General features: G+C 70.2%; 39 protein-coding genes (1 of these 39 running past the window's edge). 28 read left to right on the forward strand and 11 right to left on the reverse strand.

The annotated features are described in order from the left end of the window. From HY049_06765 to HY049_06790, 6 genes are all read left to right on the forward strand, one after another. A partial coding sequence (locus tag HY049_06765; GenBank protein ID MBI3448598.1) for an FtsX-like permease family protein occupies positions 1 to 1,821 on the forward strand: 1,821 nt, incomplete at its 5' end. Positions 1,822 to 1,824: 3 nt separating this feature from the next. Next, positions 1,825 to 2,343, forward strand: a complete 519-nt coding sequence (locus HY049_06770; protein MBI3448599.1) for a DUF2255 family protein — start codon at positions 1,825 to 1,827, stop codon at positions 2,341 to 2,343. Continuing rightward, a complete protein-coding gene (locus HY049_06775; GenBank protein ID MBI3448600.1) occupies positions 2,340 to 2,483 on the forward strand; it encodes a hypothetical protein in 144 nt (47 codons plus the stop codon). The genes HY049_06770 and HY049_06775 overlap by 4 nt, the downstream gene beginning before the upstream one ends. A 28-nt stretch (positions 2,484 to 2,511) precedes the next feature. Continuing rightward, positions 2,512 to 3,042, forward strand: coding sequence for a hypothetical protein (locus HY049_06780; protein ID MBI3448601.1), 531 nt, complete (start codon positions 2,512 to 2,514; stop codon positions 3,040 to 3,042). Then, a complete protein-coding gene (locus HY049_06785) occupies positions 3,039 to 3,881 on the forward strand; it encodes an FkbM family methyltransferase (protein ID MBI3448602.1) in 843 nt (280 codons plus the stop codon). The genes HY049_06780 and HY049_06785 overlap by 4 nt, the downstream gene beginning before the upstream one ends. Before the next feature lie 59 nt (positions 3,882 to 3,940). Further along, on the forward strand, positions 3,941 to 6,682 hold the full coding sequence (locus HY049_06790) for a PAS domain-containing protein (GenBank protein ID MBI3448603.1): 2,742 nt from the start codon (positions 3,941 to 3,943) through the stop codon (positions 6,680 to 6,682). 12 nt (positions 6,683 to 6,694) lie between these two features. On the opposite strand, the gene HY049_06795 is transcribed toward HY049_06790, so the two are convergent. The 3 genes from HY049_06795 to HY049_06805 all read right to left on the reverse strand — a co-directional run bounded on the left by HY049_06795 (position 6,695) and on the right by HY049_06805 (position 10,401). Beyond that, complete coding sequence (locus tag HY049_06795) at positions 6,695 to 8,146, reverse strand: NAD(P)-binding domain-containing protein (GenBank protein ID MBI3448604.1); 1,452 nt, start codon at positions 8,144 to 8,146, stop codon at positions 6,695 to 6,697. A gap of 16 nt (positions 8,147 to 8,162) precedes the next feature. Continuing rightward, positions 8,163 to 9,170, reverse strand: coding sequence for a hypothetical protein (locus tag HY049_06800; GenBank protein MBI3448605.1), 1,008 nt, complete (start codon positions 9,168 to 9,170; stop codon positions 8,163 to 8,165). Positions 9,171 to 9,396: 226 nt separating this feature from the next. Beyond that, positions 9,397 to 10,401 (reverse strand): inorganic phosphate transporter, encoded by a 1,005-nt coding sequence (locus HY049_06805; protein ID MBI3448606.1) that lies wholly within the window; start codon positions 10,399 to 10,401, stop codon positions 9,397 to 9,399. Positions 10,402 to 10,652: 251 nt separating this feature from the next. Here HY049_06805 and HY049_06810 point away from each other — a divergent pair, with 251 nt between their 5' ends. The 9 genes from HY049_06810 to HY049_06850 all read left to right on the forward strand — a co-directional run bounded on the left by HY049_06810 (position 10,653) and on the right by HY049_06850 (position 27,821). Beyond that, positions 10,653 to 13,055: an ABC transporter permease gene (locus HY049_06810; protein ID MBI3448607.1), complete on the forward strand. Its 2,403-nt coding sequence runs from the start codon at positions 10,653 to 10,655 to the stop codon at positions 13,053 to 13,055. Between the two features lie 304 nt (positions 13,056 to 13,359). Further along, on the forward strand, positions 13,360 to 14,493 hold the full coding sequence (locus HY049_06815) for a sulfite oxidase (GenBank protein MBI3448608.1): 1,134 nt from the start codon (positions 13,360 to 13,362) through the stop codon (positions 14,491 to 14,493). Further along, positions 14,490 to 15,140, forward strand: coding sequence for a cytochrome c (locus HY049_06820; GenBank protein ID MBI3448609.1), 651 nt, complete (start codon positions 14,490 to 14,492; stop codon positions 15,138 to 15,140). The genes HY049_06815 and HY049_06820 overlap by 4 nt, the downstream gene beginning before the upstream one ends. After that, entirely contained in the window at positions 15,116 to 16,285 is a 1,170-nt protein-coding gene (locus HY049_06825) for an MdtA/MuxA family multidrug efflux RND transporter periplasmic adaptor subunit (protein ID MBI3448610.1), read from the forward strand. Before HY049_06820 ends, HY049_06825 begins: the two co-directional genes overlap by 25 nt. A gap of 12 nt (positions 16,286 to 16,297) precedes the next feature. After that, positions 16,298 to 19,261, forward strand: a complete 2,964-nt coding sequence (locus HY049_06830; protein ID MBI3448611.1) for a multidrug efflux RND transporter permease subunit — start codon at positions 16,298 to 16,300, stop codon at positions 19,259 to 19,261. Between the two features lie 1,479 nt (positions 19,262 to 20,740). Next, positions 20,741 to 22,633, forward strand: a complete 1,893-nt coding sequence (locus HY049_06835; GenBank protein MBI3448612.1) for a carboxypeptidase regulatory-like domain-containing protein — start codon at positions 20,741 to 20,743, stop codon at positions 22,631 to 22,633. Positions 22,634 to 22,695: 62 nt separating this feature from the next. Next, complete coding sequence (locus tag HY049_06840) at positions 22,696 to 23,697, forward strand: hypothetical protein (protein ID MBI3448613.1); 1,002 nt, start codon at positions 22,696 to 22,698, stop codon at positions 23,695 to 23,697. A gap of 111 nt (positions 23,698 to 23,808) precedes the next feature. After that, entirely contained in the window at positions 23,809 to 27,183 is a 3,375-nt protein-coding gene (locus tag HY049_06845) for a DEAD/DEAH box helicase (protein MBI3448614.1), read from the forward strand. Positions 27,184 to 27,455: 272 nt separating this feature from the next. Continuing rightward, positions 27,456 to 27,821 carry an RES family NAD+ phosphorylase gene (locus tag HY049_06850; GenBank protein MBI3448615.1) on the forward strand — a complete coding sequence of 122 codons (366 nt, stop codon included), beginning with the start codon at positions 27,456 to 27,458 and terminating at the stop codon, positions 27,819 to 27,821. Between the two features lie 226 nt (positions 27,822 to 28,047). On the opposite strand, the gene HY049_06855 is transcribed toward HY049_06850, so the two are convergent. Then, complete coding sequence (locus tag HY049_06855) at positions 28,048 to 28,419, reverse strand: hypothetical protein (GenBank protein ID MBI3448616.1); 372 nt, start codon at positions 28,417 to 28,419, stop codon at positions 28,048 to 28,050. A gap of 305 nt (positions 28,420 to 28,724) precedes the next feature. Between HY049_06855 and HY049_06860 the strand changes: the two genes are divergently transcribed. The 4 genes from HY049_06860 (at position 28,725) to HY049_06875 (ending at position 36,078) form a co-directional block, all read left to right on the forward strand. Next, the gene (locus HY049_06860) at positions 28,725 to 30,482 is read left to right on the forward strand and encodes an HNH endonuclease (protein ID MBI3448617.1); all 1,758 of its coding nucleotides are present in this window, start codon (positions 28,725 to 28,727) and stop codon (positions 30,480 to 30,482) included. 123 nt (positions 30,483 to 30,605) lie between these two features. After that, positions 30,606 to 31,295 (forward strand): recombinase A, encoded by a 690-nt coding sequence (locus tag HY049_06865; GenBank protein ID MBI3448618.1) that lies wholly within the window; start codon positions 30,606 to 30,608, stop codon positions 31,293 to 31,295. Beyond that, positions 31,273 to 32,946 (forward strand): DNA polymerase Y family protein, encoded by a 1,674-nt coding sequence (locus tag HY049_06870; GenBank protein ID MBI3448619.1) that lies wholly within the window; start codon positions 31,273 to 31,275, stop codon positions 32,944 to 32,946. The genes HY049_06865 and HY049_06870 overlap by 23 nt, the downstream gene beginning before the upstream one ends. Before the next feature lie 3 nt (positions 32,947 to 32,949). Beyond that, entirely contained in the window at positions 32,950 to 36,078 is a 3,129-nt protein-coding gene (locus HY049_06875; protein MBI3448620.1) for an error-prone DNA polymerase, read from the forward strand. Between the two features lie 33 nt (positions 36,079 to 36,111). Here the strand turns inward: HY049_06875 and HY049_06880 are convergent, their stop codons facing one another. After that, a complete protein-coding gene (locus HY049_06880; protein MBI3448621.1) occupies positions 36,112 to 39,225 on the reverse strand; it encodes a PAS domain S-box protein in 3,114 nt (1,037 codons plus the stop codon). Between the two features lie 228 nt (positions 39,226 to 39,453). Between HY049_06880 and HY049_06885 the strand changes: the two genes are divergently transcribed. Beyond that, positions 39,454 to 39,912 (forward strand): hypothetical protein, encoded by a 459-nt coding sequence (locus HY049_06885; protein ID MBI3448622.1) that lies wholly within the window; start codon positions 39,454 to 39,456, stop codon positions 39,910 to 39,912. 27 nt (positions 39,913 to 39,939) lie between these two features. Here HY049_06885 and HY049_06890 read toward each other — a convergent pair whose 3' ends face one another. The 5 genes from HY049_06890 to HY049_06910 form a co-directional block, all read right to left on the reverse strand. Then, positions 39,940 to 40,851: a protein DA1 gene (locus tag HY049_06890; protein ID MBI3448623.1), complete on the reverse strand. Its 912-nt coding sequence runs from the start codon at positions 40,849 to 40,851 to the stop codon at positions 39,940 to 39,942. Between the two features lie 14 nt (positions 40,852 to 40,865). Beyond that, positions 40,866 to 43,031, reverse strand: coding sequence for a FecR domain-containing protein (locus HY049_06895; protein ID MBI3448624.1), 2,166 nt, complete (start codon positions 43,029 to 43,031; stop codon positions 40,866 to 40,868). 256 nt (positions 43,032 to 43,287) lie between these two features. After that, positions 43,288 to 43,938: a response regulator transcription factor gene (locus HY049_06900; protein ID MBI3448625.1), complete on the reverse strand. Its 651-nt coding sequence runs from the start codon at positions 43,936 to 43,938 to the stop codon at positions 43,288 to 43,290. Positions 43,939 to 43,982: 44 nt separating this feature from the next. Next, on the reverse strand, positions 43,983 to 47,069 hold the full coding sequence (locus HY049_06905) for a hypothetical protein (GenBank protein ID MBI3448626.1): 3,087 nt from the start codon (positions 47,067 to 47,069) through the stop codon (positions 43,983 to 43,985). A gap of 9 nt (positions 47,070 to 47,078) precedes the next feature. Continuing rightward, a complete protein-coding gene (locus HY049_06910; protein ID MBI3448627.1) occupies positions 47,079 to 48,098 on the reverse strand; it encodes a chemotaxis protein CheB in 1,020 nt (339 codons plus the stop codon). Positions 48,099 to 48,342: 244 nt separating this feature from the next. On the opposite strand from HY049_06910, the gene HY049_06915 reads away from it, so the two are divergent. The 7 genes from HY049_06915 to HY049_06945 all read left to right on the forward strand — a co-directional run bounded on the left by HY049_06915 (position 48,343) and on the right by HY049_06945 (position 55,836). Further along, a complete protein-coding gene (locus tag HY049_06915; GenBank protein MBI3448628.1) occupies positions 48,343 to 49,650 on the forward strand; it encodes a thrombospondin type 3 repeat-containing protein in 1,308 nt (435 codons plus the stop codon). Between the two features lie 78 nt (positions 49,651 to 49,728). Continuing rightward, positions 49,729 to 50,247, forward strand: a complete 519-nt coding sequence (locus tag HY049_06920) for a cache domain-containing protein (GenBank protein MBI3448629.1) — start codon at positions 49,729 to 49,731, stop codon at positions 50,245 to 50,247. 93 nt (positions 50,248 to 50,340) lie between these two features. Next, positions 50,341 to 50,634: a hypothetical protein gene (locus HY049_06925; protein ID MBI3448630.1), complete on the forward strand. Its 294-nt coding sequence runs from the start codon at positions 50,341 to 50,343 to the stop codon at positions 50,632 to 50,634. 13 nt (positions 50,635 to 50,647) lie between these two features. Next, the gene (locus tag HY049_06930; GenBank protein ID MBI3448631.1) at positions 50,648 to 50,905 is read left to right on the forward strand and encodes a hypothetical protein; all 258 of its coding nucleotides are present in this window, start codon (positions 50,648 to 50,650) and stop codon (positions 50,903 to 50,905) included. Positions 50,906 to 51,060: 155 nt separating this feature from the next. Then, positions 51,061 to 51,960 carry a VCBS repeat-containing protein gene (locus HY049_06935; GenBank protein MBI3448632.1) on the forward strand — a complete coding sequence of 300 codons (900 nt, stop codon included), beginning with the start codon at positions 51,061 to 51,063 and terminating at the stop codon, positions 51,958 to 51,960. 199 nt (positions 51,961 to 52,159) lie between these two features. Further along, positions 52,160 to 52,762, forward strand: coding sequence for a RedB protein (locus tag HY049_06940; GenBank protein MBI3448633.1), 603 nt, complete (start codon positions 52,160 to 52,162; stop codon positions 52,760 to 52,762). Positions 52,763 to 52,773: 11 nt separating this feature from the next. Beyond that, the gene (locus tag HY049_06945; protein MBI3448634.1) at positions 52,774 to 55,836 is read left to right on the forward strand and encodes a response regulator; all 3,063 of its coding nucleotides are present in this window, start codon (positions 52,774 to 52,776) and stop codon (positions 55,834 to 55,836) included. Positions 55,837 to 55,842: 6 nt separating this feature from the next. Here HY049_06945 and HY049_06950 read toward each other — a convergent pair whose 3' ends face one another. Further along, a complete protein-coding gene (locus tag HY049_06950; protein ID MBI3448635.1) occupies positions 55,843 to 56,889 on the reverse strand; it encodes a hypothetical protein in 1,047 nt (348 codons plus the stop codon). Positions 56,890 to 57,094: 205 nt separating this feature from the next. Here HY049_06950 and HY049_06955 point away from each other — a divergent pair, with 205 nt between their 5' ends. Further along, positions 57,095 to 57,671: the 5' end (the start) of a hypothetical protein gene (locus HY049_06955; GenBank protein ID MBI3448636.1), read on the forward strand. It continues 1,118 nt past the right edge of the window; 577 of the gene's 1,695 nt are visible here — the first part of the coding sequence; it begins with the start codon at positions 57,095 to 57,097; the stop codon falls past the right edge of the window.

Genomic DNA, 57,671 nt, shown 5'->3' on the forward strand with positions numbered 1-57,671 from the left:
CAGGTCCTCACGGGGGTCGCGTCCTTCATCGCGGAGCGCCGGCACTCGGGGCTCCTCCAGGTCTTCGGCAGGCTCGCCCCCGGCGCGACCTTCGAGGGGGCGGAGGCCGAGATGAGAACGATCGCGGCGCGCCTCGCGCGGGAGCATCCGGAGGAGAACAAGGGGTGGAGCGCCACCGTCCTCCCGCTCACCGAGGCGGTCCTCGGCCCGAACGACCGCGCGGCGTGCGCGCGCGGGGCGGCGCTCGCGCTCGGCATCGCGGCGCTCGTGCTCCTCATCGCGGGGGCCAACGTCGCGAACATCCTCCTGGCGCGCGCGCTCGATCGCCGGAAGGAGATGGCCGTGCGCCTCGCTCTGGGGGCGAGCCGGATCGACATCGTCCGGCTCCTGCTCCTCGAGAACTTCCTCGTCGTCGCCGCCGGGGCCGGCGTCGCCCTCCACCTCGCGACGTGGGGGCGCGACCTCGTCCTCCACGCGGGATGGCCGGCGCTGCCGCCGACGCTCGACGTGCCGATCGACGCGCGCGTCTTCGCCTTCGTCGTCGCCGTGGCCTCGGCGGTCGGCGCCTCGTTCGGCCTCCTCCCGGCGCTCCAGGGATCGCGCCCCGACCTGCGCGCCGCGCTCGCCGCGGGCTCGGGCGGGGCGGCGACGCGACGCGGGGGGACCCTCCGCACCGCGCTCGCCGCGGGCCAGGTCGCTCTCGCCGCCGCGTGCCTCGTGGCCGCCGGGCTCTTCCTCGAGAGCCAGCTCAACGCGGGGCGCGTCGATCCCGGCTTCGAGCGCGAGAGGATGCTGGTCGCCTCCTTCGACCTCGGGCTCCAGGGATACGATCGCGATCGGGCCCAGGCCTTCCAACAGCGCGTCGTCGACGAGGTGTCGAAGATCCCGGGGGTGACGTCGGCCGCCGTCGCCGATCGGGTCAACCTCATCGGGGGCGGGATGCTGACCACGGCCTACCTCGAGGGGAGCCCGGCCGACGGCCTCGTCCTGCGCGCCAGCACCGTGGGCCCCGGATACTTCGAGACGATGGGGACGCCGATCGTCGCGGGGCGCCCCTTCCAGCGATCGGACGGCGAGCCGGGGGCGCTCGGCTGGGCGGTCGTCAACGAGACGCTCGCGAAGAAGCTCTGGCCCGGGGCGGACGCGGTCGGCAGGAGGTTCAGGCTCGCCAACGTCGACGAGACGTGGGTCGTCGTCGGCGTCGCGAAGGACGGCCGATACGACACCTTCACCGAGGAGCCCTCGCCCCACCTGTTCATGACGACGCTGCAGGTCCCGGTGACCGACCTGACGCTCCACGTGCGGACATCCGCCGACCCGGCGGGGCTCCTCGAGGCGGTGCGGCGCGAGATGCGCGCCCTCGACCCGACCCTCCCGCTCCGAAGCGTGAGGACGATGCCCGAGGTCCTCGATCAGGCGATGTGGCGCCAGAAGCTGGGGACCGACTTCACGATCGCCCTCGCCGCGGTCGCGCTCGGGCTCGCCGTCCTGGGCGTCTACGGCGTGATGTCGTGCGCCGTCGCCGAGCGCCGGCGCGAGATGGGGATACGGGCCGCCCTCGGCGCCCGCCCGGCGGACCTCCTCTCGCTCGTCATCGCGCGCGGCGTGAGGCTGACCGTCGCCGGGCTCGCCTGCGGATTGACCCTCGCGGTCGCCGCGTCGCGCTGGCTCTCGGGGTTCCTCTTCGGCGTGGAGGGAGTCGGCGCCGCGACGCTCGGGGCGACCGCTTTCGTCCTGCTGGCGGCGACGCTCGCGGCGTCGTATTTTCCTGCCGCCCGCGCCGCGAGGTCGGACCCTCGGGAGACGCTGCGGGCGGAGTGACCGATGCCCTCGAAGCGCCCGCTTCCTTCCCGCGTCGTCGCCGCGATCGACCGATCGAGGATGCTGTCGATCCGCGCCGGCCTTGCGCATCGCTTCATCGGGATCTGGGCGGTCGTGGTGGAGCGCCGCGTCTTCGTCCGCTCATGGAGCCTCGAGCCCCGGAGCTGGTACCGGACGTTTCTCGAGGATCCGATCGGGGCGATCCAGGTCGGCGGCCGCACCCTCGCGATCCGCGCCGTGCGCGCGCGCGGCGAGCGGATGAAGGACGCGGTCAGCCGCGCCTACCTCGAGAAGTACCGGCGGGGCTCGATCGCTGGTGGACGAAGACGTCGAGCGGCGAGCCGGCGATCGGCGCGACGTACGCCCTGGGCTTCGGGCCGGGGTACGACTGGCGCGCGCGCGTCGCGAAGTGCCACCCCGGCTCCGAGTTCGAGCTCGAGATCACGGCGGCGGGGCCGGACTGGATCGGCACGCGGGTCGGGTGCCGGCTGGAGCCGGAGGGGGCCTCGGTCACCCGCGTGAGGTTCCATCACACCGGGTGGCCGACCGCGAACGAGCACTGGCGCGTGTCGTGCTACTGCTGGGCGATGTATCTCCGTCTCATGCGCCGCTTCATCGAGCACGGGGAAACGGTTCCCTACGAGGACCGGCTCGACGTCTGACGACGCGGGCCGACGTCCAGGAGGCGTGATGCGAAAAAGATGGATCTCGATCGCCGGGGTCGTGATGGCCGCGGCGCTGGCGCCCGCGCGCGCGGCGGCGCCCCCGCCCCTCTCCCCGCTCGACTTCCTCATCGGATCGTGGGTGGCCGGCGACAACTCGGGGGCCCTCGGGCCCGGCACCGGCTCGTGCTCCTTCGAGCGCGGGCTCCAGGATCACGTGATCGTGAGGACGAACCACGCCGAGTACCCGGCCGCGAACGGCGCTCCCGCCCGCAAGCACGACGACCTGATGGTGATCTTCCCGGCGGCCGGGGGAGCCGTCGAGGCGAGCTACTTCGACAACGAGGAGCACGCCATCCACTACGCCGTCACGTCGCCGGCGGCGAACGAGGCGGTCTTCGTGAGCGACGCCGCCTCGGCCGCGCCGCGGTTCCGCCTGACCTACAAGCTCCGCCCGGACGGCGTCGTGCTCGGGGAGTTCTGGATCGCCCCGCCGGGCCAGCCGGAGGCCTTCAAGTCCTACCTGACCTGGGAGCTGAGGCGCCCGCAGGGCAGGTGAGACAGAACCTCCACCTCGCGTGGCAGGCGTGGCGCGGGCGGCGCGCGAAGGAGAGGCTCGGCCCGCACGTCGGCGCGCTCCTCGTCACCACCGTCGCCGGGACCTTCGCCATGGATCCGGAGGACCGGGGGGTCGGCTGGATCCTGCGGCGCGACGGCGAGTACGGCCGCGAGGAGCGCGAGCGCATCGGAGGCCGCCTCGATGCGGGAAGCCGGCTCCTCGTCGTCGGCGCCCACGTCGGGTCGCTCGTCGTCCCCCTCTCCAGGCTCTGCCTCGCATCCGTCGCCATCGAGGCCAACCCCGCGACGTTCCGGCTTCTCGAGATCAGCCTGGCCCTGAGCGGCGTCACGAACTGCCGGGCGCTGAACGTCGCCGCCGGCGATCGAGACGAGGCTCTCCCCTTCCTCGCGAGCCGCGCGAACTCGGGGGGGAGCAAGCGAGTCCCGAAGGAGCGGCGGTTCATGTACACGTACGACGCCCCGAGGACGATCGAGGTCCCCTCGCGCCGGCTCGACGATCTCCTCCCGGGCGAATCGTTCGACGTCGTCGTCATGGACATCGAGGGGTCGGAGCCCTTCGCCCTCTCGGGGATGCCGCGCCTGCTCGCCTCGGCGCGGGCGCTGGTGGTCGAGTTCGTGCCGCACCACCTGCGGCACGTCAGCGGCGTCACCGTCGGGGAGTTCGTGTCGCGGATCACGCCTCACTTCTCGAAGCTGACGATCCCGTCGAAGGGGATCGAGGTCGGCGCCGGCGGCTTCCGCGCCGCGCTGCAGGGGATGTTCGACCGCGACGAGGTGGACGACGGCCTGATCTTCGAGAAGGAGCGGGCTCGCGCATGAGATGACGGAATGACGCCGCACGGATAGTATGCCTGCCGCGTTGGAGGGCCGAGCCGCGCATGCCGGATGACACGGACCGTCGAGTTCCCGGGGAATTCTCCGGCACCCTCTCCCTCGGCGACATCGAGCGCGCGATCGATTCCCTCGCGGTGGCGGCTTACACGTGCGCCGCGGACGGCTCGATCACGAGGTTCAACGGCGCCGCGGCGGCGATGTGGGGACGGGTTCCCGCCCTGCGCCATCCCGCGGACCGGTTCTGCGGCGCCGCGCGGCTCAGCACCCTCGATGGCTCGCCTCTCCCGCACGACCGGACGTGCATGGCCCAGACGCTGCGCCTGGGGTGCGGCTACGCGGACCAGCCGCTCGTCGTCGAACGACCGGACGGCCGGACGATTCGGGCCCACGCCCACTCGATGCCGGTGCACGGCGCTGCGGGCGAGCTGGTCGGCTCGGTCAATCTCCTCGTGGAGTCGGCGCCCCCGGGCGCGGCGCCTCCCCTCCCCGGCGCGAGCTGGACCGACGCGGCGCTCTCGGCCGTCGGCGCCCAGTCCCGCAAGGGGTACTTCCTCGCCGACGAGCGCGCGGACCGGATTCTCTTCGCGAACTCGCGGTTCTTCAGCATCTGGGACATCGAGCGACTCGAGGCGGGAGCACGCGACGGATCGATCACTTCAGGCGAGATCGACCGCCACCTCGACGAGAGGACGCGGGAGAACGCCGAGGGGGAGCTGCGCCTCGTCGACGGCCGGGTCCTCAGCGTCGCCTCCACCGAAGTCCGCGACGCCCGGGGCGGTTACGTGGGGCGCCTGCAGCGCTTCGAGGACGTCGCCGAGACCCGGCGCGTGGAGACCGAGCTTCGAAGCGCGCGCCGACGCTACGAGACGCTCGTCGACACGGTGGAGGGCATCGTCTGGGAGGCGGACGTCGACACGTGGCGGTTCACCTTCGTGAGCGAGTTTGCCGAGCGGCTCCTCGGCTATCCGCGCGCGGAGTGGTACCGCGACCCGAGCTTCTGGACGGCGCACATCCATCCCGACGACAGGGAGCGCGCCGTCGCGTTCTGCATCGAGGCCACCCGGCAGCGCGCTCACCACGACTTCGAGTACCGGATGATCGCGGCCGATGGAACCGTGGTCTGGCTTCGCGACATCGTTCGCGTCGTGGCTCCCGACGGCGAGCCCGTGAAGCTCGTGGGGCTGATGATCGACATCACCGACCGCCGGAGGGCCGAGGCGGCGCTCGGGGAAAGCGAGGCCTTCCTGAGGCTCTCACAGCGGGCCGGGCGCTCCGGAAGCTGGGAGTGGGAGCTGGCGTCGAACCGCGTCAGGTGGTCCGAGGAAATGTGCCGGATTCACGGCATCACGGCGCCGGAGTTCGCCGGCACGCTGCACGCCGCGACGGCGCCCGTTCATCCCGACGACCGCCCGAAGCTCGAGCATGGGATCGAGCGCCTGCTGCGGACGGACGTCTTCACCGACATGGAATACCGCATCACGCGGCCCGGCGGGGAAGTCCGCGTCGTCTGGGGAAGCGGCGAGATTCAGTTCGACGAAGGCGGCCGCGCCTTCGCCGTCATCGGCACCGTCACCGACATCACCGAGAGGAAGCGGGCCGAGGAGGAGCGCCGCGCGCTGGAGACGCAGTTCCGGCACGCGCAGAAGCTCGAGAGCCTCGGCGTCCTCGCCGGCGGGATCGCGCACGACTTCAATAACCTGTTGACGGCGATCCTGGGGTACGCGTCCCTCGCCCTCGCGGACGCCCCGAGCGGCTCCACCATCGAGCCGCAGATCCGCAAGGTCCTCGAGGCGGCCGAGCGAGCGTCCGACCTGACGAACCAGATGCTGGCCTACTCGGGGCGCGGCCGGTTCGTCGTCGAGACCGCCCACCTCGACGCCATCGTCGCCGACATGGCCGCGCTCCTGAACCTCGTCGTCTCCAAGAAGGCGCACCTGCGGCTCGATCTGCATCCTGCCGCGATCGACGGCGACGCGACGCAGATCCGGCAGGTCGTCATGAATCTGATCACGAACGCCTCGGACGCGCTCGGCGAGCGCGACGGGATCATCGCGCTCCGCACGGGATCCCGCCGGTTCGAGGAATCGGAGCTCGTCTCCCCCCACCTGCCCGAGAAGCTCCCGTCCGCCGCGTACGCTTTCGTGGAGGTTGCGGACGACGGCGCGGGGATGAGCGAGACGACGGTGCAGAGGATCTTCGATCCCTTCTTCACGACGAAGTTCACCGGACGGGGACTCGGGCTGGCGGCGGTCCTCGGCATCGTCCGTGGCCACGGCGGGACGATTCAGGTATCCACCCGCCCGCAGGGTGGAACCACCTTTCGCGTCGTCCTCCCCCTGGCCGCGGAAGCGCCGCGCGCCCTCGGCGAGGAGGCCCCCTCGAGAGCGTCCGCCCGCTCCCATCGGGACGCCGTGCTCCTCGCCGACGACGACGAGTTCGCGCGGTCCTTCACGCTGCAGGTCCTCGAGCGGGCGGGGTTCGACGTGGTGGTCGCGACGGACGGCGCGGAGGCGATCGAGAAGTTCAGGGACCGCGTGGGGGAGATCCGGGCGGCGATCCTCGACGTGACGATGCCGCGGATGGACGGGTGGGAGACGCTCGAGCAGCTCCGGCGGCTGCGCCCCGGGCTTCCCGCCCTGATGATGAGCGGCTTCACCGAGAGCGACATCCTCGACCGGGCGCCGCAGAGCGCGCAGGCGCCCTTCCTGCACAAGCCCTATCGCCCCGCCGATCTCGTGGAGCGCGTCCGGAGCCTGGTCGGGATCGATCGGCCCGGCCGGCCGTGAGGGGGCGCGCGCTCAGGCGACCGTGCGCGTCGGGCCTGCGCTCTCCACCGGAACGTCCTTGCGCACCGAGCGCACCCCGGCGCGCTCAAGGAAAGCCTTCGGCGGCTCGCCCCCGATCCGCACGATGACGTCGTCGTTGGCGAGAAGCGTCGTCTGACCGGCCACGTCGAGGACGGCGACGTCGCTTCGAATCTCTCGGACCTGCGCGCGGAGCAGGAGCTTCACGGCCCCCGCGCGGACTGCGGCCGCGAGCTTCGCCTGGTTCCTCTCGCGGGCCTTGTCGATCCGGGCGGCGCGATGGCAGAGCGTGACGTCGGTGCCGGGCTGGTTCGAGAGCCCCAGCGCCGATTCGACCGCGCTGTCCCCCCCGCCCACGACGAGGACGCGCCGTCCCGCGAAGACCTCCATCTCGGCGACGTCGTAGACGACCTTCCCGGCCTCCTCGCCGCGGACCCCGAGCCGCCGCGGCACACCGCGCCGGCCCATGGCGAGGACGACGCGACGGGCCCGAAATATCTTCCCGCCCGCCTCGACGTCGAAGAGGCCGTTCGCGCGGCCGACGCGCGTCACCTCGTGCCCCGTGAGGACGCTGAGCTTCGTCTCGGCGATGATCGCCTCCCACACGTGGATGAGCGACTCCTTCGAGGCGTCCGCGATCCAGAGATCTCCATACAGCGGCATCTTCACCGGCTCGGCGAGGAGGAGCTTGTGCCGCGGGTACTTGCGGATCGTGTCCGCGACGCTCCCCCGCTCAAGGACGGCGTACGACAGATCCGAGCGCTTGGCCTCGAGCCCCGCCGACAGCCCCGCGGGCCCCGATCCCACGATGACGACGTCCCTCACCCCCGGAGCCGGGGGCGCCCCCGCTCTCTCGAGCCGGACCTGCTCGGCGATGTGCTCGATGGCGATCTTCCCCTCGTTGACGGCGTTCTTGATCAGCCCCCGCCCGCCCAGCTCCCCGACGACGTACAGGCCGGGGACGTTGCTCTCGAAGTGGACGTCGACGTCGGGGACCTCGACGCGCTGCACCGAATCACCCGCGGAGAGGAAGATGGCGGCGACCGGACACGCCTCGACGCACTTCCCGTGTCCCTTGCAGAGCGCCATGTCGACGACGGCCCTTTTGCCGGCCATCGCGATCGCCCCGGGCTCGGGGCAGACGGGGACGCACAGCCCGCACCCGACGCAGACGTCGCCGCGGACGATGGCGTGGAGGGCCGCCGAGCCCGCCGCCCCCGCCCGCGACGCGGTCAGCGCTTTCAGGCCCACGACCTCGAACGCCCCGAGCGGGACGCCGCACTTCGCGCAGGAGTGCGCTCCCTCCGGGTTCACGGCGCCGCAGCGGGGGCAGGCGTTCCGGATGCCCGATCGCCGAGCGATGCCGGCGGCCATTTTCCGGAGGTGGCGACGCATCGCGAAGATCGTGATGGCGAGAAGGACGATCCCCGTGATCAGGTTGGCCATGACGGCCCGGGGAGCATCAGTGGAACCAGGTCGCGCCGACGGCGATCGCCACCACGACGTGCACGACGACCGCCACGAAGGCGGTGACCGCGACGGGCTTGTGCAGCGCGTGCCAGAGGCCGAACGCCCGCTGCGTCGCCGCGAGCCTCCGGATCTGCTGAGAGAGAGCCATCTCGCGACGCGCGAGCTGGACCACCCGCTCGATCGCGGCGCGGTCGAGGGCGCGCACCCCCTCCGCGCGCCGGCTGAGGGTGATCTCGAGCCTCCGGGCCGCGCGGCGCCGCACCAGGTCGTCCCGCAGCATCGCGCGCGAGGCGCCCACGAACCCGGCCGCGCGCGCTCCGGCGTCGTCGACGGTCAGGAGACCTCGGACGGCGCTGGGCGTCAGCCCGGTGCTCGCCACGAGATCGAAGAGGATCTGCTCCCGCTCGGCGGCCACGTCGTCGCGCGTCATCTCGACGCCCGTCCGCTGGCGCGGGATGCGCGTGTACAGATAGCGGCCGACGAGGCCGCTGAGGTACACGACGAAGAGCGCGGCGTATCCCAGACCGATCATCCCGGTGAAGCGCCATCCCGCGTGCGTCGCTGCGGCCCACGGCACGACCAGACCCGCCGCCACGTGCCATGTGAGCCAGACCGGGAGGCGGCCCGTGAAGGCGAGCTTCGACATGAACCTCTTGCGGATGGGGTAGAGCCAGAGGAACAGGAAGAGCGCGAGAGAGATGATCCCGAGCGACTGGCCGATGTAGCCCGACGCCCGGAGCCAGGCGTGGAGCGGATGCCGGACGCGGACGGCCGGGGGCGCGGCGTAGTACGAGAGGCCCGCGAAGTTGATGACAACGAGGCCCGCCGTCAGAAGACCGACCGCCCATCGGGGCCCCTGGCTCTCCGACGCGGGTTTCGCCGCCGGGCGCGCCGGGTGTCGGGGCGCACGGTCCGGGACCGCGGGCGGCGCCGGCTCGCGAACTTCCGCAGCGTCCCGGCCTCCGCGGCGAGATGCGGCGATCTGCGTCGATTGGCTCATCGTGTCGACCTCATCATGATAACTGGGGCGCGAGCACCACCCGCAGCCGGGTCGCACGACAAAGCCGAAAGACCGGAAGCTCCCGACGCTTCCGATCCGCCGGGTGCAGCGGCGGCAGGAGAGGAGCCCGGGAGACCCGGGGCTCCGCGCGGACGGTCAAGTATAGGCGAACCGGCCACCCGGGCAACGCGCCGCCCTGGGCCCGGGGCGCAAGGCCCATCGGGGATCAGCCGACGATCGGGATCGCGCCGCGCACGAAGTAGTAGGTCACCATCGCCACGGCCGCGGAGGCCGGGATCGTGAAGATCCACGCCCAGACGATGTTGCCCGCGACCCCCCACCGGATGGCGGACAGGCGGGTGGTCGCCCCCACGCCCACGATCGCGCCGGTGATCGTGTGGGTCGTCGAGACCGGGATGCCGCCGAGCGACGAGGCGATGATCGTGATCGCCCCGGCGGTCTCCGCCGCGAAGCCGCCCACCGGCTTCAGCTTCGTGATCCGCTGCCCCATCGTCTTCACGATCCGCCAGCCGCCGCCGAAGGTTCCCGCGGCGATCGCGCCGTGGCAGGTGAGAATCACCCAGAACGGCACCTCGAACGAGGACAGGCTCCCGTTCGCGTAGAGAAGCCCCGTGATGATCCCCATCGTCTTCTGCGCGTCGTTGGTGCCGTGGCCGAGGCTGTAGAACCCTGACGAGACGAGCTGGAGGACCTTGAACCGGCGGTTCACGCGCCCCGGCACCGAGTTCCGATGCACGTAGTTGATCAGCGACATGATCGAGAAGCCGAGGACCATGCCGATGACCGGCGAAAGAAAGATCGCGCCGACGGTCTTGTACCAGCCGGAGGGGATGATCGCGGAGATCCCCGCCTTGGCGATCGCCGCGCCGCCGTACCCGCCGATGAGCGCGTGCGACGAGCTGGAGGGGATCCCCCCCCACCAGGTGACGAGGTCCCAGACGATCGCGCCCGTGAGGGCCGCGAGGATGACGTAGTTGTCGACGACCTTCGTGTCGATGAGCCCGCTGCCGATCGTCTTCGCGACCGCCGTCCCGAAGCCGAACGCGGCGACGAAGTTGAAGAGCGCGGCCCAGGCGACCGCGCGCGTGGGGCTGAGCACGCGCGTGGAGACGACGGTGGCGATCGCGTTCGCCGCGTCGTGGAATCCGTTGATGAAATCGAAGGCCAGGGCGATGACGATGGCGCACACGAGAAACGTCGAGATGGTCACGGCGCGCTCCCGGAACTGTGTGGAAGAGCGCGCATTGTACGGGCGATCGCGCGCGACGGTCAACCCGACGCGCGACTCCGCGCCCTGGCGCGGAGACCGAGCATGAGGCGTCCGGAATCGCACATCGCGTTCCCATGGGCGGAACCGGGAGACTGAGCCCCCGGGCGCTCCGGCCGGCGGCGCGCGCGGGCGCGTGGCTTCGGACTTGCTTCCGAATCTCGTGATCGGCCCGCCCGGCTGGAGAACCGCCCGTGAGATGGATCTGGCTCGACGTTCGGCATGCCCTGCGCGGCCTGCGGCGCGAGCGGTCGTTCGCGGCCGTCGTCGTCCTGACGATGGCCCTCGGCATCGGCGGGAGCACCGCGATCTTCACGTTCGTGGACGGGATTCTCCTCCGCCCGCTCCCCTACCCCGAAGAGGATCGGCTCGTGATGATCTGCGAGACGAACCCGGAGCGGATGGGCGATTTCTGCGCCGCGTCCCCCGGCAATCTCGCCGACTGGGCGCGGTCGTCGCGCACGATCGAGGCGATGGGGCTGGCGCGGGACTGGCCGTTCATGATCCGGCACGGGGCCCTCAAGGAGGGGGTTCCCGGAGGCATCGTCGCCTCGAGCCTCTTCGAGGTCTTCTCGGTCCGGGCCGAGCGCGGCCGCCTCCTCGTCCCCGAGGACAGCGACGCAGGGCGCGAGCCGGCCGCCGTCGTCACGCATGCCTACTGGCAGCGGAAGCTCGCCGGCGCGGCGGACGTCGTCGGGTCCCGCATCCAGATCGACGGGGAGTCGCGCACGATCGTCGGCGTCCTTCCGGCGGGGTTCGAGATCCCCGGACTCCCGCGCCCGGAAGTCTTCATCCCCCTCTGGGCCGAGAGGGCCGGCAACCACGAGTGGCGCGGCTTCCGGCCGTTCGGCCGACTCGCCCGGGGGGTCACGCTTCAGGCCGCCCGATCCGAGATGATCGCGCTCCGCGCGTCGCTGGAAGCGGGTCACCCCGACGCGAACCGGGGGTGGGGGATCGCCGTCGACTCGCTCCGGGAGAGAACGGTCCGATCCGTGCGCCCCGCGCTCCTCGCCTTCCTCGGGGCGATCGGCCTGGTGCTCCTCATCGGCTGCGCCAACGTGGCCCATCTCATGCTCGCGCGCGCGACGGCCCGCGAGAAGGAGATGATCGTGCGAGCCGCTCTCGGCGCGGGGCCCGGGAGGCTCATCCGCCAGCTTCTCGTCGAGGGCCTCGTCCTCTCGATGCTCGGCGGGGCGCTCGGCTCTGTCGTCGCGGCATGGGGGACCGACTCGATCCTCGCGCTCGCGCCCCCCGACATCCCCCGCCTCGCGGACGTGAGGATGAGCGGGAGCGTGCTCGCCTTCGCGCTCCTCCTCTCCGCGTCGGTGAGCCTCGTCTTCGGCCTCGTCCCCGCGTGGTTCGCGAGCCGCCCCGCGCTCCACGAGGCGCTCAAGGAGGGGCGCCACAGGGGCGATCAGCACCGGGGCGGGCGTCTCCGTCACGCCCTCGTCGCGATCGAGGTGGCCCTGGCGACGATGCTCCTCATCGGCGCCGGCCTCCTCCTCCGGAGCTTCGACAACCTTCTCGACTGGCGCCCGGGGTTCGACCGCGGGAACCTGCTCACGGTGTCGGTCTTCAGCTCGCCGGGAGATCGCCCGTCCGCCGCCTCGGCGGCCGATCTCTTCGCGCGCATGGAGGAGGGGCTCCGCGCGATCCCCGGCGTGGCCGGCGCCGCCGCGGCGTCCGCCGTGCCGCTTCGCGGCGGGGACGGGAGCGAGGAGTATTCGATCGAGGGGCGCCCCATCCTTCCGGCGGGCGAGCGCCCGTCGGTCCTCTGGTTCGACGTCGGCCCCGCGTACTTCCGGACGATGGGGATCCCGCTCCTCCGCGGGCGCTCTTTCAACGACGCCGACGACGCACGGGCGACGCCGGTGGCGATCGTCAACGAGACGATGGCCCGGCGGCTCGATCCCGGAGGAGAAGCGATCGGGCGGCGCGTCACGCTCGCGGCGCACCAGGCGACGGTCGAGATCGTCGGCGTCGTCGCCGACGTGCGCCCGTTCAGACCCGACGCCGCCCCCGATCCGGAGATCTACTGGCCCCAGCGGCAGGCGCCGCGGTGGGCGACGATGTTCGCCATCCGAACCGCCTCGGCCGGCGCAACCGCCGCCGCCGTCCGGGCGCGCCTCGCCGGGATCGACCCGGACGTCGACATCGGCCTGTTCGCCACGATGGATCAGCTCGTCGAGAAGGAGCTCGTCCGCCCGAGGTTCTCCATGCTGCTCGTCTCCCTCTTCGCGCTCCTCGCCCTCGCCCTCTCGACGGTGGGTGTCTACGGAATCCTCTCGTACACCACCGAGCGGCGCGCGCACGAGATCGGCGTCCGGCTGGCCTTCGGCGCGCGGCCCCTGGACGTGATGCGCACCGTCGTCACCGGCGGGATGGCCTGGGCGATCGCCGGCATCGCGCTCGGCGCGGCGGCGGCCGTGCCGCTGATGGCGAGCCTCCGGCACCTCCTGGTGAACGTGAGCCCCGCGGACCCCGCAACCTTCGCGGGCGTCGCAGGGCTCCTCGCGCTCGTGGCGCTCGCCGCCGCGTCGATCCCGGCCCTGAGGGCGTCGCGGATCGATCCCATGGCGACTCTTCGCGGCGAGTGAGCCGGCGCAGTCGTCACGATCATCACGAACCCGAATCGCCGAAGAGATCTCCCAGAGCGCGCTTCCCGATTTTTCGGATCTTGCGGGGCGCGGCGTTTCGTCGGATGATCCTCCCATGAAACGTCCCTCACGCTTTCGCTGTCTCGACTGCCGGGCGACCTTGAGCCTGTTCGGCGCGCTCCTCCACCTGCTCGTCTGCCCCGCGTACGGGCACTCGGCGTACGAGCCGGAGTAGGCCGGCCCCCCGGGAATCCCCGCCCCGCGCCGATTGACACCGCGCGCGTCGTAACCTCTACTGCCCGCCATGTGGCGACGGAGAGACTTCGTCCGCGCTGGGGCGATCTCGCTGGCAGCGCTCGCGCTCCCGCGCCAGGGGAAGGCCGAGGAGACGCTCCTCCAGCTCGGCGAGCACCCGCAGAATCTCGCGACGCCGATCCGGCATTTCGACTCACTCATCACCCCCACCCGCGTCTTCTTCATCCGCAGCCACCTCGGGCCTCCGGGGCTCGATCCCGATCGCAGGCTGCGGCTCGACGGTCTGGTCAGGAACCCCCTCGAGCTGCGCCTTCCCGATCTCGCGCGCTTCGAGCAGGTCTCGCTCACCTCTGTCCTGCAGTGCGCCGGGAACGGCCGCGGCTTGCAGACGCCGACCGTCCCCGGCGTGCAGTGGGTGCACGGCGCCATGGGGCAGGCCGAATGGCGCGGCGTCCGCCTCTCGGATCTCCTCCAAAAGGCGGGCGTCGCGGCCGCCCAATTTGGCGCGGCGCACGTGCGCCTCCTCGGCGCCGATCTCCCTCCGAAGCCGTCGGTCCCGCGGTTCATCCGGAGCCTTCCCCTCGACCGCGCGCTCGACCGCGAGACGCTCATCGCGACCCACATGAACGGCGAGCCCCTCACCCTCGCGCACGGAGCGCCGTTCCGCCTCGTCGTCCCCGGCTGGGCCGGCAACCACTGGGTGAAGTGGCTGACGCACCTCACGGTCCAGGAGAAGGAGGCGGAGGGGTTCTACTACCAGACGGCCTACCGCATGCCGAAGAGCCCCGTCGCTCCGGGGACGGCGGTCCCTCCGGATCAGATGATCCCCGTGACGACGATTCCCGTGAAGTCCGTCATCGCGCGCCCGGCCGGCGGCGGGACGACACCCCGGGGGCGGCAGGAGATCGCCGGCGTCGCCTTCTCGGGCGAGGGGGCGATCGCGTCGGTGGCGGTGAGCCTCGACGACGGCGCCACGTGGACGAGTGCCGCGCTCGAGGGGGAGCCGGGACGTGGGCGGTGGCAGGTCTTCAGGCACTTTTTCGACGCGAAGCCGGGAAGCTACCGCGCGGTCGCGCGCGCGACCGACGCGAAGGGAAACGTGCAGCCGCGCGAAGCGATCTGGAATCCGAGCGGCTACTTCTGGAACGGCTGGACCTCGGTGGACTTCACGGTGGCCGGATGAGGCGCCCGGGCGTCCTGGCCGTCGCCGCCGCCGTGGCCTGCGCGACGCTCGCCGCGCTCGCGATCGGCGCCGCCGCGCAAGATCCCTCGGGCGCGAGCGGAGCGGCCGCACCGGCTCCCGACGCCGCCCCGGCGATCGACGCCGCGACGGCGAAGACGCTCATCGCGGAGAACTGCTCGACGTGCCACGCGCGCGACATCGTGGACCAGCAGCGCCTCACGCAGGCCCAGTGGGGATCGGTGCTCAAGAAGATGAAGGGATGGGGGGCGACGATCGAGGCGGAGAAGCTCGAGCCCCTCGCGGCCCACCTCGCGGCGGCGCGGGGCCCGGCGGCTGCGCTGCCCGTGCTTCCAGTCATCACCGCGGCCGCGGCCGACGAGGCGCTCCGCCCCCTTCCCGACGGCACGTTCGCGGGCGGTGACGCCTCCGAGGGGAAACGGATCTTCGCGGAGGCGTGCTCGGCGTGCCACGGCGACGACGCGCACGGCGGAGAGATCGGGACGAACCTCGTCGACCGGCCGCTCCTCCGGCGCGCCCCCGAGTTCGCGAAGATCACGCGCGCGGGGAAGGGGGACATGCCGGCCTTCGAGCTGAAGGACGCCGAGATCGCCTCCCTCCTCGCGTGGCTCCGGAAGGTCGAGCCTTGAGGGGCCCGGCCCGGATTCCGCACCTCGCGATCGCGGCCCTCGCCCTCGCCGCGATCGCGGCGCCCGCCTGCCGGGGCGGCACCTCCGCGGCCGACGCACCGGGAGAGCAGACGCCCGCGGTGCCGGTCGTCGTGACGAGAGCGCGCCACGGCGATCTCCCCGTCTACCTCCGCGGCCTCGGGACGGTGACGGCCTACAACACCGTGACGATGCGAAGCCGGATCGACGGCGCGCTCCAGAAGGTCGCCTTCACCGAGGGGCATCTCGTCGCGGCGGGAGATCTCCTCGCGCAGATCGACCCCCGCCCCTACCAGGTCCAGCTCGAGCAGGCGGAGGGGCAGATGGCCCGGGACCAGGCGTCGCTCGCGAACGCGCGGCTGGATCTCGATCGGCTGCAGGCCCTCTTCGACCAGGGGACGATCGCGCGCCAGCAGCTCGACTCGGCGATCGCGGCGGCGGGGCAGTCCGAGGGGGCGGTGAAGGTCGATCAGGCGATGATCGACAACGCGCGCCTCCAGCTCGTCTACTGCCGCATCACCGCACCCATCGCCGGCCGCGTCGGGCTCAGGCTCGTCGACGCGGGGAACATGGTCCGGGCCAACGATCCGAACGGCCTCCTGGTGATCACCCAGATCGAGCCGATCGCCGTCGTCTTCACGATCCCCGAGGACGCCCTTCCCGCGCTGCTCCGGAGGCTCCGGGACGGAGCCGAGCTTCCCGTCGAGGCCTACGATCGCGACGGCTCCATGAAGATCGCGACGGGGCGCCTCCTCACGGTGGACAACCAGATCGACCCGGCCACGGGCACCTCGAAGCTGAAGGCCGTCTTCGACAACAGGGACGGCGCGCTCTTCCCGAACCAGTTCGTCAACGTGAAGCTCAGGCTCGACGTCGACGCGGGGGCGGTCATCGTCCCCGTCGTCTCGGTCCAGCGCGGGCCGAAGGGGGCGTTCGTCTACGTGGTCGGTGCGGGGAAGCTCGCCGAGGTCCGCCCCGTGACGCTCGGGCCGATGAGCGGCGCCGACGTCGTGATCCGGAGCGGCGTCGCCGAGGGGGACGCCGTCGTCGTGGACGGCATGGACAAGCTTCGCGCGGGGAGCCCCGTCCGCGAGGCAGCCTCCACCGAACGCGGCGCGAACGGGTAGAGCGCCCGCCCGATGAACCCGTCGCGAGCCTTCATCCTCCGGCCCGTCGCGACGACGCTCCTCATGGTCGCGATCCTCCTCGCGGGGGGCGTCGCATACCGCCAGCTCCCCGTCTCGGCGCTCCCCCAGGTCGACTACCCGACGATCGAGGTGATGACCTTCTACCCCGGCGCCTCGCCGGATGTCATGGCCTCGTCGGTGACGGCCCCCCTCGAGCGCCAGTTCGGCCAGATGCCCGGCCTCACGCAGATGACGTCGACCAGCTCGTCGGGGAGCTCCGTCGTCACGCTGCAGTTCGACCTCGCGCTCAACCTCGACGTCGCGGAGCAGGAGGTCCAGGCCGCCATCAACGCGGCGGGGACGTTCCTCCCGCGCGATCTCCCGAACCCGCCTATCTACGCCAAGACGAACCCCGCCGACGCCCCGATCCTCACCCTCGCCCTCACCTCGGAGACGCTGCCGCTCACGCGCGTGCACGACCTGGCCGACACGCGCCTCGCGCAGAAGCTCTCGCAGCTTCCCGGCGTGGGGCTGGTCTCGCTCAGCGGGGGGCAGAAACCGGCGGTGCGGATCCGGGTGAACCCGACGGCCCTCGCCTCGTACGGCCTCGGCCTCGAGGACCTCAGGTCGGCCCTCGCCGCCGCGAACGTCGACCAGGCGAAGGGGAGCTTCGACGGATCGAGGCAGGCCTACACGATCGGCGCGAACGACCAGATCATCGCGAGCGAGGGGTACCGCCCGCTGATCGTCGCCTACCGCCGGGGCGCCCCCGTGAGGCTCTCGGACGTCGCCGACGTGGAAGACGGCGCCGAGAACTCGCGGCAGGCGGCCTGGATGAACGCCTCCCCCGCCGTCCTCGTCAACATCCAGCGCCAGCCCGGGGCGAACATCATCAACGTCGCCGATCGGGTCAAGGCGATCCTCCCGCGCCTCGGCGCGACGCTGCCGTCGTCGGTGAAGGTCGCGATCGTCGCCGACCGCACCTCGACCATCCGCGCGTCGGTCCGGGACGTCGAGCTCACGCTCGTGCTGACGGTCGCCCTCGTCGTCATGGTCATGTTCCTCTTCCTCCGGAGCGTCCCGGCGACGCTCATCCCGAGCGTGGCGGTCCCCCTGTCGCTCGTCGGCACCTTCGGCGTGATGTACGTCCTGGGCTACAGCCTCGACAACCTCTCGCTCATGGCGCTCACCATCGCCACGGGGTTCGTGGTCGACGACGCCATCGTGATGATCGAGAACATCGCGCGCCTCATCGAAGGGGGGGAGGCCCCGCTCCAGGCCGCGCTCAAGGGGTCCGCGCAGATCGGGTTTACGATCGTCTCGCTCACCGTCTCGCTCATCGCCGTCCTCATCCCCCTTCTCTTCATGGGGGACGTCATCGGCCGGCTCTTCCGCGAGTTCGCCGTGACGCTGAGCGTGACGATTCTCGTCTCGGCGGTCGTCTCGCTGACGCTCACGCCGATGATGTGCGCGAGGCTTCTCCGCCGCGAGGAGCCATCCGGGCACGGCCGCCTCTTCCGCGCCTCCGAGTCGATCTACCAGCGGGTCGTCGACCTGTACGCCGCCACGCTCCGGTGGGTGCTGCACCACCGGCGCGCGACCGTGCTGGTCGCCGCCGCGACGCTCGTGGCGACGATCTGGCTGTACGTCGCCGTGCCGAAGGGGTTCTTTCCCGTCCAGGACACCGGCGCCATCCTCGGCGTCTCCGAGGCGCCGCAATCGACGTCGTTCGACGCCATGGCCGGGCTCCAGCAGGGGCTCGTCGGCGAGATCATGAAGGACCCTGCCGTCGAGAGCGTCACGTCGTTCATCGGCATCGACGGGATCAACACGACGCTCAACAGCGGCCGCATCCAGATCAACCTCCATCCGCTCGACTCCGGGCGCCCGGGCGCCCTGGAGGTGATCCGCCGACTCCAGGGGAGTCTCGCCGGCGTCCGCGGCATCACCCTCTTCATGCAGCCCGTGCAGGATCTCACGGTGGAGAACCGCGTCAGCCGGACGCAGTACCAGTACGCGATCGAGTGCGCCGACGGCGCCGAGCTCGCGACCTGGGCCCCGCGCCTCGTCGACCGGCTCTCCGCCCTTCCCGAGCTGCGGGACGTCGCGAGCGATCACCAGATCGCAGGCCTCGAGTCGCATGTGGTGATCGATCGGGACACGGCGTCGCGGCTGGGGGTGACGGCGCAGGCGGTGGACGAGACTCTCTACGACGCCTTCGGCCAGCGGCAGGTCTCCACCATGTACACGCAGGCGAACCAGTACCACGTCGTCATGGAGGTGGCCCCGCGCTTCAGGGAGAGCCCCGAGTCGCTCGGCTCGATCTACGTCCGCTCGGCCTCAGGGGCCCAGATCCCTTTGAGCGCCTTCACCCGCATCGAGCCGCGAAGCGCCCCTCTCGCCGTGAACCACCAGGGGCAGTTCCCCGCCGTCACGCTCTCGTTCAACCTCGCCCCGGGGCGCTCTCTGGGAGAGGCGGTCGCCGCCATCGAGAGGTCGGAGAGCGAGATTGGCCTTCCGGCCAGCGTGCAAGCCAGCTTCCAGGGGACCGCCCAGGCCTTCCAGGCCTCCCTCGCCAATGAGCCTTTGCTCATCCTCGCCGCCCTCATCACCGTGTACATCGTGCTGGGCGTTCTCTACGAGAGCTACATCCACCCCATCACGATCCTCTCGACGTTGCCGTCCGCGGGGGTCGGGGCGATCCTCGCCCTGCTCATCTGCCGCACCGACCTGAGCGTCATCGCGCTCATCGGGATCATCCTGCTGATAGGGATCGTGAAGAAGAACGCCATCATGATGATCGACTTCGCCCTCGACGCCGAGAGGGTGGACGGCAAGAGCCCGGAAGAGGCGATCTACGAGGCGTGCCTGTTGCGCTTCAGGCCCATCATGATGACCACGATGGCCGCCCTCCTCGGCGGGCTCCCCCTCGCCCTCGGCGGGGGGACGGGCGCGTGGCGAAGGGGAGGGGGGTGAGAGACGGAGCCGGGGCGCGGGGATCCGTCAGCGACTCGAAGAATTCGGCTCCAGGAGCGCGTCCCAGAGATTGACTCGCTATCGCGCCTCATTCTTGCCGACAGGAGCTCACAAAGCGGGCACGCCACCCCCCGACTTGCCTTTGGGCGCCTGAGGATCTAGGCTCCACCCACGGATCGCCATTGTTTCAGATTCTCTGTTGCACGATTGATCGAGAAGGAGAACCCGTCATGCGCCGACGCCTCCTCCGAATCCTGCTTCTGGCCGGAGCCCTACTTCTGGCACACCTTCCCGTCATGGCGACTTGCACGGACGGGACCGGGACATGCATGCGATGTTGCGCCGATGTCAGCGCGTTCTCATGCGTCAAGTCGCCGACGGGCGGAGTCGGTTGCGCATTAGGCCCGGGTGGTGGCAGCTGCACGCTGACGACTGCCTGCGGGGGAGGCGGCCTGCCGAAACCAAAGCTTCCGTACAAACCCAGCCCTCCCACCACGACGGGAGCCAGCTCCCCGAGCGTGGCGGTCGAGGCCGACTCGTCGCGCCGCGGAGTCTGAGCCCATGCCGGGCGTCGCGACCTTCTGCGCCGTCATTCTCGCCCTAATAGGCGGCGGTCCGACCATCTCCCATGCCGGTCGTTCGCGCGACGTCATCATCGCGCTCGTGGGGCCGGATGGATTGCCGGTCGTGGGCGCCAACATCCACGCCGGCACGAGCGACTCGGCGCCGGTGATTCGCGCCGATGCTCGCGGCCACGCCACGATCCCATTCCCTGTGGAGTCCGACGACCTTCCCGTGATCGTGTGCCCGCAATCCCCGCTCGCCCCTTCCCTTCTTGTCGTCAAGAGACCTTTTTCCGGCGATGCGCCGCCCGTGCGTGCGGGGATCACGGCGGGAGGAGGCGTGCGAACGCGGGTGCTCGCGGAGGGCGAGCCGGCGGCGGGAATCCGCGCGGGCGGAGTGCTCCATGCCGGCGAGAAGGACCTCGAGGCGCTCCTATCCCGGTGCGGGATGTCAAGCGTTCACTCCGAGGCTTCCGGAACGCTGGCGGTCTCAGGACTTCCCGTAGGAGCCTACTCCCTGACCCTCGAGTCTCCCGACTACGTGCCGACCGTGGTTTCTTTCGGAATCGCTCCCACGACAGGGGTCGTCACGGAGATCCCCCCCATCGTCCTCGAGCGGGGCCGCCAGATCGTCGTGGGGGTTGAGGACGATCGAGGACTCCGCCCCGAAGGCGCGCAGATCGACGTCTCATGGTTCGCCGCGGGAGGGTCCCTCAACAGAACGTTTCATGCCGGAGCCGGCGGCGGGGTGCAGGCCCGAATCCCCGCGAGCGCCGTGATCGAGATACGTGTCTCGGCGCCGGGACACTCGGAGTACCGCGGCATCACGCCGGCTCGAGGTTTTCCGAGCCGCGTCGTCCTCCCCCGACTCGGGACGATTCGGGCTCGACTCCTGTCGGGAGATACCGATGAGACGGTGAAAGACGCCGCGGTGCGCATCCGGCGAAGTGAGGGTCAGACCATCGATCCCAATCTCGCGGGGCCCGACGCGGCGGATCTTGAAGCGGAATCGGGGCTCATTGAATGGAAAGCCTGTCTGCCGGGGGCGTATGACCTGGCAATCACCGCCGCAGGGCACTTCCGCCGCGTCCTGCGCGATGTCGTCGTTCTACCGGGCTCTCCGACGGACCTCTCCGACGTGCACCTCGAACCCGGAGGGATGCTCGCCGGCCGGATCGTGGATGACGCGTCCGGACTCCCGATTGATCGAGCATCGATCAAGGAATGCGGCGAGTCGTGCGACGTGGATGGACCGACTCTCGCGCGGAGCGGAGAGGATGGGCGGTTCGATGCCGAGGGTCTCCCGCCCGGGGCGGTGCGTTTGCTCATCGTGAAGACAGGGTACGCGGACGGTTCGCTCGAACTGTCATCCGCCCCGTCAGAGCGACCCTCGGAATCGGAGGTGCGGCTCGGTCGAGGAGGAACCATCCAGGGAACGGTGGTGGATGCCGAGGGGGCCCATCAGCACGGCGTCTCCCTGACGGTTGCCGACGCTCTGAGATCCCGGAACGCCGTGACCGATGCTGCCGGCCGCTATCTCCTCACCGACGTCACACCGGGACGACGGATGCTTTCGAAATACGTCCCCGGCACGGGCCCGGAGGGATTCGATCGACGGAGTGTCGACGTCGTGGCCTCGGCGATCGTACGCCAGGATTTCGGATCGGGTACCACGCTGAGCGGCGTGATCCGCCGAGGCGGCCAGCCTTTCGCGGGAGCGGTGGTCCTTGCGTATCCGGCGGATGCGGCGCGCGCCTCTTCCGTTGATGATGTGGAGATGCGCTCCGGCCGGACCGGGAACGACGGCGGCTATCGGCTCACCGGGCTGGGTGCCGGAAAGCACTGGATTTCGATCGAGCAGGACGGCGCCCGGCTCGTACGCGGTTTTGAGATCCCTCAAGACGGGACCGACGTCGTCCTGGATCTGGATTTCCCCCCCGGACACGTCACCGGAATCGTGCTCGACGACGAAACGGGTCTTCCGCTTCCGGGCGTGCGCGTGGTCAGCTCTTCCGCGGACTCACAGCAATCGGGGGATAACCTGTCGTTTTTCGGGCTCTCGCTCGGCGGCGGCGAGGCCGCCGTGTCAGGTGATTTCAGGGAATCCTACTCGGTCGTGACCTCGGACGGGGGCCGGTTCGACGCGCCCCTTCTGAGCCGCGGAGACACGGCTATCACATTCGAGAAGCAGGAGTACGACCGCGAGACGCGTCGATTCGGCAATCGCCCCGACGGCGACATTGAAATCCGCCTCCGCCACGACGTCAACCCGAACCTCAACCTGAGGGTGCGGGTGAGAGACAGGCACGGTGAGCCGGTGACGAAGGGCGACGTTCAGGTCATTGTGAGCTTCGCGAAGGGGCGGGAAGGCGCCATTCACGCGGCCCTCGGCGATGGCGGGGTAACGCCCGCGTTCTGCTTGAATCCCGCCACAAAGGGCGTCATCGGGATCATGGCGCCCGGGCTCGCGCCGCTTCCCTTCGAAGAGCTGAGACTGGACAAAGGCGTGGCGGACCTGGTCAAGACGTACATTCTCGACGAAGGCGGAACACTCGAAATCTCGCTGCCGAAGGAAGCGGCGCCACCCCACGTGCCTCCCCTGTGCCTACGCATTTTCGGAGCCGCACGCAGGGACATCCTGCCGCTCATCGACCCCACGCACATCGATCGCGGTGAGGGTTCGGGGGAGCGCTATCGCGTCAGACATGTGCCCCTCGGCACGTACTCGGTCGAATGCGGACCGGTCCGGCGGAGCGTCACGCTGGTCGAGGGCGGGTTCGCCGCGGCCGACCTCCGGAGCGAGAGATGAACGCGCGCCCCGGGAGATCGCCGGCGATCAGAGCGGCGGTCCTTCGGACCGGAGTTGGCCTCGTGATCCTGCTGGGGCTCGGAATCCCCGCCGCGTCCGCCGGAATGATCGAGGGTTGGAGAGCGTACGCATCCGGAGACTTCGCGACGGCGGCCCGGGAGTTCTCGGAGGTGGTCCGGGAAGATCCGCATTCCGCCGACGCGCAGTTGATGCTGGCTTTCAGCCTCGAGGAGCTGAAACAAGACGACGCGGCGCTGGCCCATTTCCTCGCCGCCTACCACCTCCGCCCGGCGGATGCCATGACGAGCTATGCCCTCGCCTACTTCCACGAAGAGCGAAAGCATTGGGCCGAAGCCGCGTTCTTCGCGAGCGCAGCCCTCGAGGCCGCGGGGGGGAGCCGGCCCGAGTACCGACTCCTCGCGGGTCAGATGCACGTTCTCGCGGGCGACGATTCCCTCGGCGCCGAGCTCCTCGATCTCTGCCCTGAGGCTAGAGACGACATGGCGACAGCCGCCCTCCTCGCTCTCGCGCGTTTCCGGCGCAACCGCCCGGGGGCGGCGATCCGGGGGCTGGGCGAGGCGCTGGGAGCGGCGCGCCGTTCAACGCTTCGATCGTTCGTCGTCAACCAGGTGGTACCAGTCTACGTGTCCTGGATTCTGGAGCACGATTGTCCGCCGACGTTTCAGGCCTATCTGGATGCCGAGCCCATGATGTTCGACGCGTGGCGTCACGCCGAGCCGGGCGATGTCCGAGCCGATCTCTGGGAGGGGCTCCTTCTGGTCAAGAGGAGCGACCCTGAGAGGGCCGAAGCGGTCCTGGGACGCGCGCTCGACCGACGACCCTGTTCCTGCGTCGCGCTTTACTACCTCGCCCTCGCCCGACACCTCCAGAGGAAGGCTCCTATGCCCGCGAGCCCTCTCGCCTGCTGCGACGAAGCTCCGACGGAAGTCGGGACCGACGTCGCTCTCCCGCTGCTCGACCCCGGAACGATGGAGCCAGTCAACCGACCCATAAGGGAACTTCTGGCCGTCTTGGCCTCGCCAGCCAAGAAACCCGGGAACTGACTCCGGCGGAGCGACCCCACCACGAGAACGGCGAAAAGCTCCCGGGCGGAATCGTGAACCCCGTCCATCAGACCCTTCCCCACGAGGCCCTGTCGCGGTAGATTCCCCCCCATGTCGATCTCGCGCGATCTGAGCCGAACCATCAGCGCTACGCAGCGCCAACGCGGAGAGGAGTACTACCGCCAGGGGCGCGCGGACATCACGGACATCGCCGGGGACATGGTCGAGGCGCGCGTCCGTGGGACGCGGCGATACCTCGTCGTGCTCGAGATCGACGGCGACGAGCTTCTCTGCGAGTGCGACTGCCCCTACTTCCAAGAAAACGTCACGCCGTGCAAGCACGTTTGGTCGTCGGTCCTCGCGGCCGAGCGGCTCGAGCTCCTGGCGTCGAAGAAGCAGCTGAAACGCCTCGTGCCGATCGACTCGATGGGCGAGGGGGTCCAGGAGATCGGCGAGTTGGAACTCGACGACGAGCCGCTCGACGGCGGCGCGGGCGCGCCACGGGACGCGAAGCCATCGCCCCGCACGGCGACGTTGACTCCAAAGCAGCCGAAACCGGCGAGGCCGAAGCGGGAAGCGCCGCCCGGGTGGATGAAGGCGGTCCGGGCCCTGCAGGAAGAACGCGCCGCGCAGCGGCGCATCCAGCCGTCCCTTCTCGCGCCCGCCGAGATTCAGTACGTCGTCGACACGCGGGTGAGTTCCGCCGGCGGCGCAATGATCGTCGAGATGCAGCACCCCGCCGTGCCGCGCCGCGGACCTCCCGCGAAGCCCCGCCGCGTCGTCCTTCGCTTCTCGGAGACGCCGAAACTCCCCGATCCGCTGGATCGCCGCATCCTCGCGATGCTCCAGGGAGGGACGGAGACATATGGGTTCGGCCGCCATGATCCGTACGCGATGGTTCCGAACCCTTTCAAGGTCCCCGCCGACGCGGCGCTCCTCTTCTTTCGGGAGATGTGCGGCACCGGGCGGTGCCTCGTCCGGCAAGGACCCGAGGCCGAGCCCTCGCCGCTGCGCCTCGACGAAGGGGAAGCGTGGAAGTTCGGCATCGAGCTCCGCGACGCGACAGAGACCACCGCGGAGGGCGCTGCGACAGCCTGCGCCGTCACGGGCCTCCTGCACCGGAAGGAGGAGACGATGTCCGTGGACCAGCCCGACGCCGTCCTCGTCTCCGGCCTCGTCTTCACCGGCGCCACTCTCGCCCGCCTCGATCCCGCCGGGGCGTTCCCGCTTCTCGCGATGCTGCGCCGGGACAAGCGCATCGTGATCCCGCGGGACGATGTCCCACGTTTCATCGCGGAGGTCATCGCCGCCAACCCTGAACTGCCGATGCGCCTCCCACCGGAGCTGCGCCTCGCGGAGGTTCGCATGCCGCCGCGGCCGTTCATCGCGATCCGGCGGCCACAACGAACATGGGGGAATGACTGGCTGGACGCCGACGTCTCGTTCGGCTACGAACAGGAGACGATCGCTTTCGGCGATCCGCGCGCCGCGCTCTTCGACGAGAAGGGGCGTCGCCTCATCCTCCGCGATCCCGCGGCGGAGGAATCGGCCGTGGCGTTCCTGGCAGCGACCGGGTTCCAGAGGTTCAGGCGCTACGAGCGCGCAACGGATCTCACCTTCTCCCTCGCCCCGGGCCGCCTCGGCGCTGCCGTCGCCGCTCTCGTCCTAGCAGGGTGGAAGGTCGAGGCCGAGGGGAAGCTCTACCGTCGCGCCTCCGCCTTCAGCGCAGGCATCAGGTCCGGCATCGACTGGTTCGAGCTTCACGGCGGCGCCGACTTCGACGGCGCCTGCGTCCCCCTCCCGGCGATCCTCGCTGCGCTTCATCGCGGCGAGCGCATGATCCCGCTCGGCGACGGCACCATCGGCCTGCTTCCCGAGGAGTGGATCCGCCGCTACGCCCCGATCGCCGGGATGGGAGAGGCGAATGGAGACCACGTCCGCTTCTCGCGCACGCAGGCCCTCCTTCTCGACGCCCTCCTCGCCGCCGAGCCAGAGACGACGTGCGACGCCGCGTTCAGCCGCGCCCGAAAAAAGCTCTCCGATTTCGCCGGAGTTCGACCCGCCCCGGTCCCGGTGGGGTTCCGCGGCCGTCTCAGGCCCTATCAGAAGGAAGGGCTGGGATGGCTGGCGTTCCTTCGAGAGTTCGGGTTCGGCGGATGCCTGGCGGACGACATGGGCCTCGGCAAGACGATCCAGGTTCTCGCCATGCTCGAGTCGCGAAGGACCGGTCGGCGCGGCGCGGCGAAGAAGCCCTCCCTTGTCGTCGCGCCGCGCTCGGTGATCCTCAACTGGCAGCAGGAGGCCGCGCGCTTCACCCCGGGCGTTCGACTTCTCGATCACACGGGAATCGAACGCTCCCGCTCGACGTCGGCTCTTCGCTCGGCGGACCTCGTCCTCACGAGCTACGGCACGCTGAGCCGCGACATCGAGGTCCTGAGGAAAATCGAATTCGACTACGCGATCCTCGACGAATCCCAGGCGATCAAGAACTCCGCCACGCTGGCGGCGAAGGCAGTCCGGCTTCTCCGCGCGGAGCATCGGCTCGCCCTCTCCGGAACCCCGATCGAGAACCACGTCGGAGAGCTCTTCAACCTCTTCGACTTCCTCAATCCGGGGATGCTCGGGACGGCGTCATCCGGCGGTGCCGCGGCGTCGCGAAGCCGGCGGAATCTCGACGAGGCGGCGCGCGCCGTGCTGGCGCGAGCCCTGAGGCCGGTCATTCTCCGCCGGACGAAGGCCCAGGTGGCTCCCGAGCTCCCGGCGAGGACGGAGCAGACGCTCACGTGCACCCTCGAGGGATTGCAGCGGAGATTGTACGACGAGATCCGGGATCACTACCGGGCCTCGCTCCTCGCCCGCGTCCAGCGCGACGGCCTCGCGAAATCGAAGATGCACATCCTGGAGGCGCTCCTGAGGCTGCGTCAGGCCGCCTGCCATCCGGCGCTCATCGATCCGAAGCGAGGGGGGGTGGGGAGTGCGAAGCTCTCGCTCCTCTTCTCGCAGCTTGACGACGTCGTCGAGGAGGGGCACAAGGCGCTCGTCTTCTCCCAGTTCACCTCCTTCCTCGGCATCGTCCTCCGGAGTCTCGCTCTGCGGGGCATTCCATGCGCGTACCTCGACGGCTCGATGAACCCGCGCGATCGCGACGCGGCGGTGCGCCGCTTTCAGGAGGACCCGAAGTGCCCGGTCTTCCTTCTCTCGCTGAAGGCCGGCGGCGTCGGCCTCAACCTGACCGCCGCCGAGTACGTCTACCTTCTCGATCCCTGGTGGAACCCCGCGGTCGAGGCGCAGGCGATCGACCGCGCCCACCGGATCGGGCAGTCGCGCTCCGTCTTCGCCTACCGCCTCGTCGCCGAAGGGACGATCGAGGAGAAGATCCTGGCGCTCCAGGCGCGAAAGCGCGCACTCGTCGAGTCGCTTCTTGGGGCGGACGGGTCCGTCATCCGAGATCTGACGCGGGAGGATCTGGAGGCGCTGCTGGGGTGAGGGGGCGGGATGGGGTTCAAGGGCACAGGGAACTCGGACGCCAAAGTTACGCCAGGGGACGGAGTGCCGATTGAAGACAAGAATTCCCGGAATTGCGCCTGCGAGCGGTGCTTCCGTGACGCTCGACTCCGGGCGTTTGTCCGCGAGCGCGGCACGGCGGGACCGTGTTCGTGGTGCGGGTCGCGCAAGGCGCACAGGATTGCACTCGCGGAGCTTGCGGAGCCATTCCGCGACGTTGTCTCGATCTACCAACCACGCGATGACTCGCCCTCGTGGACTTGCTGAGAAAGCCGGCGGCCTTGCACAGTCCTTTCTTTGAGGACCATCTGGAGTGGCGCCTGGAATTCGGGGCATTCTTCCGGCGCTTGGCCGCCGACAAGGCCCGTCCCGTGCTGCGAGACGAGGATCGCAGGGAGTACATACCAACGCAGCTTCTGGCAGACATGGTTCGATCTTCCGGCTACGACGGCATCGTGTATCCGAGCGCGATGGGCCCAGGTCACAACATTGTCCTGTTTGATCTGGATGCGGGCGCGCCTGAGCCACCGAGGAATCTCCGTGTGAAACGCTTCGCGATGACGTGTGAGGAGATCCAGGCTTCCCACGTCGAGATCGACGATTGGCCCTACGACGCCTGAAGGCCCTCAGCCCTCCTCAGGCGCGAGGCGAGGCGGCAGCGCCATGACTGTCGATGTGCGAGTCGATCCGGAGAGACGAGGCGCTCGGTGATCTCGTCGTCCGCTCGCCGCGTGTAGGAGAAGGAGAGAGTGAGGCGCGAGAGAACCGCCAGCGCGGCGGCCGGGAAGGAAGGCTCCGGAGCCAGGGCGTGCTGGGAAAGGACCCGGATTCTCCGCGCCGCTTCCGTCAGGCCAAAGCGGCGATGCACGAGGAGCTCGCCGAGGCCCGCGAGAGCGGGGCGAGGATGTCGCCGAGGAGACCCGGCTCGAGTCGCGACAGCACCTCGCGCAGCGTCAGGAGCGCCGCCAACGCGTCGGCCCCGATCCAGATCCCCGGAAGCCCGAATCGGGGCTCCCCGTCCGCAGTCTCGTACCGGCACCCGCCGAGCGCGGCGTCAAAGTTCAACGGGGCGTTGAACGTCTCCCGCAGCTCGCGGAACGCGCGCTTGGCCGTCGCCGAGGAACATTCCTGACGCCGGGCTATCTCCGAAAGAGAGAGCGCTCCGCGGCGTCCCTCGAGAAGGGCGTGGAGCGCGTAGAGCCGTTCGAGCTTGTCCATTTCCCAACTCGCCTGAAGCGACGCCGGCCGAAATCGTTTACCAGATTTCCGGTGCGGGTGGGAGTGGCGCTCCGCGCGGTGACGAAACGCCTCCATCGTTCGTGCAAGGCCCACCAAACGTCGCCCGCGCGGCAAACCGCGGGAACGGGGCTCGGCTCAGTGTCGCGACCATCCGATCGGGACGCGTCGTCACGAGGCTGCGAACTATCTTCGATCGCTCCTCAACTTTCTCTTGACACCGCGCCTATTTTCGTTTAACTTTCGCTATCCACTTCACGTCCGGAGACAGCGTCCCAGGAGTCCCGATGAGCTTCGCGCCCGCAGCGAACATCGCCGTCAACGACGTCGCGGGCTCGTCCGCGAGCCGTCGCACTCCCCTCGACCGCCGCCTCGGATCGGCGCTCATCGGAATGCGGGATGGGCGCCACTTTCGGTTCCTCGGGTTCGTGAGGCTCGCGGACTACGTCGTCGAGCGGCTTGGCATCTCGAGCCGGACGGCTCAGGAGTTGATGCGCGTCGAGGAAGCGATCTCGCGTCTCCCGCTCACCGCCGAGGCGTTCGAGTCGGGAGGCCTGACGGCAGGACACGTCCGGCTCGTCACGCGGGCGGCCACTCCGGAGTCGGAGGCGTACTGGGTCGGCGCGGCCCGGAGGATGGGAATCCGCGCTCTCGCGGCCGTCGTCTCTCACCGTGGCGACGGCGACGTGGACGCTTCGGAGAACGACGCCTCAGCCGAGCAGATCGAAATTGAAGCGCCCGTGCCCATCGCGCGCCTCTGGCGCGAGACGATTGCTTTCGCGAGGCGACTCCTCGGATGGGCGGCTCCGGCGGGTGAATGTCTCGAGGCGGTGCTCGCGGAGTTCAGATCGGCCGAGGCGATCGCTGGGTCGGGTGACGAAGCCGACGTCACCGCGCGCGCAGATCTTTCAGGGGTGGGATCGACGCATCCCGTCGAGGGTGTCCCGGGGCTTGAACCCTTGGCCACGCGATCAGCCGAAAAGATCTGTCTCGAAAACGCCCGCGCTCTCGACGCCGAGCTCCGCCGTCTCGTCACCGAGCGCCAGCGGCAGGAGGCGGTTCTTGCGGCGCGCCTCGCCGCCGCCGGTGACGCGCGGAGCCATCGATTCGAGGGGTTCGCCTCGCTCGAGGCGTACGCCTCCGAACGGGTCGGCCTCTCCCCTCGCCGGCTCTACTACCTTCTCTCTCTGCACCGATCTCTGAATCGCCTCCCGGCTCTCCGCGAAGCGTTCATCGACGGCCGGCTGACCTTGAAGCAGACATTGTTCATTGGGAAGGTCGCGACGCCGGCGACGGCCGCCGCGTGGATACGGCGCGCGGAAGGGATTACGCTCCGGAGGCTCGAGGACGAGATCGACTTCTGGTCGCACCTTCGCGAGACGTGGTCCGAGGTGTGGGAGCTTCTCGCGGGCGGGCCCCTTCCCGATGGACTGGTGCTCGTTCCCGGCCGCGCGCCCCGACTGCACGCGTCTGCGCCGTCAGTCATCTCCGATGGAACGCCGGTGACGGCCGAGGCGCTTCTTCGCGCGCTCGAATCGGACGCGGCGGCGACGGTCCCGCAGCGGATGTGCCGGATCCGGATGCGCGTCGAGCCCGGCGTGAAGACGATGTGGAAGGCGACGGTCGCGCGATGCCGCGCCGCCGCCGGCCACGACTTGATGGAATGGGAAGTTCTCCTGCTCGCGATCGACGACTTCTGGAAGACCTGGGACAACGCCGAGACGCGGCGGCAGCGTCGCGAGAACCCGACTCTCGAACGCGACGGCTGGCGGTGCACCGCGCCGGGATGCCGCTCGCTCGGGTCGGGACGGCTCCAGGAGCACCACGTCGTCTTTCGATCCGAAGGGGGCGCACTCCGGGATCCGTCGAACCTGACGACCCTGTGCGTCGGCCATCATCTCGGCCTGATCCACGAGGCGAAGATGCTCTGCTCGGGGCGGGCCCCGGACGCGCTGCGATGGGAGATGGGGATCGAGCGCGGCGTCGCGCCGTTCCTGATCTTCGCCGGCGAGAGCCGGGTTGGCGGAGCGGCAGGTGGTCTTTGACATGCGCGTGACTTTCGTATAGCTTTCGCTTCCTGCGCCTATCATCTTTATATACGCGCCCCCCTCCCGGGGCGACGGGGTGTTCCCCCGTCCGGGGGAGGCGCGGCTTGGAGCGACATCGTCGTGGCCAGCCAGCAGGTCGCTCGGATCGCAGATCGGCTGCTGGCTCAGGCGTCGCCGGCGTGGCGGCGGTTCCCCGCGGTCGAGGGGGCGTCGCGCGCAGGGTCGCGCGCCGAATGGCGCCTCGCGGAGATGGCGGGGAGGCTCTCTGAGATCTGCGGCCGGGGGGGGAGCGCGGCGCTGACGCTCGCCTTCCGCGCGGTCCTCGACGCGCAGCGGCAGCAGGAGATCGCCGCGTGGGTCACGGGCCCCCGGAGCTGCTTCTTCCCTCCCGACGCCGCGGCGGCAGGGGTCGATCTCGACGCGCTGGCGGTGGCGCGCGTTCCCGACGCTCCGGCAATCGGCCGGGCCGCCGATCATCTCGCGCGCTCGGGAGCTTTCGGCCTCGTCGTCCTCGACGTGGGGAGCGCCGAAGTTCCGACGCCGATGCTGTCGCGGCTCCTCGGCCTCGCGCAGAAGCACGGCACGGCGATCCTCTTCCTCACCGAGAAGCCGGCGCGCGCCCCTTCCCTGAGCTCCCTCGTCTCGCTCCGGGGGGAGGCGTCGCGAAGCCGAATCAAGGAGGGCCGGGCCGAGGGGGGCGGAAGTGAGGGGGGGCGCTTCCGCTGCGAGCTTCACATCGTGAAGGACAAGCGTCGGGCGCGCGCCTGGTCGCACGCCGAGGTGTGCCGTGGACCGGCTGGCCTGCGTTGATCTTCCCGCTTTCCCGTTGCAGCTCCTCCTGCGCGAGCACCCCGACTGGACCGATCGGCCGGCGGCGGTCGTGAACGAGGATCGCTCCCTCGGCGTCATCCTCTGGGCGAACGAGCGCGCGCACCGCGCCGGCATCCTCCCCGGCCTGCGCTACGCGGCGGGGCTGGCCCTCGCCGCAGATCTCCGCGCCGGCGTGATCCCGGCGGCGGCGATCGAGAGCGGGGTCGCCTTCGTCGCGGATCGTCTGCGCCGCTTCACACCGCGCGTCGAGCCGCGCGCCGACGAGCCGGGGGTCCTCTGGCTCGACGCGTCGGGGCTCGATCGCCTCTACCCCTCCCTCGCCGCGTGGGCCGGAGAGATCCGGGACGATCTGCGGGGCGCGGGATTCCTCTCGAAGGTCGTCGCCGGCTTCAGCCGGCTCGGCAGCTACGCCGTCGCGAAGTCGATCGGCGCGGGGACGATCGCGGTCTTCCGCGATCCCGGCGGGGAGGCGGCCGCGGCGAGGCGGGTCCCGCTCGCGCGCGTCCATCTCCCCGGGGCGGCGCGCGACGCCCTCGATCGGCTCGGCGTGCGGACGATCGGCGATCTATTGAAGCTCCCGCCCCGGGGGCTCCTCAAGCGCTTCGGCCCCGAGGTCCACGAGCTTCACCGCGCCGCCTCGGGGGAGCCCGACCTCCCGATCCAGCCCCGCCCGGCCGACGAGCCCCTCGCCGCGCGGCTCGATCTCGACGAGCCCGAGATCGACCTCGCGAGCCTGATGTTCCTCGTCAAGCAGATCGTCGATCCCCTCCTCGCCTCCCTCGCGGCGCGGGGAGCCGCCCTCTCGGAGCTCTCCCTCCGCCTCGACCTCGAGCGGGGCGCCGGCGTCGTCGAGACGATCCGCCCCGCCGAGCCGACGCTCGACGCGCCGCAGATCCTAGGCCTCGCCCGCCTGAGGCTCGAGGCGGCGCGGATGGAGTCGGCCGTGACGTCGATCGCGGTCACGGCGCGCGAGACCCGGGCGACGCGCGAGCAGCTCGATCTCTTCGCGCAGCAGACGCGCCGCGACCCGGCCGCCGCGGCCCGCGCCTTCGCCCGCGTGCGCGCCGCCTTCGGGGATGGCTCCATGGTGCGCGCGCGGCTCCGGGAGGGACATCTGCCGGAGGCGAGCTTCACGTGGGAGCCCCTCGATCGCCTGCCGCCTCGGAAGCTTTCGGGGGCCTGGGACGCGGCGGGCGCGGGCGCGACGGCGGTTACGAAAGCGGCGGCGCGATCCTGGGCAGCGGATACGGAAGCGGGGTCGCGATCCTGGGCGGTGGCGGATACGAGCACCCAAGCGGACGCGACAGCGGCCGCGGTAACAAGCACGGGCCCCCAAGCGGACGCGACAGCGGCCGCGGACACAAGCACGGGATCGCTCATTCGCCGCCTCGAGGCGCAGCCGATTCCGCTGCCGCCGCGATCGGCGCGCGAGCCCGACGGCTGGCTCGTCCGCGGCGCGGAAGCCGGCCCCGTCATCCGCCTCTCCGGGCCGTACCTCCTCTCGGGGGCGTGGTGGCGATCCGAGATCCGGCGCGACTACTACTTCGCCGAGCTGAAGGACGGCCAGGTCCTCTGGATCTTCTACGACCGCCGGCGCCGCCGCTGGTTCCTCCACGGGCGGGTGGAGTAGGCCATGTACGTCCCCCTCTGGTGCAAGAGCAACGCGTCGTTCCTCGAGGGGGCGAGCCACCCGGACGAGCTGATCGACGAGGCCCTGCGGCTCGGCCTCGACACCCTCGCCCTCACCGATCGCGACGGCGTCTACGGCGTCGTCCGCGCGCACGTGAAGGCGAAGGAGACGGGGGTGCGCCTCGTCACCGGCGCCGAGGTCACCGTCGACGACGGATCGCGGATCGTCCTGCTCGCGCAGGATCGGCCCGGGTACGCGAACCTCTGCGGCCTTCTCACGGCCGGGCGGCTGCGATCGCCCAAGGGATCGTGCGCCGTCACGTGGGCCGAGGTCTGCGCCCGCGCGGGGGGGCTCGTCGCGCTCTGGGGAGGCGAGCGGAGCCTCCTCACCGGCGAGGCGGATCCTGGACACGTCGCCTCGGAGCTCAGGGACGCCTTCGGCGATCGCCTCTACGCCCTCGCCGCACGTCACCGCCGCGCCGAGGAGGTTCGGGAGGAGGCGCGCCTGCGCGAGCGCGCGACCCGCCTCCGTCTCCCCGTCGTCGCCGCGAGCGAGGTCCTCTACCACGCCCCCGGGAGGCGCGACCTCCAGGACGTCCTCACCTGCATCCGCCACAACGTCACCCTCTACCAGGCCGGGCGGCTGACGAAGCCGAACGCCGAGCACTCCCTGAAGACGCCGATCGCCTTCGGCGATCTCTTCGCCGACGACCCGGCCGCGGTCGCGCGCACCGTCGAGGTGGCCGCGCGCTGTCCCTTCTCGCTCGCGGATCTGCGCTACCGCTACCCGGCCGAGCGGATCCCGGGCGGGACGACGTCCTCCTCGTGGCTCCGCCATCTCACGTTCGAGGGGGCGCGCGGGCGCTACGGGGGCGACGCCCCGGGGGCCGCAGACATCCCGCAGCCCGCGATCGATCAGCTCGAGAGAGAGCTCGCCCTCATCGACGACCTCGACTACGGCGGCTACTTCCTGACGATGTGGGAGATCGTCAGGTTCTGCCGCGAGCAGGGGATCCTCTGCCAGGGGCGCGGCTCCGCCGCGAACTCGGCGGTCTGCTATGCCCTGGGGATCACCGCCGTCGATCCGGTGAGGATGGGGCTCCTCTTCGAGCGGTTCCTCTCGAAGGAGCGCGCCGAGCCCCCCGACATCGACCTCGACATCGAGCACGAGAGGCGCGAGGAGGTGATCCAGCACGTCTACGCGAAGTACGGCCGCTCGCACGCCGCCATGGTCGCGAACGTCATCACCTACCGCGCGCGCTCGGCGATCCGCGACGTGGGGAAGGCCCTCGGCCTCCCCGAGACGGGGCTCGATCGGCTGGCCTCGCTCGTCTCGCATCACGATCGCCTGAACGGCGAGGTCCTCGCGCGCGCGGGGCTCGACGCGGACGCCCCGGCGTACGCGCACCTCCTGCGCCTCGCCGGGGAGATCCAGGGGTTCCCGCGGCACCTGTCGATCCACCCCGGGGGGTTCCTCCTCGGGCACGAGCCGGTCTCGACGCTCGTGCCGATCGAGAACGCGACGATGCCCGATCGCACCGTCATCCAGTGGGACAAGGACGACGTCGAGGCGCTGGGCCTCTTCAAGGTCGACCTCCTCGGCCTCGGCGCCCTGACGCACCTCCACCGCTGCTTCGACCTGATCGAGCGGCACCGCGGGCGCTCCCTGTCGATGGCGACGATCCCGGCCGAGGACGCGGCCACGTACGCGATGATCGATCGCGCCGACACCGTCGGCGTCTTCCAGATCGAGAGCCGCGCTCAGATGTCGATGCTCCCGCGCCTGAGGCCGAAGAACTACTACGACCTCGTCATCGAGGTGAGCATCGTGCGCCCCGGCCCGATCACCGGCGGCATGGTCCACCCGTACCTGAGGCGCCGCAACGGCGAGGAGCCGGTCGAGTACCCGCACGCGTGTCTGAAACCGGTCCTCGAGAAAACCCTCGGCGTCCCGCTCTTTCAGGAGCAGGTCATGCGCCTCGCCGTCGTCGCCGCCGACTACACCCCCGGGGAGGCCGACCAGCTCCGCCGCGACATGGCCGCGTGGAGGAAGACGGGGCGGATCGAGAAGCACCGCGAGCGCCTCGTCACGCGCATGGAGGCGAAGGGGATCGCCCCCGAGTTCGCGGAGCGCGTCTTCAAGCAGATCTGCGGCTTCGGCGAGTACGGATTTCCCGAGAGCCACGCCGCGAGCTTCGCCCTCGTCAGCTACGCCGGCGCGTGGCTCAAGCGGCACTATCCGGCGGAGTTCACGTGCGCGCTCTTGAACGCGCAGCCGATGGGCTTCTACTCCCCCGCCACGATCGTCGAGGACGCGAAGCGCCACGGGGTGACGATCCGCCCCGTCGACGTGCTCCGGAGCCTGTGGGACTGCACGCTCGAGCCGGAGCGTCTGGGATTTGCCGTGCGGATGGGGCTGCGCTACGTGAAGGGCCTCGGCGAAGCCGATTGGAAGAAGATCGACGCGGCGGGCGTCGTCCCGCTCGCCCCGGCCGGGGGGTTCGCGGCGGTCGGGACGCCCGGGGTCGTCGAGGAGTTCGCGAGGCGGACGGGGCTCAACGGCGGGGCCCTCGCCGCCCTCGCCGAGGCGGGGGCCTTCAACGGGATGGGGGTCGATCGCCGGGGGGCGCTCTGGAGCGCGCGCGGGGCACGCCGCGCGCCACCCGCTCCCCTGCCCGCCGAGATCGAGACGACCCCCGGCTTCACCCCCCTGACGACCTTCGAGACGATCACGTGGGACTACGAGCGCACGAACCACAGCGCGCGCGGCCATCCCCTCGCACCGCTCCGGGACGAGCTGCGGGGGCAGGGGCTTCCCGACGCGAGGTCGGTCGCGGCGATGCCGAACGGCCGGCGGCTCCGTTACGCGGGGCTGGTGATCTGCCGGCAGAGCCCGGGGACCGCGTCGGGGGTCACCTTCATGACGCTGGAGGATGAGAGCGGCTTCGTGAACGTCGTCCTCTGGAAGCGCGTCTTCGAGGCCTTCGCCCTCCTCGCGAAGACGGCGTCGTTCCTCGGCGTCACCGGGAAGCTCCAGGTGGAGGAGGGGGTGGTCCATCTCGTCGCCGAGAGGCTCTGGGCTCCCTCCGCGCGGGGGAAGCCGGCGAGCGCGCGGAGCCACGACTTCCGGTGATCGGAGGCGCGGCGCGAGCGGTACCCCGAACGCTCAGCGGGTTCTGTCTCCTCTCCTCGGCGGCGCGAGGCGCACCACGCGTCCGAGCAGGTCCTGAGGGAGGAACGGCTTCTGGAGGACGCCGGCGATGCCCGTCAGCTTCAAATCCGCAGGGGGCTCCGGCCGCGTGTACCCGCTCATGAGGAGAATGGGAACCGATGACGGAATCCCGCGGAGACGCGCCGCCACCTCCCATCCGTCGAGCTGGGGCATCGTCAGGTCGAGCACGACGACGCGTATGTCGTTCGCGCGCTCGAGGAACGCGTCGAGGCCCTCGAGCCCGTCGCGCGCGAGAACCACCTCGTAACCGGCTCCTTCGAGCACGCGCTGGACGTACGAACGAACGCTCTCCTCGTCGTCCACGACGAGAATCGTGCCGTCCCCCTGAACCGCCGCCTGGCTCGAACCGGAGGGTCGCCGCCCCGCCATGACCTCCGGAACCGCCGGGAAGTGCACCTGAAACGTCGTTCCGCGATCGAGCGCGCTCGTCACGCGGATGGTCCCGGAAAGGCCCCGGACGATCCCGAGCACCGCGGCGAGACCGAGCCCTCTCCCCGTGAACTTCGTGGTGAAGAAGGGATCGAAGATCCTGCCCAGGGTCTCCGGCGCCATGCCGCACCCGCTGTCCTCGACCTCGAGGCAGGCGTACGGGCCTCCGGGCAATTCCCGGTCGAGGTATGGCGATCGGAGCTCGGCCGCCTCCACCTGGCGCCCTCGGGTGCGAACCCTGATGCGACCGGAACGGCCGCCGAGCGCGTCCGACGCGTTCGTGATCAAGTTCATGACGACCTGCCGCACCTGCGTCGCGTCACCGCGGATGGTGACGGGCCGCAGATCGAGCTCAAACTCGGCCTTCTTCGAGATGACGGTCTTCAGAAGCTTGCTCATCTCCAGGACGAGCTCGTCGACCCTGAAGACCTCGATGACGAACTGTCCGCGCCCCGAGTAGGCGAGCATCTGGTCGGTCAGATCGGCGGCCCGGCGCGCGGCGTTCTCGATCTCGGCGATCATCGGGCGGGCCGGCGAGCCGGAAGGAAGCTCCGCCTGCGCGAGACTCGAGTAGCCGAGCATGGCGGTGAGGAGATTGTTGAAGTCATGCGCGATACCTCCGGCGAGAACCCCGAGGCTCTCCAGTTTCTGCGCCTGCCGCATCTGCGTCTCGAGCTTGACGCGCTCCTCCTCCGCCCGGCGCCGGTCCGTGACGTCGTGCATCAGCGCCACGACCGCCGGAGTTCCGCAATCGAGCGTGACGCGGGAGGTCGAGATCGCCACCACCCGGCGCGCGCCGTCCTTGCGCGCGATCTCCCACTCCTCGGCCCGGAGGTCGTTTCCTTCGCGCATCGCGCCCATCCGATCCACCGCTCGCTGCTGCGTCTCGGGATCCGGGTAGAGCGTCTGATACCAGCCGAGCCGATTGATCTCGTCCATCGTGTAGCCGGTGATCTCGGTCATCCGATCGTTCCAGACGGAGAAGGCGACATACGGGAAGTCGGGGATGGGGAAGCACGCGCAGATCCCTTCCGCCGCGGTCCGGATGATGGACTCCCGGAACGCAGCCATGGTCTGGAGCGAGTCCAACATGCGGCGCTGTTCGGTCACGTCGGTGACCGTCCCGATCGCTCGAACGAGCCGCCCCGCGCCGTCGAAGACGCCCTCACCGCGGGCCCACAGCACCCGCTCCGACCCGTCATCCAGGACGATTCGGTACTGAGTCGGCTGACCCGCGCCCCCCTGTAGAAAGCTTCGCGTCGCCTCCTGGACGCGCGGTCGATCCTCGGGGTGGATCCTTCCCACGGCGTCCTCGAGCGCTCCCGTGAACGCCGATGGGTCGATCCCGTGGAGCCGGCACGTCTCCTCCGAGCACTTGACGCGGTTCGTCGCACTCTCCCACTCCCAGCTCCCGCACTGGCCGGCCTGCTGGGTCAGGCGAAGGAACTCCTCGCTCGCCCGGAGGGCCTCCTCGGCTCTCTTCCTCTCCGTGATATCCGTCGCGATCCCGAGGACCCAGACGGCGCCGTCCGGTCTCTCGAGAGGAACCTTGACGGTGTGGAACCAGTGAACGACCCCGTCAGGATCCGTGCACGGCTCGTCCCTCACGAGGCGCCGGCCCGTGCGGACGACCTCCGCATCGTCGCTCGCGTGGCTCGACGCTTCCGTCAGGTTGCGATGGACCTCGGTCGCGAACTTCGCGATCATCGACTCCGGAGCCGTCCGATAGAACCGGCCGGCCTCCTGGTTCACGAAGACGACTCTGCCGGCGCGGTCCTTCACGAAGATCATGCTCGGCGACGCATCGACCACGAGCTGGAGGAAGGTCCGGGCCTCGCGCAGCTCCGACTCGATGCGCTTCCGATCGGTGATGTCGGTGACCGTTCCGATGACGCGAGCCGGGCGCCCCGAATCGTCGAAGACGATGCTCCCGCGCCTCCAGACGGAGCGCATCTCTCCGTTCGGCCGGACGATGCGGTACTCGGCCTCCGGGAAGATCAGCTTCTCGACGACGAGAGGAAAGAGCGCCCGGATCTGGGGTCGATCGTCCGGATGGACGTACCGGGCGGCGGCCTCGGGCGTCGCGGGAGAATCGTCCGTCGCGACGCCGTGGATGCGGCACATCTCCTCCGACCATTTCAGACGGTTCGTCGAGATCTCCCATTCCCAGCTTCCGCACTGGCCGGCCTGCTGCGACATGCGAAGGAAGGCGAGATTCTCCTCGACGGCCGTCCCCGAGATCGCTTCCGCCGTCGCTCTGCGAAACGTTCCTCGCGTCGCGATCGCCCGTCCGTTCTCGAACCGGCAGCCGCACGAGCCGTTCACACGCACGCGCCGCCCGTCCTTGGCGACGAAAACCGTCTCGAGGATCGGCTCGGGATCGCCGGCGACGGCCCGAGCCAGGAAGGCGCGGTACTCGTCCTTCGCGGAGGAGTGGAGGACGTCCCAGATGGTGAGGTTCGGAATCTCCTCGACGCGATACCCCAGCGCCTCGCGCCAGGCGCGATTCGCGTAGCGCAGGGATCCGTCGGGGCGGAGGGAGTGGATCAGGTCGCGGGAGTTCTCGACGAGGTCGAGCAGGAATTCGTGACCTTCCCCATCGGAATCGACAACGATCATGCGATCTCCGACGACCGACGCCGGGCGAGTCGAGCCGTGCCCGCGCGTTGCCGGACTGAGCGGTGCCGGCGCCCACTGGCGGCTCACCGCTTGCGTCGACCGGCCGCGCGGGTGAGGATACGATTGAGCGACCCTCTCGCGGGAGGGCCCCCGGAGGCGCGATGCTACCACCCGGGCGCGCGCAAAGGGCAGGTTGTTGCGAGCCCGAGATGGCGGTATTGTTAGGGCATGACTCGTTCCACGCGCCGGGTGAGCCTGACCGGGATCTCGGAGTCGAGCTCGACCCGCCTGATGCTCGGCGGCGCCTCACCCGCCACCGAAGGATCCGCCGCACCGGCGGGAGGGGCCTCCCTCGAATCGCTGATCGAGCGCGCGCGGATGTCCGAGGGGGTCCGGCGGGCGGATCTGCAGGCCGGCGACCGCCTCGTCGTCCAGACGAAGAACTCGGCGTACTCCATCCTGGTGCTCGGCGACGGTCGCTACGTCGTCAGCGGCGGTTGGTTCGATCGCAAGGGAGTCTCCCCCGCGACGGTGACGATCAACGGATGCACCTTCGGGACCCGGGCGATCCTGACCGACCTCGTCGCGGGACGGGGGCTCTTCATCGAGTTCGGGAACAACGTGGTCACGACGCGGATCCGCAGCTTCAAGGTCCTCAGGACCGACGCGGACACCACCGTCCACTAGCGGCGCCTTCCCGCCCGGAGGCGGGAGTCAGAACCCCGGCGGGAAGTCGTCGCGCGTCCGCACGAGCGCGAGCCACGCCGCGGCTCCGTTCCGATCGACGTAGCGCGCCACGCGCCGCAGCCCCTCCCCGTAGATCGGGTCCTTCGATTTTTTCATGCGCGTCACGACGTGCGCCGCCTCCTCGCCGGGATAGGCGGAGAGGGCCGTCAGCGCGGCGAAGTTGCAGCTCCCCTCCGAAAGCACCGGAGAGGTGTCGAGGCGCCCGGACCTCAGCATCCACACGTGCGTCAGCTCGTGGGCCATCGTCGCGAGGGTCTCGATGCGGGGCATTCCCGCCAGGACGTGGACCGTCACCGTCTCGGTCGTCGATCGCGCGCCGACCGTGGTGATCGTCTCGTAGCGCGTGTAGCCGGTCCGTGAGCGCGAGCTGTCGCCGCTGATCTCGGCCATCCGATCCGCGTCGATGAGCCGGAGCCGGATCTCGGAGACGTCCACGGCGATCGACAGCGCCGCGATGCGCGAGGCCGCCTCGGCGAGGAGCTTGCGCCCCTCGCCGGCCCCCTCCACGGCGCTCCGCCGGCAGAGGTTGCAGACGTTGCGGCCGTCGGGGTACCGGACGCCGCCGTGCGTGAGCGCCTCGGAGATCAGCCTGCCGCAGTACTCGCACTCCGGGACCTCGGACCGGTGCGACGCGTGGTAGGCGTTCCCCCAGGAGTCGCGCAGGAACGTGCCGTTGAGGATCCCGCCGCAGATGGTGCAGCGCGGGGCGACGTGCTCCTCCCAGCAGGCGCGGTGGTAGGACCTCCCGTCCTGCTCGAGGTAGTTGCCGGTGATCGGCGCGCCGCAGTACGCGCACCGCTCGGCGGCCCTCGATGGACCCGCCGAGGCGGCCAGCAGCAGGAGGAGGCAGAGCGCGGCGACCGCGATCGGCGAGCGCATCGTCTTCGTGACGTTCAGTCCTTCTTCTTCTTTTTCTTCTCGGCCTCGGGCTTCTTCGCGTTCCCGTCCTTCTCCTTCGAGTCCTTCTGCTTCACGTCGGCGGGCGGGGCCTGCGCCGGCTTCTCGCCCCCGGACGGTCTGGCCTGCTGCGGTGGCTCCGTCCCGGAAGGAGCGGCGTGGTGCGAGGGTCCGTTCCCCGAAGGATGGTGCTGATGCGACGGGGCACTTCCCGCGGGCCCCGCGGGCTTTGCCGGCTGCGCCGACCCGGTTCCCTCCTGACCAGTCTGACCGCGCTGTCCTCCCTCGGCCGGCGGTTTGGTCTGAGGCTGACCGGACTGGGGCTGGCCCGACTGAGGCTGTCCGGACTGAGGCGGCGGAGTCCTGTGGAGCTTCTGCCATCTCCCGTGCCCCTTCGTGGACTCACCCTCGGGCGGCTGGGCCGGCTGACCCGTCGCGGCCGGCGGCTCGCCGCCCGCGGAGGCCGTCGATGGCGTGCCCCCCCTCGGCTCATGCGGGCCCGGCATCCCCGGCTTCACCTGTGCCGGAGCCCCCTCGGGCTTCCCCTCGGAGTGCGGCGTCATCGGCTGGATGTCGTGCTCGATGGGGCGCGGGCCGCGTCCCCGGTTCTCTCCTCTCGCCTGGAGCTTCTGCGGCCGCTCGGCGGAGAGGGCCGAGCGCGCGTTGACCCCTTCCGGGACCTTCGTTCCCCTCTCGTAGGGCTTGCCCACATCGCCGCCGTAGGCGATGGGCTCACGGACCGGCTTGCCGGTCGTCCGGATCGTCTGCTCCTTGTCCCTGAAGGGTGTCTGCTTGGGGGGCGGGACGAGCCGCGTCACGAACGGGCGCTGCTGCTCGGGTGGAGGGGCGACCTGCTTCCGCCCCTCGCGCGGCGGGTACGAGGCGAGGCTGTCCCGGGTCGGCGCGACCCCCGTGGGGGAGGTCCCCATCACCGGCACATCGCGCACCTGCTCGGGGCGATAGTGCACGCGATCGCCGCGGCCGGTGACGAAGGTATTTTGGTTCACGACGGTCACGGAGTTCACGACGGTGATGTTGGTGTAGTGGACGCTTGTCGTCGGCGCCGGCTGCCACGGGTAGTAGTACGGCTCGGCGGGGGCCAGCGGCACCCAGCCGATGTTGGGCTGGCTTCCGATCGAGACGCCGACGCTCCAGTGGGATCCGCCGACGAAGGCGACGAGCGCGGGGGCGTAGACGGGCTGGGGCATCACGACCGGAGTCGGGGCGATGAAGCCGGCGGGAGGCGGCGGCACCCACGCCCAGCCTCCGCCGACCGAGACCCATCGGCCGTAGTGATACGGCGCCCATCCCCACGATTCGTAGGAGACCCACGTCCACCCGTACGGATCCTGCCAGACCCACCGGCCGGACTGATACGGCGCCCAGTCGGGGCTGACGCCGGCGGGAACCCAGACCGAGCCGTACGTCGGATCGGCGCGCCAGGCGCCGTGCTCGTCGAGATCCTCGTAGCCGTCGACGTCCGCGTGGACGTGATGGGCGCTCTCCGCCTTCTGGAACCTTTCGTCGCGACCCGCGGCCCAGGCGTCGAACGGGCCCGAGGGGCGCACGCGGCCGTACTCGTAGGTCGGGGGCTCGGCGTCATCGAGGCCGAGCGTCTCGTTGTCGTCGACGTCGAGCTGCTCGCCGTTGAGGGCGACGGAAAGCCCCCCTCTCACCACCTCGAAGCTCGTGCGCCGGGGATCCACGGTGACCCTGTAGGTCCCGGGGGCGGTGATGGCGGCGGTCGCGTTGGGAGTGTCGATCTCGATCGTGCTCCCCTGCGGCGAGGACCCCACCTGCAGGTACATGTGCCCGGAGCTCACGCCGATCTGCGTCACGTCGGAGGTCAGGCTCACGAGATCGATCTGGGTGTCGTTGGCGAGCCGGGCGAAGTTCCCCCTTCCGAGGCTGATCTCCGCTCGGGCTTCCTTCGCCGTGTAGACGGAGTCCCCGGTCATGAGCGGCGTGTTCGCGCCGAGATCGTTCCAGTCGTCCGCGTCGCCGCGCTGGTAAGAGGCATCTCCTTCGACGAAGCTCGCGCGGACGATTCTTTCGGGCTTCTCCGGAGGCGCATGCGGGTCCGGAGGGACCTGGGCCGCGAGCAGCCGGGGCGCCGGCGACAGCGCGGAGAGGAACATCAACGCCAGCAGAGTGCGCTTCATCCTGATCCTCCATGAGGCTCCGGCGCCTTGGCGATGGCGCCGACCCGTGACGGGTGGAAGTCCGTGGTGCCTGGTTTCTGCGGGGACGGGAGCGGCGACATCAATATGGCGCGGGCGCCGCGGGCGGCAACCGCGTGGAATCCGACACGGGCCGGAACCCTGGCGGGATTCTAGACCACGCGCGGGCAGGAGCGGGGATCGAATGTCGGCCTTGTCCGGGTCTGTCGCGACCCCGGGCGGAGCGGGCTCGCGGGCGTCAGGAGATGAGGCGCGCCCTCAGGGCCTTCGTCACCGCCTCGGACTTCGAGTGGACGTGGAGCTTCCCGTAGATGCTCCGGATGTAGTTGCGGATGGTGTTCACCGTGACGCCGAGCTGCTCGCCGGCGGACTGGTAGCTGTGCCCTTCGCTGAGCAGCTTCAGGAGGCGCGTCTCGTGCGGGGTCAGCCGCTCGTCGTCGCGCGCGGGGGTGTGGGTCCGCTGGAAGAGGGTCACGACCTTCCGCGCGATCTCGGGGGACATCGGTGACCCCCCTTCGTGCGCCTCGCGGATCGCCTCGACGAGCCGGGAGGGGGCCGTGTTCTTCAGCAGGTAGCCGCAGGCGCCGTTGCAGATCGACTCGAAGATCTTGTCCTCCTCGGCGAAGACCGTCAGCATGAGGACCTGCATGCCTGGAAGCCTTTCCCTCAGGAGCCTCACCCCCTGCGACCCGAGCATCCCAGGAAGGTGGATGTCGAGGAGGAGGACGTCGGGGGGATAGCGCGGGAGGGACGCCAGCGCCTGCTCGACGGAGCCGAAGGTGCCGGCGAGCCCGTAGCTGGTCGTGGCCGTGATGAGGGCCGCGAGCCCCGTTCGCAGCGACTCGTCGTCCTCCACGATCGCGACGGCGATCCGTTTGCTCTTCGTCATGGGGGGGACGATACCTCAATCCCGGCGCGACGGGCAGAGCATGTTCATGCTCCCCCGTGGCGACCCGCCGGCGCGAGGTCGCAGACGAGGGTGACCGCGGTCCCCTCCCCCGGCGCGCTCGCGATCCGGAGCGCTCCGCCCATCTCCGCCGCCCGAGCGCGAAGGTTCTGAAGCCCGTGCCCGCCCCGGCCGGCGACGGGCGCGGAGGGCTCGGGAGGGGTGAAGCCGCCCCCGTCGTCGCGCACCTCGGCGCGAAGGCGCCCCGCCTCGACGCGCAGATCGATCGACACGCGCCGGCAGCCCGAGTGCTTGGCGGCGTTGTTCACCGCTTCCTTCAGGATCAGGTAGAGGTGGCGGCGCGTCTCGGGGGCGAGAGGAAGGGGAGGGTCTCCCGCCGGGGCGGTGATCCCGAAGGAAGCGCCGAGCGGCTCGAGGAGCCCGAGGCTGAACTGCCTCAGGCGCGCGACGACGCTCGCGAGGTCGTCGCGCCGCGGGTCGATCGACCAGACGATGTCGCTCATCGACTCGACGAGCGCGCGCGCGGAATCCCCCATGTCGCCGAGAATCCTCTGACTTTCCGCGGCGCCAAGAACGCCGGGGCGGCGCACCAGCTCGCTCTGGATGGCGATCCGCGAGAGGCTCGCCCCGAGGTCGTCGTGAAGGTCCGCCGCGATGCGCGTCCGCACGCGCTCGACCTCGAGGAGGCGGCGGACGCGAAGGCGATGGAACGCGGTGACGAGCCCCGCGGCCGCCGCCGCCGCGAGGAGGAGGAACCATCCGCGCTGCCAGATCGGCGGCGATATCGAGAAGCCCACCGTCGCCGGCACCGGGCTCCCCTGCGCGTCGCTGTTGAGCGCCCGGACGGCGAAGCGGTACGCGCCGGGGGCGAGCCGCGCGAAGTTCACCGCGCGCGTCTCGGTGGGTGCGCTCCACTCTCCACCGGCTCCCCCGAGGCGGTACTGGTACCTCAATCGCTCACCGACGCCGAAGTCGAGACCGACGAAGCCGATCTCGAGCTCGCGTTGGTCGGGGGCGAGGGCGATCCCATCGATCCCAGTCTCGCCCAGGAGACTGGCGGCCCGGCGCACCCCCCCGACGCGCAGGTCGGTGATCCAGACGGGGGGCGGGCTCCGGGGCTCCGGGGCCCTCGGCACGAGGCGCGAGACTCCGCCGGTGGAGCTGAACCAGACCGCTCCCTCGCGATCCGCCGCGGCGAGGGAGATCTCGCTGCCGGCGAGGCCGTCCGCGGGGGTGAGGTGCCGGAGCTTCCCGGTGGCGGGATCGAGGACATCGACGCCTTTCCCCGTGCCGAGGTAGATGCGCCCGAAGCGATCCTCGGCGACGGCATTCACCGATCGGTTCGTCAGCCCCTCCGCCGTCGAGTAGTGGACGAACGTCGGTTTTTCCGCTGCGGGGTCGTCCACCCTCGCCACCCCCTCATCCGTCGACGCGATCCATAGCCGGTCCCGTGAATCGCGGAAGATCGCCGCGATCGCCCCCGCCGGCACGCCGTCCTTCGCCGTGAAGGTCTGAGAGCGGCCGTCCCGGTACCGGACAAGCTCCGCGCCGCCGTATCCCAGCCAGACGTTGCCGGAGGCGTCCTCGGCAAAGGCGTTCGCGGCTTCGGCCGGGAGGATCGGGGGGCCAATCCTCTCGATCTTCCCGCTCGATCGTCTCCAGCGCATGACCGAGTACGCCGAGATCCAGACGTCCGCCCGCGAGTCCTCGAAGAGGCGGAAGATCTCGTCGGAGGGCATCCCGTCCTTCGTCGTGTAGATCGCGGAAGGGATCGCCCGCGCGAGATCCTCCCACCGGGCGACGCCCGAGTAGCGAAGGAGGCCGTGCCCGGTGGGGACCCACCAGTCGCCGAGGTGATCCTGGAAGGTGAGTTGCGAGATCCCCCACCCGCGACCGGAGTTCGTCGAGGGGACGTTGATCTTCACAGCGGGGAAAGGGGGTCCTTGCAGAAGGTTCAGGACCGTCTGGAGGTCCTTCGTGTGCGTGCTGGCGAGAAGGCGCCCCTCGCGATCGCGCAGGAACGAGACGCAGTGGGGCCCGGGGAGACCGTCCCCCGCGAAGTACGTCGTCAACCCGTCGCGCGCGAGCTTCCACGCGCCATCGTACGTCGATCCGATCCAGACGTTGCCGTTCCGGTCCTCCGCGAGGGCGACCACGGCGAGAACCTTCAGTCCGCGGCTCGCGTCCCAGACGGAGATTCTCGTCGAAGCGCCCGGCCCCCGCGTGAGGACTGAGACGCCGTACGTTCCGCCCGCGAGGATCCTCCCGTCGGTGGTGCGCACGAGCGCGTAGATCTGATTATCCAGGAGCCCGTCGGTCGCGGTCAACCGCGCGATCACGCGGACGCCCCCGTCGGCTCCGGGAGCGACGTGGAGGAGCCCCTCGTACCCCCCGGCCCAGAACCCCCCCTCGCCGTCCGGCGCGAGGGCACGGAGGTTCCCGTACGGAGGGGCGGGGGGCACGAAGAAGCGATCGAGGCCCCCGTCGCGGCGGCGGTGCAGGAGCCCGAGGTAACGCGTCGCGATCCAGATCCCTCCCTCCCCGTCCGGCAGGAAGGCGTTGATCTGCCGAATCCCCTCGAGCCCGCTCGGCTCGGCGATCTCGACGCTCTCGAAGGAGCCGGTGCGGGGATCGAAGCGCAGGAGACCGTCCCAGGTCCCGATCCAGATCGATCCGTCGCCGGCCTCGATGAGCGTCCGGAGGTTTCTCCTCGATGGCTCCCCCTCCGGCACGAAGATCTTCAACGAGCCGGCTTCCCCGCGGGAGTCGCGCCCCGCGGATCCGTGGGGCGCAATGCGCGCGAGCCCCGCGGCGGTGGCGACCCAGAGCGTTCCGTCCCGCGACTCGATGACGTCGCTCACGACCGGGGACGGCATCCCCTGCCCGGGACCGATCGTCGTGAACTCGTACCCGTCGAAGCGCGACAGCCCGTCGGCGGTGCACAGCCAGATGAACCCCCGGGAGTCCTGGTAAGCGCACGCGATCCCATCGCGAGGGAGGCCGCTCGTCGTGGTGTAGACGGTGAAGGGGAGCTGCTCGGCGCGCGCCGCGCCGATCGCGAGAAAGATCGCCAGCCCGGCCGCGGCGGGGCGGCCGGCGGAGTGTGCGCGCATCCGGCGATTCTAACCCGCGGCGGGCGTCCCCCGCGCCGCGAGCCGGGAGGCGTGGAGGACGATGGCCCCGGGAAGGAGGGCCGGGCCGAGAGAGCTCGTCGCGACTCCCAGCTCGAGGACGCCGCGGGGCATCGAGGGGGCGAGCGCGGTCGCGGGATCCTGGACGAGGACCACCCCTCCCGCCTGCCGGATCTCCGCGGCCCCTGAGGCTCCGTCGCGCCCCATGCCGCTCAGCACGACGGCGAGGCACTGCGCCCCGAAGGCGCGGGCCGCGCTCCGGAAGAGAGGATCCGCCGCCGGGCGGAGGAAGCTCTCCGGCGGATCGTCGAGGAGCCTCAGATGGAACGTCCCCGGGTCGACGACGAGGTGCCGATCCCCCGGCGCCACGTACACCTCCCCGCCGCGCGTCGCCATGCCGCCGGCCGCGAGGCGCACCGGCATCGCCGCGACGCGCCCGAGCCTGTCGGCGAAGGCCTCGAGCATCCAGGCCGGCCCGTGCAGCGTGATGAAGAAGGCGGCGCCCGGGAGGGGCGGGATCGCCGCGAAGAGATCGCCGAGGAGCGGCGGCCCTCCCGTGGAGGCGGCGAGAACGACCCCGACGTAGGGGGCCCGGGCCTGCGGGCGCGGCGGCCGCGGCGTCGCGATCGCGATGGGAGGTGGCGGCTCGTCGCGGCGCGCGAGGCACGCGCGCAGCCGCGTGACGACTTCGGCGGTGGCGATCGGCTTGGCGATGTAGTCGTCCGCGCCCGCGGACATCGCCCGCTCCCGCGCGTCGGCGGAGGTCACCGCGGTGATCATGACGATGATCGGCTGCGGCGCGGCGCTCCCCCTCACGCGCCGCACGAGCTCGATGCCGTCCACCGAGGGCATCATCCAGTCGGTGAGGAGCACGTCGAAGCGCTCGCGATGGAGCGCGTCGAGAGCCTCCCTTCCGTCCGCGGCGGTGACGACCGTGTACCCCGCCCTCGAGAGAATGCCGTGCAGAATCATCGAGCTGACGGGGTCGTGATCGGCGATCAGGACCTTCATGCGTCCCCTCTCGACGCCCAACCCCGGGGGCACCGGGCGCTGGCGCAGGCTGCCTGAGGGGCGCTCGCCCGTCAAGCGGGGGGCCGTGCGCACGCCACGGCGGCGCGGCGGGATTTCACGCACTTCCGTGCGGGACCCCGTCGCCGCCGCTGCGCTCTCACCGCATGGCAGCCGAAGTGGCGCCCGGGATTGCTGGCGAGACGATTGCTAGGCTCCTCCCGGAGGTCGACGCGGTGATGGAAGCATGAGACGCCGGACGATCACGATTCGGACGGCGGCCCCCATCGCGGTCCTCCTCGCCCTTCTCGCGCCGGCCTCGGCGGCCCCGGCGACCATCCAGCCCGGCGACCTCTTCGCCGGAGTCTTCTTCGGCCAGGTGAACTGGTACTCGAACGCCGGCGCGTTCCAGCGCTCGCTCCACACGACCGGGAGCCGCTGGTCCACGGGGATGTCGTTCGACGGCGCCGGTCGCCTCTACGTCACCAACTTCATCGAGCAGAGCGTGAGCCGGTTCGACGCCGGCGGAAATCTCCTCGGCGGCTTCGCGAACGGGTTCGGCGGAAAGCCCGAGTCAATCGTCTTCGACGCGGCGGGCGAGGCCCTCATCGGCGTCGCGGACGGCGACGGCGACGTGAAGCGCTTCGACGCGGCCGGCAACCTCGTGGCCGAGTACGCCGTCGCGGTCGAGAACCAGGGTGCCGACTGGATCGACCTCGCCCCCGACCAGTGCACTCTGTACTACACGTCGGAAGGGGCGCGCGTGAAGCGGTACGACGTCTGCGCCGGCGCGCAGCTCCCGGACTTCGCGACGGACCTCCACGGGCCCGCGTACGCCCTGCGCCTCCTCGCCGACGGCGGCCTCCTGGTCGCCGACACGGAGGACATCCACCGGCTCGACTCCGCCGGCGTGACGGTGCGGACCTACTCGGTCCCGGGGGAGTTCGACTGGTTCGCCCTCAACGTCGATCGCGACGGGGCCACTTTCTGGGCGGGTGACTACGACAGCGGCGATGCGTACCGCTTCGACATCGCCACCGGCGCCGTCGTGGCCGGCCCGATCCTCACGTGCAACTCCATCTGCCTCAGCGGCCTCGTCGCCTTCGGCGATCCGGACGTGGACGGCGACGGCGTCCCCGATCGCCGCGACAACTGTCCCCTCGCCGCAAACGGCGCCCAGGCCGACACCGACGGCGACAGGGTCGGCGACGCCTGCGACGGCGACCCGCTGAACCCGGCGGCGTGGGGGGCGCCGAGCGAGCCGCTGCATCTGGTCTTCTCGAGTTCCGGCACCCTCACGTGGAGCGCGCCGGTCAGGACGGGAGGCGTCCCGGCCTACGACACGATCCGCGCCGAGATCAGCTCCGATTTCACGATCACCGCGACCTGCGTCGAGTCGGGGGGGACCGACACGACCACCTTCGACCCGTACGTCCCGCCGACCGGCAGCGCGGTCTACTACCTCGTCCGGGCCGCGACCGCCTGCCCCTCGTGCACCGGCCCGCTCGGCACCACGTCGGCGGGCGATCCGAGAGTCGCTGTCGGCTGCCCCTGACCCGGCCTTCCCGGGCTCGCCCCCGCCCGCCGCCCGTGTCATGCTCTCCCGGCGCCCCGCGCGCGACGGAGGGACTCCATGACGCGATCACCCGCAACGATTCTCGTCTCCACGATCGCCGTCGCCGCGCTTTCGGGACTCCTTCCGATCGCCGGCGACGCGCAGAGCCCGAAGCCGCCCGCGACGGGCCCCGCCATGGACGGTCCCGCCCGCCACGCCGTCATCCTCGTGAGGCTGGCCGCCGATCTGATCGAGACGCGCGGGCGCGAGCGCGCCTTCGAGGAGTTCCGGAAGAAGGGGGGGATGTTCTACCGCGGCGACACGTACGTCTTCGTCGACGACATGGCGGGGAAGGCCCTTCTCAATCCGGCCTTCCCCGAGGTGGAAGGGAAGAGCATGATCGACGAGAAGGACGCGAACGGGAAGCTGCTGCAGCGCGCGATGATCGATCTTCTAAGGGAAAAGGAAGAGGGGTGGGTCGACTACATGTGGCCGAAGCCCGGGGAGACGGCTCCCTCTCACAAGTGGACCTACGTGAAGCGCGTCACCGTCGACGGCGCCCCCGCCCTCGTCGGCGCGGGGATCTACGCGGAGTGAGGGGGGCGCGCGGCGAGATTCGCGCTTGACGGATCCCGCCGATCCGGGTATCTGGAGCGAGCAGGACGTCTGCCGTTCGATGGAGGGCCCCCGATGAGCCGGAATCGTCTTTCGATCGCGAAGTCCATGCTCCCCGCACTCGCCGCCGTCGCCGCCCTCGCTGTGCTCACGGGGCTGATCGCGGCCGCGCCGCAAGGGCCGCAAGGGATTGAGACGAAGGGCGCGTCCGCCCCCGCCGCGTCGAGCGACGATGCCGCCGGCACCGATGCCGCCTGCCGGCGCGCGCCGGAGTGCTCGACCGACGCCGACTGCGACGCCATCTGCGGAGTGGGTCTGGGCCATTGCGTGCATAGCAGCTGCCCCGTGCGCATCTGCAAGTGCCGCTGATCGGCGCCCCCGCGTGACCCCTGCCCCTCTCGAGCCCGCCGCCGGCGATCTCTGCGAGTTGACGCTGACGGCGCCGTACGGCTCCATCGACTTGAGGGCTCCGCCGCAGCCCATCGTCTGGACACCCGGAGAGTTCGATCGCTTCAAGGTGTTCGTGAGGGCCTCATACCGGTATGAACCGGAGGTCACCGCGAGATTCGATCGAATCTGCCGGCACGCGCACGGGAAGGGAAGCGGATACACGAAGTCGGCCCGGTTCTACGTGCCGTGACGAGGCAAGCCGTCGGTCTTGATGGGCTGATGGCGCGGCGCACGGGTTGAGAGACGACCACCCGCACGAGGCTTCATTCCGTCGAGCAGAAAAAATAATGACGCCGCTTCGGGATCGCCGTATGATCCCGTGGCAAGCACACAGGAAGTGGCGCCGTGACGCACCGACCGTCCTCCCTCCGTCGCTCCCCTGCATTCCTCCTCTTCAGCGCTTTCTGCATCGCGTTGACCTCGCCCCCGGCATCCGCGACCCAGAGCCAGAGACTGATCGCGATGCTTCCGGCGGCCACCACCGTCGCCACCGGGGACATCGACGGGGACGGCCATCAGGACGTCGTCGCCGGATCCCTTCTCGGGGGCTCGGATCCCTTCCCCCGTCTCGTCTGGTACCGGAACGACGGCGCGGCCGCGCCGTCCTTCATCCCGCACGTTCTCGTCTCGGGCCGGAACTTCGACGTGGCCGGAGTCGACGTGTCGTCTGCAGATCTGGACAGGGACGGGGATCTCGACATCCTGTACGTCGGCGCGCTCGGCGTGGCGTGGTTCGAGAATCTCGGAGGGACGCCGGCCTCGCTCGCCTTCCATCAGGTCAAGGCGCTGCCGGCCACGTCGCGGGGCAACCTCGGCGCCGCCGACGTGGATGGGGACGGCGATCTCGACCTCGTGGGGGGATGGACCAACCCCACGAGCGGGACCGTCGCCTGGTTCGAGAGCACCGGGGCGAAGCCCCCCGCCTTCACGGAGCACGACGTGGCCGTCTCGGGTGCGTTCGTCGCGGGCGCGCGGGCGGCTGACGTGGACGGCGACGGTGACGTCGATATCGTCGCCGCGTTCATCTCGAACGACACGATCGCGTGGTACGAGAATGGCGGCGGCTCCGTCCCCGCGGTCACGCCGCACATCGTGAGCGAGGACCCCGACGGCACTGGAGCCAAACAGGGATTCGCCGACATCCCCTTCTACCTCGCCGCGGGAGACCTCGACGCGGATGGCCGGGTCGATCTCGTCACGGCGTCGAGCTTCGACGGAAAGGTCGCCTGGTACCCCGGCAAGTAGCGCGCGTTATTGATTCGCTACAGAATCGCGCATCGAATTCCAATCGCTCGATCATCCCCGCCCTGCGGCACCGGGATCAAGTTTCCAATCGATTCGCCGATGAGTCATTCAGGGCCCGCCCATTCGACGATGCAGGTGGTCTCTGACGCCGAGTGCCCGCCCCGGACGATCGGGTTGCGAAGGAGACGCGAGATCGCCGATGAACAGCAGCCGGATCGTCGCCGTGTCGTTCGGGGCAGTATGGGTCGGGGGAGTCGTCCTCGGCCTCGGCATGCTCCTCGTCTTCGATACGACGCCGGGCGTGCAGGGCGGGACTCCCGCCCGGTGGCCGGAGGCGACCGCCCTCTTGCGGAAACCGGGGCTCCCGACACTTGTCATGGCGGCTCATCCGCAATGTTCGTGCACGCGCGCGAGTCTGGCGGAGTTGTCCCGAATCATGGCGACTCTCGCGGGGCGACTCGACGCTCACGTCGTCGTCCTCTCGCCGCGCGACGTCCCGCGCTCGTGGGTCGAGAATGTCCTGTGGCGAACGGCTGAGGAGATTCCGGGCGTGACCGTCGTCGCCGACGCCGGGGGCCGGGAGGCGGATCGCTTCGGACTCGAGACTTCCGGGCAGACTCTTCTCTATGACTCGGGTGGGATTCTCCGTTTCGCAGGCGGCGTCACGTCCATGCGCGGGCACGAGGGGGACAACGCCGGACGGAGCGCCATCGTCGCGCTCGTCACGGGCGGGACGCCGGCGATCGACAGAACGCTCGTGTTCGGGTGCGCGCTGCACGCCGAGACGGGGGGAAGAGAATGATGGAGCGCGCGATGCGGCAAGCCGAATCTTTCGCAGGAATTGCCCCGTCCATCGCGGGAAGAGCCGGCGAGATCCTGGCGTCGCGCTGGCGCGCGCTGGCGGCGCAGACCGACCGCATCTTCGTCGGCCTCCTCGTCTTCGAGTGGCTGGCCGGCATGGCGTTCGCCGAGTGGATCTCACCGCGCACGTGGGGCGGCCTCGAAAGCGCCGTGCACCCTCACGTCATTGCGGCCGTGTTCCTCGGGGCGGCCGTCGTCAGCTTTCCGATCTTCATGGTGTTCACGCGGCCGGCGGCGCCGGCGACGCGTCACGTCATCGCCGTGGCCCAGATGCTGATGGGCGGCCTTCTCATCCAGTTCACGGGCGGTCGGATCGAGACCCACTTCATCGTCTTCGGATCTCTCGCGTTCGTCGCCTTTTACCGCGATTGGAGGGTCCTCGTCTCCGCGTCGGCGGCTGTCGCCATCGACCATCTCGTGCGCGGCGTCATATGGCCGCAGTCCATCTACGGCGTTCTGACGCCGACGGTGTGGAGGTCCCTGGAGCACGCCGGCTGGGTCGTCTTCTGCGATTTCTTCCTCATCGCCTCGTGCCGGCGCGGGGTCGCCGAGATGAAGGAGACGGCGGAACGGCAGGCCGAGCTGGAGGCGATCAATCTTGGAATCGAGAAGCAGATCGATCTGCGGACGTCGGAGCTCATGGAGAGCGAGGAACGGTTCCGGTCCCTGTCCGCGTCGGCCCCCGTCGGAATCTTCCAGATGGACGCCTCCGGGATGTGCCTCTACACCAACCCATGCTGGCAGGAGATAGCCGGGCTCACTCTTCCCGAGAGCCTCGGTGCCGGGTGGAAGAGGGCGCTCCACCCCGAGGACAGCGAGCGGGTGCTCCGGGAGGCCGCCGCCGCGGCGTCCGAGGGTCGCGAGCTCTCACTCGAGTTCAGATATCAACGCCCCGGAGACTCCGAGCGTTGGGTGCACGCGCGCTCCACGGCGGTGAGGGACGCGGACGGGAAGGTCACCGGACGGGTCGGCACCGTCGAGGACATCACCGAGCGCCGCGCCGCGGAAGCCGTGCTTCGAGAGGCCAAGGAGGCCGCCGAGGCGGGCACGAGGGCCAAGTCGTCGTTTCTGGCCACCATGAGCCACGAGATCCGCACCCCGATGAACGGCGTGATCGGGATGACCGGGCTGTTGATGGATACGACGCTGAACGAAGAGCAGAGACAGTACGCCGAGACGATTCGGACGTCCGGCCAGGCGCTCCTGACGATCATCAACGACATCCTGGACTTCTCCAAGATCGAGGCGGGCAAGCTGCACATAGAGATCATCGACTTCGACGTTCGGACGATGGTGGAGGAGGCGCTGGAGCTCCTGGCCGAGCGCGCTCACGAGAAGAAGCTCGAGATCGGATGTCTCGTCCACCCGGACGTCCCGATCTCGCTGCGCGGCGACCCGGGGCGCCTCAGACAGATCCTCACGAATTTCCTCAGCAACGGCGTCAAGTTCACTGCGAAGGGAGAGGTCATCGTCCGCGTCAGGGCCCTCGAGGAGTCGGCCGACGCCGTCACGGTGCGGGTCGACGTCAGCGACACGGGCATCGGCATAGCGCCCGACAGCCTCGCCGGCCTTTTTCTCCCGTTCACGCAGGCCGACGCGTCCACGACTCGCCGGTTCGGCGGGACGGGTCTGGGGCTGGCCATCTCCCGCCAGCTCGCGGAGGCGATGGGGGGTGAGGTCGGGGCCGTCAGCGAGCCCGGGAAGGGGAGCACCTTCTGGTTCACCGCACGGCTCGAGAGGAGCCAGACGAGCTCCATGAGCCGGACCGTTCCCCGCAAGGACCTGAGGGGGCTCAGAGCCCTCGTCGTGGACGACAACGAGACGAACCGGATGATTCTTCGCGCCCAGACCCGCAACTGGGGGATGGAGTCCGAGGAGGCCGCGGACGGTCCTCGCGCTCTCGCGATGCTGAGGGATTCGGCGCAGGGCGACCGGTTCGACATCGTGATTCTCGACATGGAGATGCCGGGAATGGACGGTCTGGAGGTGGCGCGCGCCATTCGCGCCGACGCGGCCCTGGCGCCCGCGAGGATTCTGATGCTGACGTCCGTGGGCATCCGTGGGCACGCGGAAGAATCGAAGCGCGCGGGCGTGGACGCTTACCTGACCAAGCCCGTCCGCGAATCCCAGCTCTACGATTGCATGAGGAGTCTCTCAGGCGCAAATCCAAGCGCGGATCGCGTGAGCGAACCCGCATCCAGGCCGCTCGTGACGCGGCACTCCCTCAAGGAGGAGAAGGCGCGGGCGCGGGCGCGAGTCCTCGTCGTCGAGGACAACGAGGTGAATCAGAGGGTCGCGGTCCACATGTTGAAGAAGCTCGGCCTGAGCGTTGACGTCGTGGCCAACGGTCTGGAGGCGGTCGAGGCCGTGGCGCGAATCCCGTACGACGTCGTGCTGATGGACTGCCTGATGCCCGAGATGGATGGGTACCAGGCGACGCGGGCGATCCGCGACGCGGAGCGGGGGAAGGGAACGCACACGCCAATCGTCGCGATGACCGCCAACGCCCTCGAAGGCGACAGGGAGAAATGTCTCGAGGCGGGGATGGACGACTACGTCACGAAGCCCGTGACGAAGCAGACGTTGGAGGCCGCGATCGCGCGCTGGCTGACTCCCGCGGAGCCTGAATCCCTCACGCCCGGACCCGCCGGGGGCACAGCCTCCAGGAGCAACGTGACGGCTGGCCGGGAGATCATGGAACGGCTGGCCAGGCAGGTCGGAGAGGAGGACCCGGCTTTTCTCGCCGATCTCATCGAATCGTTCCTGAACGAGGTGCCTTCCACCCTCGCGAGCATCCGGGAGGCGGTCGCGCGAATGGACGCGGGAGCGCTCCGTGCCTCCGCGCACTCCCTCAAGGGAGCGTCGGGCACGATGGGCGTCGCGCGCATGTCGTCAATCTGCGCCGATCTCGAAGCCCACGCGAAGACCGGAAGCGTCGACGGCGCGACGCCGCTCTTGAAGGAGCTCGAGGACGAGTTTTCACGCCTGACCGAGGCGCTCGCCGTCGCGCGGTGAGGGCGCTCAGCGGGGGGTGACGATCAGGATCTTCCCCTCGGGTCCGTCGGCGACGTACGCGACCCCGTCGTCGGTGACGACGGCGTTTCGCGCCCCCTTCGCGGTCGCGGTCGAGGCCGTGCTCGCGAGAATCCCCTTCTCGTCGACGTGCGCCACGGTGAGCATCGCGGCGCCGGCGGCCGCGACATAGAGAGCGCGCGACGACGGCAGGTAGTCGAGGTTGTCCACCCCCGCTCCCGTATCGAGCTTCGAGAGGATCTTACCGTCCGACCCCGCGTCCAGGACCTCGACGTGGTCGGTGCAGGCGACCATCAGCATCTGGCTCTTCGAGTCGATCGCGAGCCCACGGGGGCCGCTCTCGCCGCAGGCGGGAGCCCAGTCGGCGACGACCTTGCGGGAGGTCACGTCGATGCGGAGCGTCCGGTCCTTGTCCTCGAGGTTGGTGTAGTAGAACCCCTTGAGGTCGTCCACCGCGTACCCCTCGGGACCGCCCTCCAGCTTGATCGTGCCGCCGAGCGCCGGGGCGGCGGGCTTCGAGACATCGAGGATCGTGAGCGAGTTGTCGCGCGGCGTCGTGACCCACACCTCTTTCTTCGAGGCCACGTACGTGACGCCGTCCGGCGACGACGGGAGCGTGACGCAGCCGGCGCGCGCGAGGGTCGCCGCGTCGATCGCGCAGACGCTCGAGTCGGCGCGGCTGCCGACGTAGACGAAGCCGTCGCCTACCGTCGCCGAGCTGGGGCCGACCAGCCGCTTGACGCCGCGGCGCTCCACCTCGGCCGTGGGGAACTTCTCGACCTTGGTCATCTCCTGCGTCTTCGTGTCGATGACGACCGTGTTGCCGCTCCCCGCCGCGGGGACCCAGACGCGGTGGCGTCCCCGATCGACGGCGAGGTAATCGAGGGTGAGGCCGTCCGCCGTGGCGCCGGGGAGGGCGAGGGAGACGAGGCCGGACGTCGGCGCCGGCTCGGCGGCCGCGAGAATCACGGGAATGGTGAGGGCAGCGAGAATCGCAACCAGAATGGCTGTTCGATCCATCGGGAGTGTTCTCATGCGGGCTCTCCTTTCGAGCGGGGCGGGCGCAGGAGAAAGCGTACCACGTCGACCCGTCTCCCTTGTGACCCGCGCTCCCGCTGCGGTAGCATGGGACGTCGGCCACGATTCCGTTGCGACGCCCGGGGCGGAATCGCGTGGCGCGGCTCGTCGAGTCGATCCGGGCGGAGTCCTTTCGGCACCGGCTGCCAGAGGTACCCAGAAGATGCGACGCCTCGTCGTGCGCGCGCTTGTGATCGTGTGCTCTCTCGCTCCGCTCCCCGCGCAAGCCGTCCGGAACGATTCGGAGTTCAAGGTCAACACGTACGTCGTGGACGATCAGTCCACCCCGGCGACGGCCGTGGACCTTTTCGGCAACTTCGTGGTCGTGTGGCAGAGCTACGGGCAGGACGGCTCGGGGCTCGGCATCTTCGGCCAGCGGTTCGACGCGAGCGGCGCGCCCGTGGGAGGCGAGTTCCAGGTCAACACCTTCACGACCGGCGACCAGTCCCTTCCCGTCGTCGCCATCGGCCCCACGGGAAATCTCTTCGTAGTCTGGAACAGCAAAGGACAGGACGGCTCGTTGGGCGGCGTCTTCGCCAGGCGGTACGATTCCAACGGGGTCGCGCTGGCTGGAGAGTTCCAGGTGAACACGTACACCACCGCCGGCCAGTACGGCCCGTCGATCGCCTCGGACGGCGCGGGAAACTTCGTCGTGGTCTGGTCGAGCTTCGGCCAGGACGGCTCGCAGTTCGGCGTCTTCGGCCAGAGGTTCGACTCGTCCGGAGCCCCCCAGGGAGGAG

The organism is Acidobacteriota bacterium (assembly GCA_016195325.1).
Taxonomy (GTDB): Bacteria; Acidobacteriota; Polarisedimenticolia; order JACPZX01; family JACPZX01; genus JACPZX01.

Excerpts from the sequence above, each read along its gene's own strand:
- HY049_06770 (MBI3448599.1), top strand. The coding sequence starts at position 1,825 with ATGCCCTCGAAGCGCCCGCTTCCTTCCCGCGTCGTCGCCGCGATCGAC.
- HY049_06780 (MBI3448601.1), top strand. The coding sequence starts at position 2,512 with ATGCGAAAAAGATGGATCTCGATCGCCGGGGTCGTGATGGCCGCGGCG.
- HY049_06790 (MBI3448603.1), top strand. The coding sequence starts at position 3,941 with ATGCCGGATGACACGGACCGTCGAGTTCCCGGGGAATTCTCCGGCACC.
- HY049_06795 (MBI3448604.1), bottom strand. The coding sequence starts at position 8,146 with ATGGCCAACCTGATCACGGGGATCGTCCTTCTCGCCATCACGATCTTC.
- HY049_06800 (MBI3448605.1), bottom strand. The coding sequence starts at position 9,170 with ATGAGCCAATCGACGCAGATCGCCGCATCTCGCCGCGGAGGCCGGGAC.
- HY049_06815 (MBI3448608.1), top strand. The coding sequence starts at position 13,360 with ATGTGGCGACGGAGAGACTTCGTCCGCGCTGGGGCGATCTCGCTGGCA.
- HY049_06820 (MBI3448609.1), top strand. The coding sequence starts at position 14,490 with ATGAGGCGCCCGGGCGTCCTGGCCGTCGCCGCCGCCGTGGCCTGCGCG.
- HY049_06830 (MBI3448611.1), top strand. The coding sequence starts at position 16,298 with ATGAACCCGTCGCGAGCCTTCATCCTCCGGCCCGTCGCGACGACGCTC.
- HY049_06845 (MBI3448614.1), top strand. The coding sequence starts at position 23,809 with ATGTCGATCTCGCGCGATCTGAGCCGAACCATCAGCGCTACGCAGCGC.
- HY049_06855 (MBI3448616.1), bottom strand. The coding sequence starts at position 28,419 with ATGGACAAGCTCGAACGGCTCTACGCGCTCCACGCCCTTCTCGAGGGA.
- HY049_06860 (MBI3448617.1), top strand. The coding sequence starts at position 28,725 with ATGAGCTTCGCGCCCGCAGCGAACATCGCCGTCAACGACGTCGCGGGC.
- HY049_06875 (MBI3448620.1), top strand. The coding sequence starts at position 32,950 with ATGTACGTCCCCCTCTGGTGCAAGAGCAACGCGTCGTTCCTCGAGGGG.
- HY049_06880 (MBI3448621.1), bottom strand. The coding sequence starts at position 39,225 with ATGATCGTTGTCGATTCCGATGGGGAAGGTCACGAATTCCTGCTCGAC.
- HY049_06885 (MBI3448622.1), top strand. The coding sequence starts at position 39,454 with ATGACTCGTTCCACGCGCCGGGTGAGCCTGACCGGGATCTCGGAGTCG.
- HY049_06890 (MBI3448623.1), bottom strand. The coding sequence starts at position 40,851 with ATGCGCTCGCCGATCGCGGTCGCCGCGCTCTGCCTCCTCCTGCTGCTG.
- HY049_06895 (MBI3448624.1), bottom strand. The coding sequence starts at position 43,031 with ATGAAGCGCACTCTGCTGGCGTTGATGTTCCTCTCCGCGCTGTCGCCG.
- HY049_06900 (MBI3448625.1), bottom strand. The coding sequence starts at position 43,938 with ATGACGAAGAGCAAACGGATCGCCGTCGCGATCGTGGAGGACGACGAG.
- HY049_06905 (MBI3448626.1), bottom strand. The coding sequence starts at position 47,069 with ATGCGCGCACACTCCGCCGGCCGCCCCGCCGCGGCCGGGCTGGCGATC.
- HY049_06910 (MBI3448627.1), bottom strand. The coding sequence starts at position 48,098 with ATGAAGGTCCTGATCGCCGATCACGACCCCGTCAGCTCGATGATTCTG.
- HY049_06915 (MBI3448628.1), top strand. The coding sequence starts at position 48,343 with ATGAGACGCCGGACGATCACGATTCGGACGGCGGCCCCCATCGCGGTC.
- HY049_06920 (MBI3448629.1), top strand. The coding sequence starts at position 49,729 with ATGACGCGATCACCCGCAACGATTCTCGTCTCCACGATCGCCGTCGCC.
- HY049_06925 (MBI3448630.1), top strand. The coding sequence starts at position 50,341 with ATGAGCCGGAATCGTCTTTCGATCGCGAAGTCCATGCTCCCCGCACTC.
- HY049_06940 (MBI3448633.1), top strand. The coding sequence starts at position 52,160 with ATGAACAGCAGCCGGATCGTCGCCGTGTCGTTCGGGGCAGTATGGGTC.
- HY049_06945 (MBI3448634.1), top strand. The coding sequence starts at position 52,774 with ATGCGGCAAGCCGAATCTTTCGCAGGAATTGCCCCGTCCATCGCGGGA.
- HY049_06950 (MBI3448635.1), bottom strand. The coding sequence starts at position 56,889 with ATGAGAACACTCCCGATGGATCGAACAGCCATTCTGGTTGCGATTCTC.